General features: G+C 65.9%; 59 protein-coding genes and 1 tRNA gene (2 of these 60 cut by a window edge). 24 read left to right on the forward strand and 36 right to left on the reverse strand.

Annotated features, from left to right (window positions below; translation table 11 throughout):
• The 5 genes from N5I32_RS15200 to N5I32_RS15220 all read right to left on the reverse strand — a co-directional run.
• Positions 1–259, reverse strand: partial view of a DUF3035 domain-containing protein gene (locus N5I32_RS15200; protein WP_261496768.1) — the start only. Its footprint begins 263 nt before the window's first position; 259 of the gene's 522 nt are visible here — the first part of the coding sequence; its start codon is at positions 257–259; its stop codon lies beyond the left edge, outside the window.
• 55 nt (positions 260–314) lie between these two features.
• Positions 315–785 (reverse strand): signal peptidase II, encoded by a 471-nt coding sequence (gene lspA, locus N5I32_RS15205; RefSeq protein WP_261496769.1) that lies wholly within the window; start codon positions 783–785, stop codon positions 315–317.
• A gap of 3 nt (positions 786–788) precedes the next feature.
• The gene (gene purH / locus N5I32_RS15210; RefSeq protein ID WP_261496770.1) at positions 789–2387 is read right to left on the reverse strand and encodes a bifunctional phosphoribosylaminoimidazolecarboxamide formyltransferase/IMP cyclohydrolase; all 1599 of its coding nucleotides are present in this window, start codon (positions 2385–2387) and stop codon (positions 789–791) included.
• A gap of 11 nt (positions 2388–2398) precedes the next feature.
• A complete protein-coding gene (locus N5I32_RS15215) occupies positions 2399–4150 on the reverse strand; it encodes a heparinase II/III family protein (RefSeq protein WP_261496771.1) in 1752 nt (583 codons plus the stop codon).
• An 87-nt stretch (positions 4151–4237) separates the two neighbouring features.
• Positions 4238–5515: an RsmB/NOP family class I SAM-dependent RNA methyltransferase gene (locus N5I32_RS15220; protein ID WP_261496772.1), complete on the reverse strand. Its 1278-nt coding sequence runs from the start codon at positions 5513–5515 to the stop codon at positions 4238–4240.
• Between the two features lie 86 nt (positions 5516–5601).
• Between N5I32_RS15220 and N5I32_RS15225 the strand changes: the two genes are divergently transcribed.
• Positions 5602–5781, forward strand: a complete 180-nt coding sequence (locus tag N5I32_RS15225; RefSeq protein ID WP_261496773.1) for a DUF1674 domain-containing protein — start codon at positions 5602–5604, stop codon at positions 5779–5781.
• A 41-nt stretch (positions 5782–5822) separates the two neighbouring features.
• Here the strand turns inward: N5I32_RS15225 and dapB are convergent, their stop codons facing one another.
• The gene (gene dapB, locus N5I32_RS15230; RefSeq protein ID WP_261496774.1) at positions 5823–6641 is read right to left on the reverse strand and encodes a 4-hydroxy-tetrahydrodipicolinate reductase; all 819 of its coding nucleotides are present in this window, start codon (positions 6639–6641) and stop codon (positions 5823–5825) included.
• 99 nt (positions 6642–6740) lie between these two features.
• On the opposite strand from dapB, the gene rbfA reads away from it, so the two are divergent.
• Genes rbfA through truB form a run of 3 tightly spaced genes read left to right on the forward strand, consistent with a single transcriptional unit; the run spans position 6741 to position 8872 of the window.
• Complete coding sequence (gene rbfA / locus N5I32_RS15235; RefSeq protein WP_261496775.1) at positions 6741–7178, forward strand: 30S ribosome-binding factor RbfA; 438 nt, start codon at positions 6741–6743, stop codon at positions 7176–7178.
• Entirely contained in the window at positions 7162–7917 is a 756-nt protein-coding gene (locus N5I32_RS15240) for a phosphodiester glycosidase family protein (RefSeq protein ID WP_439648207.1), read from the forward strand. Before rbfA ends, N5I32_RS15240 begins: the two co-directional genes overlap by 17 nt.
• A 52-nt stretch (positions 7918–7969) precedes the next feature.
• Positions 7970–8872, forward strand: a complete 903-nt coding sequence (truB, locus tag N5I32_RS15245) for a tRNA pseudouridine(55) synthase TruB (protein ID WP_261496776.1) — start codon at positions 7970–7972, stop codon at positions 8870–8872.
• Between the two features lie 54 nt (positions 8873–8926).
• Here truB and N5I32_RS15250 read toward each other — a convergent pair whose 3' ends face one another.
• From N5I32_RS15250 to N5I32_RS15260, 3 genes are all read right to left on the reverse strand, one after another.
• Entirely contained in the window at positions 8927–10903 is a 1977-nt protein-coding gene (locus tag N5I32_RS15250; protein ID WP_261496777.1) for an oxidoreductase, read from the reverse strand.
• A 105-nt stretch (positions 10904–11008) separates the two neighbouring features.
• Positions 11009–12556: a trimethylamine methyltransferase family protein gene (locus N5I32_RS15255; RefSeq protein ID WP_261496778.1), complete on the reverse strand. Its 1548-nt coding sequence runs from the start codon at positions 12554–12556 to the stop codon at positions 11009–11011.
• Positions 12557–12726: 170 nt separating this feature from the next.
• On the reverse strand, positions 12727–14178 hold the full coding sequence (locus tag N5I32_RS15260) for an aldehyde dehydrogenase family protein (protein ID WP_261496779.1): 1452 nt from the start codon (positions 14176–14178) through the stop codon (positions 12727–12729).
• A 171-nt stretch (positions 14179–14349) separates the two neighbouring features.
• On the opposite strand from N5I32_RS15260, the gene N5I32_RS15265 reads away from it, so the two are divergent.
• Positions 14350–15003: a peroxiredoxin gene (locus tag N5I32_RS15265; RefSeq protein WP_261496780.1), complete on the forward strand. Its 654-nt coding sequence runs from the start codon at positions 14350–14352 to the stop codon at positions 15001–15003.
• A 72-nt stretch (positions 15004–15075) separates the two neighbouring features.
• Here N5I32_RS15265 and glnT read toward each other — a convergent pair whose 3' ends face one another.
• The 4 genes from glnT to N5I32_RS15285 form a co-directional block, all read right to left on the reverse strand.
• Entirely contained in the window at positions 15076–16383 is a 1308-nt protein-coding gene (glnT, locus tag N5I32_RS15270; RefSeq protein WP_261496781.1) for a type III glutamate--ammonia ligase, read from the reverse strand.
• 69 nt (positions 16384–16452) lie between these two features.
• Complete coding sequence (locus N5I32_RS15275) at positions 16453–17778, reverse strand: FMN-binding glutamate synthase family protein (RefSeq protein WP_261496782.1); 1326 nt, start codon at positions 17776–17778, stop codon at positions 16453–16455.
• Between the two features lie 9 nt (positions 17779–17787).
• Positions 17788–18477: a GltB/FmdC/FwdC-like GXGXG domain-containing protein gene (locus N5I32_RS15280; protein ID WP_261496783.1), complete on the reverse strand. Its 690-nt coding sequence runs from the start codon at positions 18475–18477 to the stop codon at positions 17788–17790.
• Between the two features lie 2 nt (positions 18478–18479).
• Positions 18480–19376, reverse strand: coding sequence for a class II glutamine amidotransferase (locus N5I32_RS15285; protein WP_261496784.1), 897 nt, complete (start codon positions 19374–19376; stop codon positions 18480–18482).
• Between the two features lie 315 nt (positions 19377–19691).
• Here N5I32_RS15285 and N5I32_RS15290 point away from each other — a divergent pair, with 315 nt between their 5' ends.
• The 6 genes from N5I32_RS15290 (at position 19692) to N5I32_RS15315 (ending at position 23030) form a co-directional block, all read left to right on the forward strand.
• The gene (locus N5I32_RS15290) at positions 19692–19970 is read left to right on the forward strand and encodes a hypothetical protein (protein WP_261496785.1); all 279 of its coding nucleotides are present in this window, start codon (positions 19692–19694) and stop codon (positions 19968–19970) included.
• 3 nt (positions 19971–19973) lie between these two features.
• Positions 19974–20354, forward strand: coding sequence for a hypothetical protein (locus N5I32_RS15295; protein ID WP_261496786.1), 381 nt, complete (start codon positions 19974–19976; stop codon positions 20352–20354).
• Positions 20355–20362: 8 nt separating this feature from the next.
• Positions 20363–20530, forward strand: a complete 168-nt coding sequence (locus N5I32_RS15300) for a hypothetical protein (RefSeq protein ID WP_261496787.1) — start codon at positions 20363–20365, stop codon at positions 20528–20530.
• An 11-nt stretch (positions 20531–20541) separates the two neighbouring features.
• Positions 20542–21978, forward strand: coding sequence for an APC family permease (locus tag N5I32_RS15305; RefSeq protein WP_261496788.1), 1437 nt, complete (start codon positions 20542–20544; stop codon positions 21976–21978).
• A 63-nt stretch (positions 21979–22041) separates the two neighbouring features.
• The gene (locus tag N5I32_RS15310; protein WP_261496789.1) at positions 22042–22740 is read left to right on the forward strand and encodes a hypothetical protein; all 699 of its coding nucleotides are present in this window, start codon (positions 22042–22044) and stop codon (positions 22738–22740) included.
• The gene (locus N5I32_RS15315; protein ID WP_261496790.1) at positions 22737–23030 is read left to right on the forward strand and encodes a hypothetical protein; all 294 of its coding nucleotides are present in this window, start codon (positions 22737–22739) and stop codon (positions 23028–23030) included. The genes N5I32_RS15310 and N5I32_RS15315 overlap by 4 nt, the downstream gene beginning before the upstream one ends.
• On the opposite strand, the gene N5I32_RS15320 is transcribed toward N5I32_RS15315, so the two are convergent.
• Positions 23021–23701, reverse strand: a complete 681-nt coding sequence (locus tag N5I32_RS15320) for a helix-turn-helix domain-containing protein (RefSeq protein WP_439648208.1) — start codon at positions 23699–23701, stop codon at positions 23021–23023. The genes N5I32_RS15315 and N5I32_RS15320 overlap by 10 nt on opposite strands.
• 74 nt (positions 23702–23775) lie before the next feature.
• Between N5I32_RS15320 and N5I32_RS15325 the strand changes: the two genes are divergently transcribed.
• Positions 23776–24807 carry a GlxA family transcriptional regulator gene (locus N5I32_RS15325; protein WP_261496791.1) on the forward strand — a complete coding sequence of 344 codons (1032 nt, stop codon included), beginning with the start codon at positions 23776–23778 and terminating at the stop codon, positions 24805–24807.
• 3 nt (positions 24808–24810) lie between these two features.
• Here N5I32_RS15325 and N5I32_RS15330 read toward each other — a convergent pair whose 3' ends face one another.
• The 7 genes from N5I32_RS15330 to N5I32_RS15360 all read right to left on the reverse strand — a co-directional run bounded on the left by N5I32_RS15330 (position 24811) and on the right by N5I32_RS15360 (position 32297).
• On the reverse strand, positions 24811–25377 hold the full coding sequence (locus tag N5I32_RS15330; protein ID WP_261496792.1) for a sarcosine oxidase subunit gamma: 567 nt from the start codon (positions 25375–25377) through the stop codon (positions 24811–24813).
• Positions 25370–28282: a sarcosine oxidase subunit alpha family protein gene (locus tag N5I32_RS15335; protein WP_261496793.1), complete on the reverse strand. Its 2913-nt coding sequence runs from the start codon at positions 28280–28282 to the stop codon at positions 25370–25372. Before N5I32_RS15335 ends, N5I32_RS15330 begins: the two co-directional genes overlap by 8 nt.
• On the reverse strand, positions 28279–28566 hold the full coding sequence (locus N5I32_RS15340) for a sarcosine oxidase subunit delta (RefSeq protein ID WP_261496794.1): 288 nt from the start codon (positions 28564–28566) through the stop codon (positions 28279–28281). The genes N5I32_RS15335 and N5I32_RS15340 overlap by 4 nt, the downstream gene beginning before the upstream one ends.
• A gap of 10 nt (positions 28567–28576) precedes the next feature.
• Complete coding sequence (locus N5I32_RS15345; protein ID WP_261496795.1) at positions 28577–29827, reverse strand: sarcosine oxidase subunit beta family protein; 1251 nt, start codon at positions 29825–29827, stop codon at positions 28577–28579.
• A gap of 623 nt (positions 29828–30450) precedes the next feature.
• Positions 30451–30957: a hypothetical protein gene (locus N5I32_RS15350; protein ID WP_261496796.1), complete on the reverse strand. Its 507-nt coding sequence runs from the start codon at positions 30955–30957 to the stop codon at positions 30451–30453.
• 1 nt (position 30958) lies between these two features.
• A complete protein-coding gene (locus tag N5I32_RS15355; protein ID WP_261496797.1) occupies positions 30959–31942 on the reverse strand; it encodes an RHS repeat domain-containing protein in 984 nt (327 codons plus the stop codon).
• Between the two features lie 208 nt (positions 31943–32150).
• A complete protein-coding gene (locus N5I32_RS15360; protein WP_261496798.1) occupies positions 32151–32297 on the reverse strand; it encodes a hypothetical protein in 147 nt (48 codons plus the stop codon).
• 1095 nt (positions 32298–33392) lie between these two features.
• Here N5I32_RS15360 and N5I32_RS15365 point away from each other — a divergent pair.
• The 5 genes from N5I32_RS15365 to N5I32_RS15385 all read left to right on the forward strand — a co-directional run bounded on the left by N5I32_RS15365 (position 33393) and on the right by N5I32_RS15385 (position 35355).
• Positions 33393–33468: transfer RNA gene (locus N5I32_RS15365), tRNA-Arg, on the forward strand.
• Positions 33469–33627: 159 nt separating this feature from the next.
• A complete protein-coding gene (locus tag N5I32_RS15370; protein ID WP_261496799.1) occupies positions 33628–34008 on the forward strand; it encodes a hypothetical protein in 381 nt (126 codons plus the stop codon).
• A gap of 57 nt (positions 34009–34065) precedes the next feature.
• Positions 34066–34386 carry a hypothetical protein gene (locus N5I32_RS15375; RefSeq protein ID WP_261496800.1) on the forward strand — a complete coding sequence of 107 codons (321 nt, stop codon included), beginning with the start codon at positions 34066–34068 and terminating at the stop codon, positions 34384–34386.
• A 185-nt stretch (positions 34387–34571) separates the two neighbouring features.
• The gene (locus N5I32_RS15380; protein ID WP_261496801.1) at positions 34572–34859 is read left to right on the forward strand and encodes a hypothetical protein; all 288 of its coding nucleotides are present in this window, start codon (positions 34572–34574) and stop codon (positions 34857–34859) included.
• 43 nt (positions 34860–34902) lie between these two features.
• Positions 34903–35355 carry a hypothetical protein gene (locus N5I32_RS15385; RefSeq protein ID WP_261496802.1) on the forward strand — a complete coding sequence of 151 codons (453 nt, stop codon included), beginning with the start codon at positions 34903–34905 and terminating at the stop codon, positions 35353–35355.
• Here the strand turns inward: N5I32_RS15385 and N5I32_RS15390 are convergent.
• From N5I32_RS15390 to N5I32_RS15450, 13 genes are all read right to left on the reverse strand, one after another.
• Positions 35304–35840 carry a hypothetical protein gene (locus N5I32_RS15390; RefSeq protein ID WP_261496803.1) on the reverse strand — a complete coding sequence of 179 codons (537 nt, stop codon included), beginning with the start codon at positions 35838–35840 and terminating at the stop codon, positions 35304–35306. The genes N5I32_RS15385 and N5I32_RS15390 overlap by 52 nt on opposite strands.
• 550 nt (positions 35841–36390) lie before the next feature.
• Complete coding sequence (locus tag N5I32_RS15395) at positions 36391–38859, reverse strand: hypothetical protein (protein WP_261496804.1); 2469 nt, start codon at positions 38857–38859, stop codon at positions 36391–36393.
• A complete protein-coding gene (locus tag N5I32_RS15400; RefSeq protein ID WP_261496805.1) occupies positions 38856–39125 on the reverse strand; it encodes a hypothetical protein in 270 nt (89 codons plus the stop codon). The genes N5I32_RS15395 and N5I32_RS15400 overlap by 4 nt, the downstream gene beginning before the upstream one ends.
• A gap of 147 nt (positions 39126–39272) precedes the next feature.
• Positions 39273–39713, reverse strand: coding sequence for a GntR family transcriptional regulator (locus tag N5I32_RS15405; RefSeq protein WP_261496806.1), 441 nt, complete (start codon positions 39711–39713; stop codon positions 39273–39275).
• Between the two features lie 85 nt (positions 39714–39798).
• Complete coding sequence (locus N5I32_RS15410) at positions 39799–40098, reverse strand: hypothetical protein (RefSeq protein WP_261496807.1); 300 nt, start codon at positions 40096–40098, stop codon at positions 39799–39801.
• Positions 40095–40376 carry a winged helix domain-containing protein gene (locus N5I32_RS15415; protein WP_261496808.1) on the reverse strand — a complete coding sequence of 94 codons (282 nt, stop codon included), beginning with the start codon at positions 40374–40376 and terminating at the stop codon, positions 40095–40097. The genes N5I32_RS15410 and N5I32_RS15415 overlap by 4 nt, the downstream gene beginning before the upstream one ends.
• 93 nt (positions 40377–40469) lie before the next feature.
• A complete protein-coding gene (locus N5I32_RS15420; RefSeq protein WP_261496809.1) occupies positions 40470–40667 on the reverse strand; it encodes a helix-turn-helix transcriptional regulator in 198 nt (65 codons plus the stop codon).
• 157 nt (positions 40668–40824) lie between these two features.
• The gene (locus N5I32_RS15425) at positions 40825–42111 is read right to left on the reverse strand and encodes a tyrosine-type recombinase/integrase (RefSeq protein WP_261496810.1); all 1287 of its coding nucleotides are present in this window, start codon (positions 42109–42111) and stop codon (positions 40825–40827) included.
• 210 nt (positions 42112–42321) lie between these two features.
• Positions 42322–43437, reverse strand: a complete 1116-nt coding sequence (locus N5I32_RS15430) for an HPP family protein (protein ID WP_261496811.1) — start codon at positions 43435–43437, stop codon at positions 42322–42324.
• A 265-nt stretch (positions 43438–43702) separates the two neighbouring features.
• Positions 43703–44944 (reverse strand): saccharopine dehydrogenase family protein, encoded by a 1242-nt coding sequence (locus N5I32_RS15435; protein ID WP_261496812.1) that lies wholly within the window; start codon positions 44942–44944, stop codon positions 43703–43705.
• A 52-nt stretch (positions 44945–44996) separates the two neighbouring features.
• Entirely contained in the window at positions 44997–46091 is a 1095-nt protein-coding gene (gene nspC / locus N5I32_RS15440; protein WP_261496813.1) for a carboxynorspermidine decarboxylase, read from the reverse strand.
• A gap of 67 nt (positions 46092–46158) precedes the next feature.
• Complete coding sequence (locus tag N5I32_RS15445) at positions 46159–46863, reverse strand: winged helix-turn-helix domain-containing protein (RefSeq protein WP_261496814.1); 705 nt, start codon at positions 46861–46863, stop codon at positions 46159–46161.
• A gap of 23 nt (positions 46864–46886) precedes the next feature.
• On the reverse strand, positions 46887–47126 hold the full coding sequence (locus N5I32_RS15450) for a hypothetical protein (RefSeq protein ID WP_261496815.1): 240 nt from the start codon (positions 47124–47126) through the stop codon (positions 46887–46889).
• Between the two features lie 190 nt (positions 47127–47316).
• On the opposite strand from N5I32_RS15450, the gene N5I32_RS15455 reads away from it, so the two are divergent.
• The 4 genes from N5I32_RS15455 (at position 47317) to N5I32_RS15470 (ending at position 50981) form a co-directional block, all read left to right on the forward strand.
• Positions 47317–47784 (forward strand): hypothetical protein, encoded by a 468-nt coding sequence (locus N5I32_RS15455; protein ID WP_261496816.1) that lies wholly within the window; start codon positions 47317–47319, stop codon positions 47782–47784.
• Positions 47785–47909: 125 nt separating this feature from the next.
• Positions 47910–48545, forward strand: a complete 636-nt coding sequence (rnhB, locus tag N5I32_RS15460; RefSeq protein WP_261496817.1) for a ribonuclease HII — start codon at positions 47910–47912, stop codon at positions 48543–48545.
• A 111-nt stretch (positions 48546–48656) separates the two neighbouring features.
• The gene (locus N5I32_RS15465; RefSeq protein ID WP_261496818.1) at positions 48657–49772 is read left to right on the forward strand and encodes a site-specific DNA-methyltransferase; all 1116 of its coding nucleotides are present in this window, start codon (positions 48657–48659) and stop codon (positions 49770–49772) included.
• A gap of 135 nt (positions 49773–49907) precedes the next feature.
• Complete coding sequence (locus N5I32_RS15470; RefSeq protein ID WP_261496819.1) at positions 49908–50981, forward strand: class I SAM-dependent methyltransferase; 1074 nt, start codon at positions 49908–49910, stop codon at positions 50979–50981.
• A gap of 10 nt (positions 50982–50991) precedes the next feature.
• Here the strand turns inward: N5I32_RS15470 and N5I32_RS15475 are convergent, their stop codons facing one another.
• Both N5I32_RS15475 and mutY read right to left on the reverse strand, forming a co-directional pair.
• Positions 50992–52116: an alkane 1-monooxygenase gene (locus N5I32_RS15475; protein WP_261496820.1), complete on the reverse strand. Its 1125-nt coding sequence runs from the start codon at positions 52114–52116 to the stop codon at positions 50992–50994.
• A gap of 28 nt (positions 52117–52144) precedes the next feature.
• Complete coding sequence (gene mutY, locus N5I32_RS15480) at positions 52145–53281, reverse strand: A/G-specific adenine glycosylase (protein WP_261496821.1); 1137 nt, start codon at positions 53279–53281, stop codon at positions 52145–52147.
• Between the two features lie 26 nt (positions 53282–53307).
• Here mutY and N5I32_RS15485 point away from each other — a divergent pair, with 26 nt between their 5' ends.
• The 3 genes in view from N5I32_RS15485 to N5I32_RS15495 are tightly spaced (at most 4 nt apart) and all read left to right on the forward strand, a layout consistent with a single transcriptional unit that may run on beyond the window.
• The gene (locus N5I32_RS15485) at positions 53308–53835 is read left to right on the forward strand and encodes a DUF721 domain-containing protein (protein ID WP_261496822.1); all 528 of its coding nucleotides are present in this window, start codon (positions 53308–53310) and stop codon (positions 53833–53835) included.
• A gap of 4 nt (positions 53836–53839) precedes the next feature.
• Positions 53840–54511, forward strand: a complete 672-nt coding sequence (locus N5I32_RS15490; RefSeq protein WP_261496823.1) for a DsbA family protein — start codon at positions 53840–53842, stop codon at positions 54509–54511.
• A gap of 2 nt (positions 54512–54513) precedes the next feature.
• Positions 54514–54560, forward strand: the beginning of a protein-coding gene (locus N5I32_RS15495) for a CaiB/BaiF CoA transferase family protein (RefSeq protein ID WP_261496824.1). 1087 nt of this gene lie beyond the right edge of the window; the window shows 47 of its 1134 coding nt (coding positions 1–47); the start codon lies at positions 54514–54516; the stop codon falls past the right edge of the window.

Raw genomic sequence — 54560 nt, forward strand, 5'->3', positions numbered from 1 at the left:
GATCGGGCCGGCCGCCCAGCGCCACCACCGCGTCGGCCTCGGGCGTCGGATCAGTCAGGTTGGTGCCTCCCGGCGTCGGTTCGGGCAGCGCCGCGATGTCTTCGGGCAGTTGCAGCGGCTTGACCGGCAGCACGGAAAATTCGTCGGGCGCCCGGCTTTGCGAGCGGATGTGGAGCAGCTTGGGGTCCTTGTCGCCGCAGGCCGCAAGCAACAGAATCGCGCCGATTGCGATCACCTTGATGCCCTTCGCTACCTGCATGAAGCCTTTCCTTCGCCTGCCTTGCCCCGTGTCTTAGCGCAACTGTCGCCCGGCGTCACGGGGTCTTGTCCTGCCCGGTGAAGAAGACAAGCCCCAGCGCCCCGGCGAAGATACTGATGTCGGCCACGTTGAAGGAATAGGGATTCTCGATGCCGGGCACGGACATGTTCAGGAAATCCGCAACCGCGCCATAGCGCAGCCGGTCGATCACATTGCCGACCGCGCCGCCGATCAGCAGGCCCGCGCACACGCGCGCGCCCGCACCGTGCCCGGGCTTGCGCACCCAGGTCCAGACCCAGGCGGAAATCGCGGCGGCCAGCGCGATCAGGAACCAGCGCGTCAGATCGCTTCCGCTGGCCAGGAGGCCGAAGTTGATCCCCTCGTTCCAGGCCATGCGGAAGGTCAGGAACGGCGGCAGGACGTCGATGCGGCCCAGAGTCCGCAGATCCATGGTTTCGACCACAAGCCATTTGCTGGCCTGGTCGGCCAGTAGGATCGCGGCGGCGGTGACGATGACGGGGCGCATGGGTCAGTGCCGGAAATGGCGCTGGCCGGTGAAGACCATGGCAAGCCCGGCCGCGTCCGCGGCAGCGATCACCTCGTCGTCCCGCATCGACCCGCCCGGCTGGATCACCGCCGTCGCCCCGGCCTCGGCCGCGGTCAGAAGCCCGTCAGGGAAGGGGAAGAAGGCGTCGGAGGCGACGACCGATCCTCTGACGGTGGGCTCGGCCAGGCCCAGCGCATCCGCCATGTCGGCGGACTTGCGCGCGGCGATGCGCGTGCTGTCGACCCGGCTCATCTGACCGGCGCCGACGCCCACCGTGGCGCCGCCCTTCACGTAGACGATCGCATTCGATTTCACATGCTTGGCGACCTTCCAGGCGAAGAGCAGGTCGGCCAGTTCCGCCTCGGTCGGCGCGCGCCTTGTCACGACCGTCAGGTCGGCGGCGGTGACCAAGCCGTTGTCGCGGTCCTGCACCAGGAATCCGCCCGCCACCTGGCGGAAGGCCAGGCCCGGCGCCTTCGGGTCGGGCAGCGCACCGGTGGTCAGCAGGCGCAGGTTCTTCTTCGCGGCAAAGACCGCCTTCGCCGCCTCGTCCGCATCGGGCGCGATGACGACTTCGGTGAAGATCTGGCAAATCTCCTCGGCCGTCGCCGCGTCGAGCGTGCGGTTCAGCGCGACGATTCCCCCGAAGGCCGATGTGCGGTCGCAGTCGTAGGCGCGCCGGTAGGCATCGAGCAGCGTGGCGCCGCGGGCCACGCCGCAGGGGTTGGCGTGCTTGATGATCGCGCAGGCGGGCGCCTCGGCCGGATCGAACTCCGCCACAAGCTCGAAGGCGGCGTCGGTGTCGTTGATGTTGTTGTAGGACAGCTCCTTGCCCTGCCACTGCTTCGCCGTGGCGACGCCGGGACGGTCCGAACCATCCGTGTAGAAGGCCGCCCGCTGGTGCGGATTCTCGCCATAGCGCAGGGTCTGGGCCAGCGTTCCGGCAAAGGCGCGCCGGCGCGGCGCGGGGTCGCCGATCGCCCCCGCCATCCACGAGGAAACGGCGGCATCATAGGCGGCGGTGCGGGCAAAGGCGCGCTGGGCCAGCTTGCGGCGGAACTTCGGGCAGGTCTTGCCGCCATGCTGGTCAAGATCGCCCAGAACCTTCGCATAATCCTCCGGATCGACCACCACGGCGACATGAGCGTGGTTCTTCGCTGCCGCGCGGATCATCGCCGGACCGCCGATGTCGATGTTCTCGATGCAGGTGTCGTAGTCCGCGCCCTTCGCCACCGTCGCCTCGAACGGGTAGAGGTTGACGACCAGCAGGTCGATCGGCGCGATCCCGTGCGCCTGCATCGCCGCCAGATGCTCTGCATTGTCGCGCAGCGCCAGAAGCCCGCCATGAACCTTCGGATGCAGCGTCTTGACCCGCCCATCCATCATCTCCGGAAAGCCGGTCACCTCGGAAACGTCGGTCACGCTTAGCCCCGCCTCGCGCAGAAGCGACGCGGTGCCGCCGGTCGACAGGAGGTCCACCCCGCGTTCGGACAGGCCCCGGGCAAAGTCGATCACGCCGGTCTTGTCGGAGACGGACAGAAGCGCGCGGCGAACGGGGGAAAGTGCGGCTGGGTCGGACAAGGTGCGGCTCCTCAACTGGGTTTGGGACCATCGTCATCGCGAAGGGTGTCGCGGATGGCCGCGGGCGTATCCTGAGCCTTGGCCAAGGTCCAGCCCAACTGGCACGCCTGATCGAGAACCGTGGCCGATAGGACGATCTGCCGCGCCGGCCGCGGCTTCAGCCTGCCCTGTTCGAGGTAGACCGAGGGTTCGAGCGACAGATCGCCGACACCGTCATGGCGGAAGATCCAGATCTCCCCCGACTTGAGCGCCATGGAGACCGCGGTGCCGCCGAGGTCGAGCGCAGCGTCGACATCGGGGTGAAGGTGAAACCGGACCTCGAACCGGATGCCCTCGTCCCCCAGCCGCGCGATCACCTGGTCGTAGCGCTTGCGATCGGGCCCGGTCATCGCGCCCAGCGTATCCTCCCCCTTCAGGTGACGCCCGTCGAGAGACAGGTGCAGTTCGCGCACATGGGTCATGCCGTGGGATGGGGCAAAACCGTTGTGGCCGGCCAGAAGCCGCACCCCGTCCAGATCGCTGTCGACCTGCGCCCAGACCTGTGTGGGCACCTCGGCCAGAAGACCGCGCCCCGCCCCCGACTGTCCGGTCTCGGCATCGAGGCGGGATGAGGAATGGCCGTGGATGCACAGCGTCGAATGCAGCGGCGTGGCCCGCCCTGCCCGGCGCCAGTCCGGCCCGAACGAGGCGCCGGAGCCGCAGTTGACGACAAGCGGGCGGCGCGCCGAAGTCACTTCCATGGCCAGCGTCGAGGCATGGGCATTGGCCGACGCCGCGCCCACTGGCGGGGCCGAAGCATCGACGATGACGCTGGTCCGCCCCGCCGCCAGCCGTGCATAGCCCATCGCCAGCCCGTGCACCGTGATCGCGGGGCCACCGGCCGCCGCCAGTGCCTGATCGAGCCGCCCCTCGGCCCCGCGTCCGCCACCGTGAAACCGCGCAAGCCCGCCGTCGGCATGGCGCAGTGCGCGCAGGGTCGGGGCGATTCTCTCGATCGCCTTGCTGATTGCGGGGGAAACGACGCGGCCCGATGCCGTGACCGCAGCGGCAGCCCAGGTCAGCAGCGTCAGCACCTCCATCAGGTCCTGCGGATTGCGCGTCGCGATCACGCCGTCCGAATCGATCTGGCGGTCGCACTCCCGCGCAAGCGCGACCGAGGCGCGCGACATGTAGCCTTGCGCCCCCGACAGCGCGTGACTCGCATGGATCAGGCCGGTCAGCACCTCGATGCGGGGGAGCCCTTCTGCCGCGGCACGCCAGCGGCGCGACAGGAACACGGTCTGCCGCCCCAGGCAGCGAAAGAATCCGGCCGCCTGCGCCGCGTCCCGACCGGCAACCAGCAGGGGGCCGTGGTTGACCAGGCGGATCAGGCGCCGGGCCGTCAGGTTCGGCGTCCAGCCCGGCCCCTTGCCCGCGCCGAATCGTGCAATCCAGTCGAAGACCCAGGCTTGGGCACGTTCCCGCGCAGGGCCGTCCCCGACCGCCGCGAGATCGTCGAGCCAGGTGAACCCGTGCAGGTCCGCCTCGAAACGCTCGTCCGGCGGCTCGATGTCCCAAAGCGGCCGGTCGAGGTCCTCGACCAGGAACCCGGCAAGCTGGAAGGTGCCCGCGACAAGCTGCCGGCCGCGGGCGAAACTGCCGATCGTCCGCGGCTCGGGGCGCCCGCTGAACCCCCTGACCGGACGCGAGAGCCCGGCCAGCCGTGCGTGCAGCCGGTCGGCCCAGCCGGTGCGCGCCACCTGCCCGATTTCGCCCTGCCTCACGACGGTTGTCTCCGTTCTTGCCTGTCGGCCGTGTCCCGGCTGACCTTACCGGCGCACGCGCCCGCCTGTCACGGGGGAAAGGCCGGATCAGGCGGGAAGGCGCACGCGGGCGAGGTAGAAGCCATCCATCCCGCCAAGGTCCGGCCAGTAGTCCGGGCGAAGCCTCAGCCCGCCCTCGCGGCTGGACCAGCCCGGGTCGGTGCCTGTGATCATGGGCGTCTCGATCTCGAGGCCGGGGTGGCGGGCAAGCGCGGCCGTCACCTGCCCCTCGCCCTCGTCCGGCAGGAGCGAGCAGGTGGAAAAGACCAGCCGCCCGCCTGGCCTGAGAAATCCAATCGCGCGGTCGATCAGGGCGGCCTGCAAGGCAAAAAGCGCCTTCAGGCCGTCGGAACTGCGGACGAAGGGCAGGTCGGGGTGGCGGCGGATGGTGCCCGTCGCCGAGCAGGGCGCGTCCAGCAGCACCGCGTCGAACGGCGCGGGCGCCGACCAATCCAGCGCATCGGCGACGACGGTTTGCGCCGAAAGGCCGCAGCGGGCCAGGTTCTGGCGCACCCTCTCCATCCGCGGCGCGGACAGGTCGAGCGCGGTCACATCGGCGCCGGCCGCCGCCAGTTGCAGCGTCTTGCCGCCCGGCGCGGCACAGAGGTCAAGCACCCGCTCCCCAGGCCGCACCTCAAGCGCGCGCGCCGGCAGCGCGGCCGCCGCGTCCTGCACCCACCAGTCGCCGGCGGCATAGCCGGGAAGGTCGCTGACCTGGGCACGGGCGGTCAGCCGGACCGAGCCGGTGGGCAACGCGAGGCCCCCCAGACGGGCGGCGAGCGCGCCGGCGTCGCCATCGCGCGGGGTCAGGTCAAGTGACGCGCCAGCGGCATGCGCGACCTCCATCGCCCGCGTCGCGGCCTTGCCCCAGGCCGACATCAGCCGGCCGCGCAGCCAGCCCGGAAGCTCCTGCGGCGGCAGCGCGGCGAAGTCGTCCACCGGGTAGTCCGCCACGCGGCGCAGGACGGCATTCGCAAGACCGGCATACCCCTCCAGCGCGCGCCCGCCCTTCCGGATCGCGTCCACCGCAGAGCTGACGACACCATGCGCCTGCGCGCCCTCGCCCAGGATCTCGGCCGTTGCCACGCGCAGAACGGCATGGACCATGGGCGGCGGCGCCTTGCGCAGAAGTGGCTTGAGCACGCGGTCCACCGGACCCAGCCGCCGAAGGGTCACAAGCGCGAGACGCTGGGCGCGCGCACGCTCCCCCGCCGGAAGCGGGTCGAGCGCGCCGCGGGCGATCTGGTCGGCCAGAGTGCAGCGGTCATTCAGAACCCCGGCCACCAGCCCCGCTGCAACCGTCCGTGCCGTCATGCCGTGCTGCATCGATATGCCCCCCGGGCCTTGCCCCGTCCGGGTCAGGGCGTATAACAGGCGCAGGCACCAGACAAGGAACGAGAAGGGAAGGTCATATGTCCGCGCCCGAAAAGCCCGCGCTTCCACCTGCCGCCATCCGCGCGCTGACCGAGGCAGAGCAAAGGCGCAAGGCCGCTGCCGGGCTTGACCTTCCGTCGGAACTGGGCGGGCGCGACGGCCCGGAACCGGTGCGCTACGGTGACTGGGAGAAGAAGGGAATCGCCATCGATTTCTGAGCCCCGCTCGGCGCCGGACGGGGCGCCCGAGGGGTCAGGTGTCAAAGCCCCAGCACGTCGATCATGTCGTATTCGCCCGGCTTCCTGTCCTGACCCCACAAAGCGGCCCGCAAGGCTCCGCGCGCAAAGATCGCCCGGTCGGTCGCCAGATGGCGCAGGACGATACGCTCACCATCGGCGGCGAAGATGACGTCGTGTTCGCCGACCACATCGCCGCCGCGCACCACCGCAAAACCGATGTCGCCACGGCGGCGCGGGCCGGTGACCCCCTCGCGGCCACGCGCGCGATGCGCCTCAAGCTCGACGCCGCGCCCCGCGGCCGCAGCCGTTCCCAGCATCAGGGCCGTGCCGGACGGGGCGTCCACCTTCATCCGGTGATGCGCCTCGACGATCTCGATGTCCCAGTCGTCGTCCAATGCGGCGGCGACCTTCCGCGCAAGCTGCGCCAGAAGGTTCACGCCAAGGCTCATGTTGCCGGCGCGGACGATGACGGCATGGCGCGCTGCGGCCCGGATCCGTTCCAGATCCACAGGCGCGAACCCGGTGGTGCCGATGACGTGCACCGCACGCGCCTGCGCGGCGAGCGCGGCAAACTCCACGCTGGCGGCGGGAGAGGTGAAGTCGATCACCGCCTGCGCCTTCGCAAAGGCTTCGAGCGGGTCATCGGTGACGGCGATGCCCAGGGCTGCGCCGCCGGTGACGGTTCCGGCATCCTGTCCGATCCAGGGATGGCCCTCGCGGACCAGCGCGCCGACCAGGCGCGCCTTGGGGGATGCGGCGACGTGTTTCACCAGCATCTGGCCCATCCGGCCGGATGCGCCGGTGATGACGATGCCGGGAATGGGGGCGCCTTCGCTCATGGGGGGACCTTTCGCCTGTCGCGGGCCAGCTTTAGCCGGTGGAACGCCGGTTGGCAAAGGGCCGTTGCACCCCCGGGGCCATTGGACTAAATCACGCGCATGGCGCAGAACCGCTTCCCCCCCACGTCCGGCCCGTCGCAGCGGCAGTTGCGCGTTGGCGAGTTGATCCGCCGGACCCTGGCCGATGTACTGGCGCGCGGGGATGTCCACGACCCGGAACTCACCCGCTTTTCCATCACCGTGGGGGAGGTGCGCTGTTCGCCGGACCTGAAGGTGGCGATGGTCTACGTCCTGCCGCTGGGCGGCCGCGACGCCGATGCGGCCCTTGTGGCCCTTCAGCGCAACAAGAGTGAACTGCGCCGCCTTACCGCAAAGGCGATGACGCTGAAGTTCGCCCCCGAACTTCGCTTCATGCTGGACGAAACCTTCGACAAGCTCGACGATACGCGGCGCATGTTCTCGGAAGAACGTGTCCGGCGCGATGTCGAAAAACGCGCGGAAGACCCGCGCGAAGCGGACGATGACGCGGACGGCTGAATTCGCGCTGGCCGCGGCCCTGACGCTCCTGTCCATGCCGGCGCTGGCGGCGGAGTGTCAAAGCCTGACCGCCGAGGGGAACGGCTATGCGGTGTGCGAGGCGCATCGGGGCGATGACCTGCGGCTTTTCCTGGACAATGCCGAGGGGCAGCGCCTTGGCACCTTCGACCGGGTCGAGGAGAAGGTCGCCGCCGAGGGCAAGACGCTGGCCTTCGCCATGAACGCCGGCATGTATCACCCCGACCGCTCGCCCGTGGGTTACTACGTCGAGGACGCAGAGGAGAAGTCGCGCCTTGTCCGGTCCGCGGGGCCGGGAAATTTCGGCCTGCTGCCGAACGGGATCTTCTGCATCCTCGACGACGGCTTCTCGGTCCAGGAAACGCTCGCCTTCGACGCCGCGCGGCCTGCGTGCCGGTTTGCGACGCAGTCCGGGCCGATGCTGGTGATCTCTGGCGCTCTGCATCCGCGGTTCCTGACGGAAAGCGATTCCCGCTTCATCCGGAACGGCGTCGGCGTCTCGGCGGACGGCCAGACGGCCTATTTCCTGATGTCGGACGGGCCGGTGACGTTTCACGAATTCGCAAGCGTGTTCCGGGATGTCCTGAACGTGCCCGACGCGCTCTACTTCGATGGCAACATCTCGCGCCTCTATGCCCCGAGCCTGAGGCGGGACGATTTCGGCTTTCCCATGGGGCCAATCGTGGGACTCGTCGTGCCTGCGGACTCCGGCGGCAATTGACGCCGGTCCAATCCTTCGATACGGGGCGGGCCTCACCAAAGGCGGACGGACCATGGCACGCAAGTCGGGGCGCGACATTTCGGGGTGGCTGGTGGTCGACAAGCCTGCAGGCATGACCTCGACCGCAGTCGTCAACAAGGTGCGCTGGGCCCTGAACGCGAAGAAGGCAGGCCACGCGGGCACGCTTGACCCTGCGGCGACCGGGGTGCTGGCGGTGGCGCTGGGCGAGGCGACGAAGACGGTGCCCTACATCACCGACGCGCTGAAATGCTATCGCTTCGCGATCCGGCTGGGCGCGGCCACGAATACCGACGACGCCGAGGGCGAGGTCATCGCCACCGCGTCACTGCGCCCGTCGGATGCCGAGATCGAGGCGGCCCTTGCCGCCTTCCGGGGCGAGATCATGCAGGTTCCGCCGCAGTTCTCGGCGGTGAAGGTCGACGGCGAACGCGCCTATGCGCTGGCCCGCGCGGGTGAGGACATGGACCTTGCGGCGCGACCGCTCTGGGTCGAGTCGCTCGTGCTCAAGGCCCGGCCCGACGCCGACACGGCCGAACTCGAGATGGTGTGCGGCAAGGGCGGCTACGTCCGCTCGATCGCGCGCGACCTCGGGCAGGCGTTGGGGTGCCTTGGCCATGTGCTCTGGCTCAGGCGGGAATGGTCGGGGCCGTTCGAGGCCAGCGACGGCGTCGGCATCGAGACGATCGAGCGCGAGGCCCGGACCGACGCCCTCGAGGCGCGGCTCCTGCCACTCGAGGTCGGGCTGGCGGACCTGCCGGAACTGAGGGCGACGCCCGAGGGGGCCGCGCGGCTGCGGAACGGCAATCCGGGGATGGTCTTCGCCTCCGACGTCGAGTGGGGCGAGGAGGCCTGGGCCAGCCATCAGGGTCGGGCGGTCGCCGTCGGCGTCTACAAGTCCGGAGAGCTGCACCCGAGCCGGGTGTTCAACCTGTGACCGCGCCGGGGGCGCTGCCCCCGGACCCCCGGGATACTTGGGAAAAGAAGAAGATCAGAGCGCGAGGCCGGTCTTGCGTCCCTCGTGGAAGGCGTAGGGTGCGTGGCGGGGTGCGGCCGCGTCGCCGATCAGGTGGGTTTCGACATCGGCGAGGTCCGCCGACAGCGGATCGAAGGCGCGGTTGGTCGTCGACAGCACAAGCGCGCTGGCCGCGAGACGCGTTTCTTCGCCGGTCAGCAGGTTGCGCACCGTCGCTGCGTCGCCGTGCCATTCGGCAACGAGGTGTTCGGTCAGGAAAGTGACTCCCAGCCGTGCAAGCCGCGGGCGCAGGCCGATATCGGCGGAGGTCCGGGCCAGTTCCTTGCCGATGAACGGTTCGGGCGTGACGATGGTCACCCGGTGGCCGCGCTCGGCCATGGCCCAGGCGGTGCCGAGGCCGCGCCAGCTGCCGCCCTCGTCATAGAGAAGGACCGTTTCACCCAGCTTCGCCTCACGCCCCATCACGTCCTCGGGCGCCCAGACATTACCAAGATCGATGCCGGGAAGCCGGTCGGCGCCGGGCATCCAGCGCTGGAAGCCGTCGGGATCGGGCAGCGATCCAGTGGCCAACACCACGGCGTCGGGCGACAGCGCGCGGATGTCGCCGGGTTCGGCGTAGGTATTCAGGTGCAGCCGGACCTGGAGCTTTTCGAACTGGCGTTCATACCAGTCGAGCAGGTCGAGGATCTGGCCGCGGCGGGGCTGTTCGCCGGCAAGCCGGAACTGGCCACCGACCCTTGGCTGCGCCTCGAAAAGATCGACGCGGTGGCCGCGTTCGGCAGCGACCCGCGCGGCTTCGAGCCCGGCGGGACCCGCCCCGACGACGACGATGCGGCGCGGTCTGGCGGCTGGCGTGAAGCGGTCCCCGCCCCATTCGAACTCTCGCCCCGCCGAGGGGTTGATGAGGCAGGAAATCCAGTAGTCGCGGGAGCGCCGGCCCCAGCACATCTGGTTGCAGGAAATGCAGCCGCGGACGTCTTCCGCCCGGCCCTCGGCGGTCTTGCGTGCCAGATGCGGGTCGGCGATCTGGCCGCGGACGATCGAGACCATGTCGGCCTGCCCGCTGGCGATGATGGCTTCGGCGTTCTCGGGCGTCCTGACATGGGCCTCGGAGGTGACCTTGGCGTGGCGGACGATCTTCCGCAGTTCCTCGGTGAAGGGGGCGGTCAGCTTTTCACCATAAAGGAAGGTCGGCATCAGCCGCTCGAAGTCGAGATAGCCGCCATGGCCGCAGGTCACATAGTCGATGTGGCCGGTGGCGTCGTGCATCGCCACGATCTCTGCCAGCGATTCGCCCTGAAGCAGGACATCGTGCGAATCCGAGGTCGAGATGGCGAGGCCGATGATGAAGTCCTCGCCGCAGGCGCGGCGGATGCCCTCGATGATCGTGCGCGACAGGCGGGTGCGGTTTTCCAGGCTTCCTCCCCACCTGTCGTCGCGCCGGTTGGACCAAGGTGTCCAGAACTGGTCCAGCAGAGAGTGGTAGGCGGCCCAGACCTCGACCCCCTGGAAACCGGCCTTATGGCAGCGGACTGCGGCGGCGACATGCGCGTCGATCAGTTCCTCGATCTCCGCCTCGGTCATGGCGTGGGAGCCGTCGCTGTCGTGGTAGGATGGCCCCCCTGACGGGCCCCAGTGCGGCGCGAAGCTGAGGTCGGAATCGCCATGCGCGCCGATGTGGTAAAGCTGCTGCAGGATGACGGCCCCGGCCTCCTTCACCGGCTCGGTCACCTTGCGGAAATGGGGGATGACCTCGTCGGTCCCGTGCAGGAAGTTGCCGCGGGTCAGGACGCCGGTCCGGTGCACCGGCATGGGTTCGGCCACGATCATTCCCGCCCCGCCCAGCGCGCGTTCCAGGAGGTAGGCCGCGAAACGCGGGCCGGGCAGACCCATGTCGGACATGTTCGCGGTATGGGCGCCGAAGACGATGCGGTTGCGCAGCGTGTGGCCGCGCAGCCGGATCGGGGACAGGAGGTGGCGGTGCCCGGTCATGTCGCTTCCCTCGGGGTGATCGCGCGGGCTCTCTGCTGTCGCCTTTCCTCCCCCGGCGTGGGGAGGCGATGGGGGCGGGGGACGGCCTGCCCCGCGGTCTCTCCCTCAGTACCAGGCATCGGCCATCTCCGACTTCCGGCGCGCGACGAAGTCCTTCAGCGCCTCATCGAGGCCCTCGTCCATCGCCGGCGCCTCATACTCGCGAAGCCGCTGCTTCCAGAGCCGGTTCGCGCGGGTCGCGGCATCGTCGCTGCCCGCAAGCTCCCACTGCTCGAAGGGGGAATTGTCGGCCGTCTCGCTGTCCCAGTAGGCGGTTTCGTAGTTGGCCAGTGTGTGCGCGGAGCCGAAGAAGTGGTTGCCCGGCCCGACCTCGGCAAAGGCGCCCTCAGCCAGCTGGTTGTCGTCGACCGTGACCCCGTCGAGATAGGTGTGCAGCGCCCCGCAAAGGTCGGCGTCGAGCATGAACTTCTCGTAGGACATGCTGAGCAGCCCGTCGAGGAAGCCCGCGGCGTGGAGGATGAAGTTCGCGCCGCAGTGGACGGCCGCCAGCATCGACATGGTGCCCTCGGTCATCGCCTGGGCATCGGGCAGCTTCGAGGTGGTGAAGTTGCCCGAACAGCGCAAGGGCAGGTCCAGGCGGCGGCAAAGCTGGCCCACGACCATCGAGCCGATCGCAGGTTCGGGCGTGCCGAAGGTGGGCGAGCCGGTCCTGAGCTGGGTCGAGGACAGGAAGTTGCCGAAGATCACCGGCGCGCCCTTGCGTTCCAGCTGCGTCAGCGCACAGCCGGCCATGGTTTCGGCAAGGCTCTGGGCAATGGCGCCGGCGTTCGTGACGGGCCCCATCGCGCCGCCCAGGATGAAGGGCACGATGACCGCGGCCTGGTTGGCGCGTGCATAGGCCCTGAGCGACTTCGTCATCGTCCCGTCCCAGACCAGGGGCGAGTTCACGTTGACGTTGCCGAGGATGACGCAGTTTTCCTCCACGAAGTCGCGGCCGAAGGCGATGCGCGCCATCTCGATCGAATCCTCGCTGCGCTCCTCGGCGGTGACCGAGCCCATGAAGCAGCGGTCGGAATAACGCAGGTGCGCATAGACCATGTCGAGGTGGCGCTTGTTCACCGGAACGTCGGTCGGTTCGCAGATCGTCCCGCCGGAATGGTGGAACCACGGCGAGGATTGCGCCAGCTTGATGAAATTCTGGAAGTCCTGAAGCGTGCCGAAGCGGCGCCCGCGATCAAGGTCCATGACGAAGGGCGACCCGTAGGCGGGCGCGAAGACAACGCTGTTTCCGCCGATGCGGATGGAGTTCGCCGGGTTGCGGGCGTGCTGGATGAACTCCGCCGGGGCGAAGCGCAGGATCTCGCGCAGCATGCCGGGCTCGAATGTCACGCGCAGGCCGTCGATGCGCGCGCCCGCCCGGCGCCAGTGGTCCAGCGCCTCGGGGTCGTCGCGGAACTCTATCCCCGTCTCGGCCAGGATGCGGTCGGCCGCCGCCTCGATCTTCAGCAGGTTCTCTTCCGACAGGATATCGTAGGTGGGGATGTTCCGGCTGATGTAGGGCCGCCCCGGTCCCGCCGACTTCTGCGCCCGTTCGCGCCGCCGCGCCTCGCGGCCGCCGTGGCGTGACCTTTGAACCGTCTCCTCAAGTGCCATGGGCCGTCCCCCCTCCGGAAGCGCGTTACCCTCGATCTTAGGGCGCGCGCCGCGCGATGGGGAAGTAGTTCGCACGACATTCCGAAGGGGCGAGATGTCGTTTTGCGTGGGTCATCGGTCGTTCGGCGCCGGCGCGGCGGGGGGCTGCCCCCCGCGCGCACCCGGCCCGGTCACTCGGCCGCGAGATCCGCGGTCCAGCCGGAAATTGCCTTGACCTCAAGGAACTCCTCGATCCCCCAGATGCCGCCCTCGCGCGCGCGGCCGGAGGCCTTGACGCCCCCGAAGGGCGCCCCGGCCCCGCGCGGCTTGCCGTTCATCTCGACCATGCCCGACTTCAGCGCCAGCGCCAGGCGGTTCGCCCGCGCGCCATCCTGGGTCTGGACGTAGTTCGTCAGGCCATAGGGTGTGTCGTTGGCGATCCTCACCGCCTCTGCCTCGTCCTCGAACGGAATGATCGAAAGGACCGGGCCGAAGATTTCTTCCCGCTCGATGGTCATGCCGGGCCGCACGTCGGCAAAGACCGTCGGGCGCACGTAATAGCCCTTGTTCATCCCCTCTGGCAGCCCGAGGCCGCCGGCGACCAGCCGCGCGCCTTCGTCGATGCCCTTCTGGATGAGGCCCTGGATCTGATCCCACTGGCGTTTGTTGACGACAGGGCCGATGTGGCGCCCGTGTTCGGAGGCGGGGCCGACCTTGACCGCCTTCGCCACCTCTGCCGCCTCCTCAACCACGCGGTCATAGATCGACCGCTCCACCAGCATCCGCGACGGCGCGTTGCAGCTTTGGCCGGTGTTGTTCATCATGTGCAGGACACCGCGCTTCACCGCCTTTTCATCGGCGTCGGCGAAGATCAGGTTCGCGCCCTTGCCGCCAAGCTCCAGCGCCACGCGCTTGAGCGTGTCGGACGCCGCCCTGGAAATCGCCCGGCCCGCGCGCGTCGACCCTGTGAAGGAGATCATCTCCACGTCGGGGTGGACCGAGAGTTGGGAGCCGACCCCGGCGCCATCGCCGTTGACGAGGTTGAAGACGCCGGCCGGCACACCCGCGTCATGGCAGAATTCCGCGAACAGCATCGCGTTCAGGGGGCTTTCCTCGGACGGCTTCAGCACGCAGGTGCAGCCCGCCAGCATCGCCGGAATGACCTTCAGCGCGATCTGGTTCACCGGCCAGTTCCACGGCGTGATCAGGCCGACGACGCCGATCGGTTCCAGCGCGATCATGGTGCCGGGGGCGTGGGCGCCAAGCGGCCGGACCCATTCGATCTCGTCGAAGGCGCGCAGGAAGTTGTTGGCATGCCACGGCAGGCAGGGCGCCTGCTGTTCCAGCGCGAAGTCGATCGGTGCACCCATCTCCATCGCGATGGCGCGGGCGAATTCCTCCTTCCGGGCCTCGTACTGATCGAGGATGCGAACGACGACCGCGCGGCGTTCCGCGGGCGATGTCGCGGCCCAGGCGGGGAAGGCGGCCCTGGCTGCGGCAACCGCCGCGTCGGTGTCGGCCTGATCGCCAAGCGAGATCACCGCGCAGGGCTCCTCCGTCGAGGGGTCGATCACCGCGCAGTCGCGGGGCCGCGCCGGTGATACCCATCTGCCGTTGATGTAGAATTCGCGCCTGTCGATCATGCTGCACCTCGCTTTCGGGCGCGGACAGTGCCAGCCGCCCCGTTCCCGCGCAAGGCGTGAAACCAAATTTGATCATATTTTTCCGCTTGACGGCTGATCAACAGACTCGCGTTATCCGCATTGGCCGCACGCCCTGACCGAGTGGCGGATAACGGCAGGAAAGGAAACTCCATGGGTCTCAGAATCAACGACACCGTTCCCGATTTCACCGCCGAAACGGATCAGGGAACCATTCGCTTCCATGACTGGATCGGCGACGGTTGGGCGATTCTCTTCTCTCATCCGAAGGACTTCACGCCCGTCTGCACGACCGAGTTCGGCGCCGTGGCGCGGCTGAAGGACGAATGGGCGCGCCGCGGCACGAAGGTCATCGGAATCTCCGTCGACGGCGTTGACGAGCACCGGCGCTGGAAAGGCGATATCGAGAAGGCGGGCGGTGCCGCACCCGAATTCCCGATCATCGCGGACAGGGGACTCGAGGTCTCCAAGGCCTTCGACATGCTCCCGGCCGAAGCCCATCTGCCCGACAACCCGACGCCGGCCGACAGCCAGACGGTGCGGGCCGTCTTCATCATCGGGCCCGACAAGAAGCTCAAGCTGTCGATGACCTATCCGATGACGGTCGGGCGCAACTTCGGGGAGGTCGTCCGCGCGCTCGACGCGCTTCAGACGTCCACCGGCAAGGGGGTCGCCACACCGGCGAACTGGGAAGTGGGTCAGGACGTGATCATCCCCGTCGCTGTGAACGACGAAGCCGCGAAGGAGAAATTCGGCACGTTCGAGAAGGTGCTGCCCTATCTCCGCTACACCAAACTGCCGCGCTGACGCGGACCTGGCCACGGAAGCAACGGAATGCGCCGCGATGCGGCGCATCCCAATGTCTGCGGGCGTCGCCGTTCAGACGTCCAGGGTGTTCTCATGCTCCCAGCGCGAGAAGTGCGACACGAAACTGTCCCATTCCCGATGCTTCAGCTTGATGTAGGCGTTGGAGAATTCATCGCCCATCATCGATTTCAGCGTCTTGTCCCGGTCGTATTCGCGCAGCGCATCGAGAAGGTTCAGCGGCAGTTTCGGCGCGCCTTTCACCTTGTGCCCGTCCTGGTACATGTCGATGTCGTAGCGCTTGCCGGGATCGGCCTTCGAGCGGACGCCGTCGAGACCGGCGGCGATGATCACCGCCTGCAGCAGGTAGGGGTTCGCGGCACCGTCGGGCAGGCGCAGTTCGAACCGGCCGGGGCCGGGCACGCGCACCATGTGGGTGCGGTTGTTGCCGGTCCATGTCACCGTGTTCGGCGCCCAGGTCGCGCCTGAAGACGTGCGCGGCGCGTTGATGCGCTTGTAGCTGTTGACCGTCGGATTGGTGATCGCGGCCAGCGCCGAGGCGTGCTTCATGATCCCGCCGAGGAAGTGGCGGCCGCGCTCCGAAAGGCCAAGTTCCGCGTTCTTGTCCGCGAAGGCGTTCTTCTTGCCGTCGAGGTCCCAGACCGAGATGTGGGCGTGGCAGCCCGACCCGGTCAGCCCCTTGAAAGGCTTCGGCATGAAGGTCGCGCGCAGGCCGTGCTTTTCGGCCACCGACCGGACCATGAACTTGAAGAACGAATGCTTGTCGGCGGTGGCCAGCACATCGTCGTATTCCCAGTTCATCTCGAACTGGCCGTTCGCGTCCTCGTGGTCGTTCTGGTAGGGTTTCCAGCCGAGTGCCAGCATGTGATCGCAGATTTCCGCGATCACATCGTAGCGGCGCATGATCGCCTGCTGATCGTAGCAGGGCTTTTCCGCGGTGTCGTATTCGTCCGAAATCCTGGCTCCGTCGGCGGAGAGCAGGAAGAACTCCGGCTCCACGCCGGTCTTGACCCGCAGTCCGTCCTTCGCCGCCTCGTCAATCAGCGCCTTGAGCACGTTGCGCGGTGCCTGCCTTACAAGCTCGCCCTCCATCGTCGCGGTCGCGGCGACCCAGGCCACCTCGGGCTTCCACGGCAGCTGGATGACGCTGTCAGTGTCGGGCACGGCTATCAGGTCGGGATGCGCGGGCGTCAGGTCGAGCCAGGTGGCGAAGCCCGCAAATCCGGCGCCGTCCTCCGTCATGTCCGCAATGGCCTGCGCCGGAACGAGCTTGGCCCGCTGCCCGCCGAACAGGTCGGTATAAGAAATCATGAAATACTTGACGCCATTGTCCTTTGCGAACTTGGCCAGGTCCTTCGGCATTTCCAGTTCTCCCGGTTGGATTGAGAAGGGCGCGGTCGTTGGCCGCCGCGCCCCTGGTTCGTGTTCGGATCAGTAGCCGCCCCGGCCGGGTATCCAGCTGGTTCCCGCCAGCGGCACGCCCGCCATGGCCGCCGCCTCGATCGTCAGGGCGCAAAGGTCTTCGGGCTCGAGGTTGTGCAGGTGGTTCTTGCCGCAGGCCCTGGCCAGCGTCTGCGCCTCAAGCGTCATGACCTTCAGGTAGTTCGCCAGCCGGCGACCGCCTAGAACGGGATCGAAGCGGCTGAAAAGCTCCGGATCCTGCGTGGTGATGCCTGCCGGGTCCTTGCCTTCGTGCCAGTCGTCATAGGCGCCGGCGGTGGTGCCGAGCTTGCGGTACTCCTCCTCGAGCTTCGGATCGTTATCGCCCAACGCAACCAGCGCGGCGGTGCCGATCGACACGGCGTCGGCGCCAAGCGCCAGGGCCTTGGCGACATCGGCGCCGGTGCGGATGCCGCCCGACACGATCAGTTGCACCTTGCGGTGCATGCCAAGGTCCTGCAGCGCCTTCACCGCCTGCGGAATGCAGGCGAGCGTCGGCTGGCCGACATGTTCGATGAACACATCCTGCGTGGCGGCGGTCCCGCCCTGCATGCCGTCCAGCACCACGACATCGGCCCCAGCCTTCACCGACAAGGCGGTGTCGTAGTAGGGCCGCGCACCGCCGACTTTCACATAGATCGGCTTTTCCCAGTCGGTGATCTCGCGCAGTTCGAGGATCTTGATCTCCATGTCGTCCGGGCCGGTCCAGTCCGGATGCCGGCAGGCGGACCGCTGGTCAATGCCCTTGGGCAGAGTGCGCATCTCGGCCACGCGGTCAGAGATCTTCTGGCCCAGAAGCATGCCGCCGCCGCCGGGCTTCGCGCCCTGCCCGACCACAAGCTCGATCGCGTCCGCGCGGCGCAGGTCGTCGGGATTCATCCCGTAGCGCGACGGCAGGTACTGGTATACGAGCGTCTTCGAATGGCCGCGCTCCTCCTCGGTCATGCCGCCGTCGCCGGTGGTGGTCGAGGTTCCGGCCAGCGTGGCGCCACGCCCCAGCGCCTCTTTCGCGGGACCGGAGAGCGAGCCGAAGCTCATCCCCGCGATGGTCACGGGAATGTCGAGGTGGATGGGCTTTTTCGCATGCCGCGTGCCCAGCCAGACGTCGGTTGCGCATTTCTCCCGGTAGCCTTCCAGCGGATAGCGGCTGATCGAGGCGCCGAGGAACAGCAGGTCGTCGAAATGCGGCAGGCGGCGCTTCGAACCGCCGCCTCGAATGTCATAGATGCCGGAGGCGGCGGCACGGCGGATCTCGGCGTTGGTGTCGTTGGAGAAGGTCCAGGACATGCGCGGCGGCGTGTGGGGAAAATCACTCATCTTCGGACCTCAGTAAGCCGACGCATTGTCGATGTTGAAATTGTAGAGCTTGCGGGCCGAGCCATAGCGCCGGAACTCCTCTGGCCGGGCCTTCGCATCGGCCTCGCCACGCTGCAGCAGGGTTTCCAGAAGCTCGAGGTGTTCGGGGCGCATCTCCTTCTCGATGCAGTCCGCGCCAAGGCTTTTCACCTTGCCACGCACGAAAAGCCGCGCCTCGTACAGGCTGTCGCCCAGTGCGTCGCCCGCGTCACCGAGGACGACCATGTTGCCCGACTGCGCCATGAAGGCCGACATGTGACCGATGGAGCCATGCACGACGATGTCGATGCCCTTCATCGAGATGCCGCAGCGCGACGAGGCGTTGCCCTTGATGACCAGAAGGCCGCCCCGCCCGGTCGCGCCGGCATACTGGCTGGCGTCCCCATCCACGATCACGGTGCCCGACATCATGTTCTCGGCGACACCCGGCCCGGCCGATCCCTTCACCCGGATCGTCGCCTGCTTGTTCATCCCGGCGCAGTAGTATCCGGTTGAGCCGTGGACAGTGATGTCCACAGCCGCGTCGACGCCCGCCGCGATGGCGTGGCTGCCCCTGGGATTGACGATATCCCACTGGGTCTCGTTGGTCTGGCCCTTCAGGGCGTGCAGTGTGGAGTTGAGCGCACGAAGCCCGTGCGCCCCAAGATCGAAACTCGGCATACTCAACGTTCCCAGAAATAGACGGTGGCGGGTTCAGGTTCCCAGACGCGGGCGTTCTCGATGCCCGGCAGGTCGACAAGCGCGCGATATTCCGACCCGAAGGCGACGTACTGGTCGGTCTCGGCCATGACGGCGGGCTTGCAGGCGATCGGGTCGCGGACCACGCCGAAACCGTTCCGGGTGCCCACGACGAAGGTGAAGAACCCGTCGAGGTCGGTCAGCGTGGCCTCCATCGCCTCGCCAAGCCCCGCGCCCTCGTCCATCTTGTGGCTGAGGAAGGCTGCGGCCACCTCGGTGTCGTTCTCGGTCTCGAAGGCCATACCCGCGCGGATCAGGTCACGGCGCACCGAGTTGTGGTTCGAAAGCGACCCGTTGTGCACCAGACACTGGTCCGAGCCGGTCGAGAACGGATGCGCCCCCATCGTCGTCACCGCCGATTCGGTCGCCATGCGGGTGTGTCCGATGCCATGGCTACCCTTCATCTGCGCCACGGCGAACCGGGCGGCGACATCCTTGGGCAGGCCCACTTCCTTGAAGATCTCAATGCTGTCGCCGACGCTCATGATCTTCACGCCCGGGCGCAGGTGCGCCAGCGCGGAGCGCGCCGCCTCGATCTGGCCGATCGGCACCTCGAGCACGGCATGCGTGCTTTTCCTGAGAAGGAGAACAGGCTGTCCGATGGCGTTCCGCAGATCCTCGTCGAGGTTGCGGAAGTCGGCCTCCGGCTGAGCGGACTGAACGGTGATCTTGCCGATGCCGTCACGCGCGCCGGAATAGATCGCGATGCCGGCGCTGTCGGGGCCGCGATCCGTCATCGTGACCAGCATGTCAGCCAGCATGGCGCCAAGTTTTGGTTCAAGTGATGGGTCCTTGAGAAAGAGACCGACGATGCCGCACATGATGCGCTCCCAGGTGATTGCACGCTGACGCTAGCACCACTCAAATCCCGGTTCAACTACCAAGAAACTTTTTTAACCTGTGGGGGTGGCGCCCTGCCGGGACTGCGGATGAACCGTTCTCTGATGGCAGTTGCTGCTCCTCCGAGAGGGTGCCGGGTCGACGTCGCGCAAGGGCCCTGCCTGACAGAAAGCTTGACAGAGTGTCGCAGGCGTTATTCCTTATAGCAAAAAAAGTTCACGAGGAGAGAAATGCCCGGCGCCTTTGACCGAGCGTGCCCGGGAACTAACCAACTAGGGAGGAATACAGTGTCAGACATGTCTGGACGCATCGATGCGATGCACCGGCGCGACGTGCTGGTCGCCTGGGCTTTCGTGATCGGGCTTTGGTTCGCAATCATCTTCGTGGCCCTGGCCACCTGGTCGCTCGCACCATCCGGTGCGGCCCGAACGATCCTCCTGATCGGGGGGGCAATCGTTCTGGTGTTCAACACCGCCGCGATCATGGCCATGCTGCGCCACTATCGCGAGGATCGCGACTTCATGTACGGGCTCGACATCAAGTTTCTTGATGAAGCTCGCAAGGCCAGGGGGTGAGCCATGGCCCGCTACAAAGCCCCCGTCCAGAGCAAGGCGAGCCAGATCTTCGACGTGATCTTCCTTGTCGTGCTGACACTCGGCGCGCTGTTCGTCCCCTTGAAGATGGGCCTTTCCGGTGCCGCCAAGACTGTCGCGGAACCGGTTGCGAACCCGACCTGGGAATCGCTTGGCCAGACCCCGGCACAGGCCGCACAGTACGAGGCGCTGGGCTACGACCCGGCCTCGGCGCATGACCTGATCCTGGCGCGGTTCGACTATTCCTTCACCGCCGGCGCGCTCATCGCGATGATCGTCGTGATCGTCGCCTACTACGTGCTGATGCTGAAGTTCTCCGAAACCGAATACCGCGAAGTGATCGCGGAAAAGTTCGACGGAAAGTGAGGGGCAACATGGAACTCTGGCAACTGCTGGAATACGCGGCCTGGGGCATCTCCGCGCTCCTTGGCCTTTACATGGTCGCCGACTGGCTCAAGACCGACACGACCTATTCGGAGGAAGTCCTCACCTCGTCCCGCGAGGGCGAGCTTGAGGCCCTGACCGAAGAGCACAGGACCTGAGGGGCGCAATCATGGCTAACACCGATATCACATCGAAAACCATGGACGGCATGGGCCCGCACGGAACCGTCGTGGGCTTGCTCCGCGTGCTGGGCCCGGCGCATGTCTGGGCCCTGGGCGTCGGCATCGTTCTGGTCGGCGAATACATGGGCTGGAACTTCGCGGTCGGCAAGGGCGGCGCCTATGCGGCGCTGATCGCCTGCTGGTTCGCGGGCATCCTCTACACCTGCGTCGCAATGATCGACTCCGAGGTGACCTCGACCGTCGCGGCGGCCGGCGGCCAGTACACGCAGGCCAAGCACATCGTCGGGCCGCTGATGGCCTTCAACGTCGGGCTGTACCTGACCTTCGCCTACACGATGCTGGAGGCGGCGAACGCGATCACCGCGGGCTACCTGATCTACGTCGTCTCGACGATGACGGGCTACGCGGGCGAACTGGACCAGCGGCCGTTCATCATCCTCGTGATCATGTTCCTCGCCTGGCTCAACTATCGCGGGGTTCTGGCAACGCTGACCTTCAACCTCGTCATCACCGCGATCGCCTTCGTGGCGATCCTTGTCCTGTTCCTGTCGACCTCGGGCATCCTCGGCGGCGGGATCATGCAGCACGCGGCGTTGATGGAGGGCCACGAACTGCCCTACGGCTGGATCGGGGTTCTGGCGGCGATGCACTTCGGCCTGTGGTACTACCTCGGGATCGAGGGGACGACACAGGCCGCCGAAGAGGTCCGCTCGCCCGCGCGTGCGCTGCCCTTCGGTACGCTGGCCGGGATCATGACGCTGCTGATCGCGGCGACGCTGACCTGGTACGTCTGCTCCGGCGTTCTGCCTTGGGAGTTCCTCGGCGACGGCGTGAACGGGTCGGTGGCGCCGCTCTTCGACACGGCGCGACTGTCGGGATCGAACGCGCTGGTCTGGCTGCTGGGCATCGGCACGCTCTTTGCCACGCTCGCCTCGGCCAACGGCTGCATCAACGACGCCAGCCGCGCCTGGTTCGCGATGGGCCGCGACAAGTACCTGCCGGGCTGGTTCGGCGCCGTGCATCCGAAGTTCCGCACGCCCTACCGGTCGATCATCTTCCTGGTGCCGATCGCCCTGATCTTCGCGCTGGGCGCGCCACTTGACCAGGTGATCACCTTCTCGATCCTCTCGGGCCTGCTGGAATACACGTTCATGCCCCTGAACGTGATCCTGTTCCGCAAGAAGTGGCCGCTGAACACGATCAAGCGGGGATACGAACATCCGTTCCACCCGCTGCCGGCGCTCGTCCTGCTGTGCCTGTGCGGGATCACCTTCTTCGCGGTGTTCCTGGGCTACGGCACGCAGCTGATCGCGATGATCGGCTTCTACATCGTGGTCTCGCTCTGGTTCCACTTCTGGCGCTACCGCTTCGTCAACCGCGGCACGCAGTTCACGATGCCCTGGCCGAAGCCGCAAGGCTACTGAGCCGGTTGAACCCGGCGATGGCCCGCCCCTGCGGCGGGCCATTTCCTTGACACAGGGTATGCGATGGACCGTCTGTTCCTTCTGCTTCTCGCTGCCGGCTTCGGGCTGGCCTTCGCCATGCTCCTGTCCCGCATGGTTCGGGCGGATCGCAACCGCCGCGAAGCCCGCGCCCGCTACCTCGACGCCTGCAAGTCGCTTCTGACCGAGCGCCGCACCGGCGAGGGCACGGCCGGCTTTCCGCGCCTGTCCGGGCGCTACAGAGGCCGTCTGGTCGATCTCCAGGTCATGCCCGACACGCTGACCTTCCGAAAGCTGCCCGCGCTTTGGGTCATGGCGACCCTGCCCGAGCCACTGCCGCTGCACGCGACGCTCGACATGATGATGCGGCCGACGGGACTGGAGCCGTTTTCGAACTTCAACACCCTTCCCGAACAGATCGCCCTTCCGCCCGGCTATCCCGAGGCGGCGACGATCCGCAGCGATGCCGCCGCGGCGCTTCCGCCCGAGTCTCTCCTGCGTCCGCACCTGGGCCTGTTCGACGATCCGCGGATGAAGGAACTGATCCTGTCGCCCAAGGGGCTGCGCGCCGTCTTTCTGGCCGAGGAGGCGGACCGGACCCGCTATCTGATCTTCCGCGACGCCGAGATGGGGGCCGAACAGCTTGACCCTGCCAGGCTGGAACCCGTGCTTGATGCGCTGATCGCGCTGCGCGAGGATATCGTCACGAACCGATCGCCCCAAAGCGAAAGCCGCACCGCATGACAGCGCCGACCAAAGCCCCCGCCAATCCCTATCTGGTCCTTCTGGCCGCGATCATCCTGCCCGGCACCGGGCATGTCCTGAACCGGCAGCCCTACCGCGGCCTGATCTTCCTGTTCTTCATGCTGCTTCTGGGCGGCTTCACGCTGAAGACGGCCGCGCCCGACGTCTCTGTCGTGGGCAAGTTCGCGGGCGGGCTTTTTGTCTATGCGCTGTCGATCCTCGATGCCTACAAGACCGCGCGGGTGCGCGCCGAGGTCTGGCGCCACCGTCAGGGCCAGGCTCAGGCCTGAGGGTACGAAATGACCGAAAGATACCGTGCCGGCAGTTTCACCAGCACCTCCGGGCCGTGCGGCGCGTCGGCATCGAAGAACAGGCTGTCGCCGGGCTCAAGGTAGAAAAGCTGGTCGCCGTGGCGATACTTCACCTCTCCCTCCAGCATGTAGAGCAGTTCGATCCCGTCGTGCTGAAAGGCTGGAAAGATGTCCGACTGCTCCGTCAGGGTGATCAGGTAAGGCTCCACCACCACGCCCGAGGAGTTCGACCCGATGTGCCCCAGAAGGTTGTACTGATGCCCTGCCCGTGTTCCGCGCCGCTCGATTTCCAGATGGTCGCCGGCCTTGACATGCTGGACCTCGCGCCGCTCCTCGTAGCCGCGGAAGAACGAGGTGATGGGCGTCGAGAACGCGTGGCTGAGGATCTGCAGCGTCGTGAGCGACGGAGAGGTCATCCCGTTCTCGATCTTCGACAGCATCCCGATCGACAGCCCCGTCACCTGCGCAAGCTGGGCCACCGTCATCCCTTGCTGGTGACGGAAGGCGCGCACCTCGCGTCCGATCGCGTTTTCAAGATTGCGTTCGGTCAGTTCCCGCACGCGATGCGGATCCTGGTCGAAGGCAGGCTTCGCCGGGCTGATTGCCGGTGCGGTCGGTGCGGGTGCGGGTGCTGGTCGATTCGAAGGCATGCGCGTACTATGGCTGAAACAAGCGATCCTTTTCACTACCGTGAAAGGGCTAGACGCTCAAGAGGGGGGCGCGGATGATCTCCAATTCTGCGGGGCAGACAACGGAAACTCTGGGTTTTCTTCTTTTTCCCGGCTTCCCGATGGCCTGCCTGACCTCGGCGATCGAACCCTTGCGGGCGGCGAACGAAATCACTGGACGGAAAGAATTTGCCTGGAAACTGATCGGCGAAAGCGCCGGTCCCGTCCGTTCCAGCGCCGAGGTCCGTTTCGATCCGGACATGGTGCTTGAGGAAGCACGGGGGCTGGATTACCTGTTCTTCCTCTCCGGCCCCTCCGCCAACTTCGAGGATCCGCGCCGGTCGCAGGCGCAGGTGCGCTGGCTGGACCGTTCGGGTGTCACCATCGGTGCCTTTTCGGGGGGGATCTTCCCGCTTGCCCGCACCGGCCTGATGGAGGGGCGGCGTTGTTCGGTCCACTGGTGCTACGAGGCCGCCTTTGCCGCCGAGTTTCCGCGGATCGAGGCGACGCAGGCCGCGATCCTGCGCGACCGGCGCCGGATCACCGTATCTGGGTCGGGCGCGGTCTTCGACCTGATGCTGCGCCTGATCGAGGAACGGCTGGGCCGGCCGGTGATGACCGAGGTCGCCTGCTGGTTCCAGCACCCCTTCGTGCGCGACGAAAACGCCGTCCAGACCATGCCGGTCGCAGGCGCAGGCGGGACCGAAACGCTGCTGCCCGCTCCGGTCCGGGCGGCGATCGCGCTTTTCGCCGATCATATCGAGGATCCGATCCAGATTGCCGATGTGGCGGGTGCCGTCGCGCTGTCCGAACGCCAGCTTGAGCGCGTCTTCAAGGCCGCGACCGGCCAGACGCCGCTGCGCTACTACCGGCTGATGCGCCTGCGCCGCGCACGGCAGAGGGTCATATTCTCGAACGCCTCCCTGACCGAGATCGCGCAGTCGGTAGGCTATTCCAGTTCGACCGAACTTGCGCGCTATTACGCGGCGGCCTTCGGCATCGGCCCGCGCGAGGAACGGCGAAGCCTGGCCGGACAGCGTGGCCTGTCGGGGGCGATGCCGCCCCTGTCCGAGCCGCGCCGGGCCTGAACCTCAGAACGCGCTTTTCGCCGCTGCGACCAGCGCGTGATGCATCGACCCGGCCGACGAACGCGCGGCCAGAACGTCGATCTCCGCGGCGGAGCGGACCAGCAGGAACGCCCCCAGATGCTCGATCGTCGTGCGGATCGCATGGCCCGCCTCGGCCCTTGCCAGATCGGCATTGCAGAGCCGCTCGAACAGCCGGGGCAGGTCGGCGCCCGTTACCCGCAACCGCGCCCAGGCGTCCGTCTGCTCGGTCAGCGAGGCCGCATCGCCGAACGCGGGCTTCAGTGCGGCCACGACGTCCTCGTGCGTGGAAAAGGGTGCCTCCACCATCCACATCTCTGGCCCCATCCAGAAGGCCGAACAGGGCGTGCCCGCGGCGTGGCGGCCGGGCGGGGGCAGGTCCAGCCCGATCCGTTTCGCGGCCGCGGCGACATCGGCCGCCCGACCCTGGCGCGCGGCCACAGAGGCGAGCGCGACGTCGGTCACCTCGGCAATCGTGATCGGCCCGAAGGTTTCGGCATGGGGTGCGGCGTGACCTAGCGGGGTCACGGCTTTAAGGCTGTGTTCAGGCACGAAGACGCTCCCCTTCCGGATCGAAGAAATGCGGGCTGACGATCTCCACCTCGACCTCGGTCTTCTTCAGCAGGTTGACCGCCCGCAAACGCTCGCCCAGGCGCGCGGTGCCGTTCCTGAGGTAGCCGAGCGCGATGGAATGGCCCAGATGCGGCGAATGGACAACCGAGGTCAGCCAGCCGTCGTCATGGGCGGCGGTTGCGGGCTTACCAGCGGCGATGAAGTGGCTTCCGGCGGTCAGGGGCTGCGACGGATCGACCGGCTTCACGCCCACCAGCCGCAACCCGCCCTCGGCCACCATCCCCTCGCGCTGCGCCAGAACCATGCCGATGGCGTCCTTCTTCCGCGACACCATCTTGCCCAGCCCCATGTTCAGCGCGGTGGACTGGCCGTTCAGTTCGTTGCCCGCGACATGGCCCTTTTCGACGCGCATCACGCCCAGCGCCTCGGTTCCGTAGGCGACCGCCCCGAACTCCTCCCCCGCCGCCATCAGAGCGCGGATCATCGCATCGCCGTAGCGGGTGGGCACCGCGATCTCGTAGGCCAGTTCGCCCGAGAACGAGATGCGGAAAAGCCGCGCGCGCAGACCGCCGCAGACGGTGATGTTCGCGCAGGCCATGTAGGGGAAGGCGGCGTCGGAGATGTCCTGGTCCACGACCTTTTCCAGAAGCCGCCGCGCATTCGGGCCGGCGACGGAATACTGCGCCCAGGCTTCGGTTGTGGAGATCAGTTGCACGTCGAGGTCGGGCCACAGGCACTGGCGGCAAAATTCGAGATGCCGGAAGACCGGGACGGCGTTGGCCGTGGTCGTCGTCATCACCCATTCATCTTCGGCCAGCCGCGCGGTGGTGCCGTCATCCATGACGATCCCGTCCTCGCGCAGCATCAGGCCGTAGCGCACCTTGCCGACCGGAAGGGAGGAGAAGGTGTTGGCATAGACGCGGTCGAGGAAGGCGCCCGCATCCCGGCCCTGGATGTCGATCTTGCCGAGCGTGGTCACGTCGCAGATGCCCACCGATGCGCGGGTGGCCAGAACCTCCCGGTCGACGGACTGGCGCCAGTGGGTTTCACCCGGCTTCGGGAACCACTGCGCGCGCAGCCACATCCCGACCTCGACAAAGACGGCGCCCTGTTCGGCCGCCCACTTGTGTGAAGGTGTCAGCCGTGTCGGCTTGAACTCCTTTTCCCGCGACCGGCCGGCCAGCGCACCCATCGCGACAGGCGTGTAGGGCGGGCGGTAGATCGTCGTGCCGGTCTCGGGGATCGACCTTCCCGTCATCTCGGCCATGACCGCCAGGCCAAGGACGTTGCCCGACTTGCCCTGATCGGTCGCCATGCCAAGCGTCGTGTAGCGCTTCAGATGTTCGACCGAACGGAAGCCTTCCTGATGGGCGAGCTTCACGTCCTTGACGGTCACGTCGTTCTGCGGATCGACCCAGGCGCGGCCCTTGCCGGGCACATGCCATTTCGGCGTGACCCTCACCGGCGCGTCTTCCGCCTCGGGCAGGTCGAAGGCGGCGGGCCTGTGACCCAGGTCCGCCAGCGCGGCGGCCGCCGCCTCTGCCCCCGTCCTGAGCGCGCCGTGGGTTGTCAGGTGCCCGGCCGCCGCCCCTACGGGCAACAGGCCGGCGGGCCCGCCCGGCCCCGGGACGAAGGCGGCAATGGCCTCATCCCAAACGGGTTTGCCGCGATGGTGGGAGGTCAGGTGAAGGTTCGGGTTCCAGCCGCCCGAAACCCCCAGCGCGTCGCATTCGACAGTGCGCGTTCGGCCAGAGCCATCGCGCACCGTGACCGCGCGCAGCCCCAGTCGGCCCGCGCTTCCCGTCACCTCCTCGCCCTTGCGGCTGTCGATGACCGCAGCGATCTCCAGCCCCTTGGCGCGCAGGTCCGCCGCGGTGCGCAGCCCTTCGTCATTGTTGGTGAAGACCGCGACGCGGCGCCCCGCGGCGGCACCCCAGCGGTTGGCATAGGCGCGCATGGCGCCGGCCAGCATGATGCCGGGCCGGTCGTTGTTCTCGAACGCGATCATGCGTTCGGTCGCGCCGGCGGCCAGGATCGTGCGCCGTGCGTAGATGCGCCAGAGGATCTGCCGCGGCTTGCCTTCCGCGGGCACGGGCACATGGTCGCTCACGCGTTCGACCGCGCCGTATATCCCGTGGTCGAAGGCGCCAAGCACCGTGGTCCGCGCCATGACGCGCACGTTCGCAAGGCCTGCAAGCTCCGCCACCGCCTGCGCGGCCCAGTCTGCGCCAGCCATCCCGCCGACGCCGTGCGTTTCGGCGTTCAGCCGCCCGCCGATGCGGAAATCCTCATCGGCAAGGATCACCCGCGCGCCGGACCGCCCCGCACTCAGCGCGGCGGCCAGGCCCGACGGGCCAGCACCGATCACCAGGATGTCGCAGTGCAAAAAGCCCTTGTCGTAGACATCCGGGTCCGGCAGGCGCGACAGGCTGCCAAGCCCGGCGGCGCGGCGGATCATGGGCTCGTAGAGCTTTTCCCAGAACGCCGCCGGCCACATGAAGGTCTTGTAGTAGAAGCCCGCGGCGAAGAATGGCGACAGCCGGTCGTTGATCGCCAGCGCGTCGAAGGCGAGCGAGGGCCAGCGGTTCTGGCTTTGCGCCGAAAGCCCGTCGAAAAGCTCCACCACGGTGGCGCGGGTGTTGGGTTCCTGCCGCGCGCCGGTTCGCAACTCAACCAGCGCGTTCGGCTCGTCCGACCCCGCAGAGATCGGCCCGCGCGGGCGATGATACTTGAAGCTGCGCCCCATCAGGCGCACGCCGTTGGCCAGAAGCGCAGAGGCCAGCGTATCACCTGCATGGCCTTGATATGGCTTGCCGTCGAAGGTGAAGGAAAGGGTCCGTGCGCGGTCGATCAGGCCACCTGAAACGCGGTTCGGCTGGGTCATCTTGAACGTCCTTTCGCCCGCGCGACGTCCCGGGCCAGTTCGACCCCGGTAATTTCGTGCGTGACCGTGTTGCGGGTGACGACCAGCCAGGACCGGTCGCCCTGTTCGTGATACCAAAGCTCCCGATGCTCCCCCGCCGGGTTGTCGCGCAGGTAGACGTGATCGTGGAACGCCTGAGGCGCGCCTTCGGCCATGCCGTCGGGGCGCTCGATCAGGCGGGCATCGCCCAGATAGACGAACTCCTGGGCGTCACGGGGGCCAAGAAGAGGGTGATTGATGATCATCTTTGAAACCTCAGTGCAGGTTCGGCGTCGGGCCCTGGCCCTTTTCGTCGATGGCCAGGCCCTTCATGAACCTGTCGAAGCGGTAGGCGGTGGCGGTCTCGTGCGGGCGGTCGGTCGCCAGCAGATGCGCGAAGCACCAGCCCGAGGCGGGCGTCGCCTTGAACCCGCCATAGCACCAGCCGCCGTTGAAATAGAGCCCCTCGACCGGGGTGCGGTCGATGATGGGCGAGCCATCCATCGACATATCCATGATCCCGCCCCAGGTGCGCAGCAGCCGCGCCCGGCCGATCATCGGCATCAGCGCCATGCCGCCCTCGGCCACGTCCTCGATCACCGGCAGGTTGCCGCGCTGCGCATAGCTGTTGTAGCCGTCGATGTCGCCGCCAAAGACAAGGCCGCCCTTGTCGGACTGGCTGACGTAGAAGTGCCCCGCGCCAAAGGTCATCACCCCGTCGATCAGGGGCTTCAGCCCTTCAGAGACGAAGGCCTGCAAGACGTGGCTTTCGATAGGCAGGCGCATCCCGGCATGGGCCATGACCTTCGAGGACGACCCGGCCACCGCGACCCCGACCTTCTTCGCCCCGACGAAGCCGCGCGTCGTCTCCACCCCCAGGATGCGGCCGTTCTCGATCCGCATCCCGGTCACTTCGCAGTTCTGGATCAGGTCCACGCCGCGCAGGTCGGCCCCGCGGGCATAGCCCCAGGCGACCGCATCGTGACGCGCCGTCCCGCCGCGCCGCTGCATCAGGGCGCCCTTGATCGGGAAACGGGCGTTGTCGAAGTTCAGGAACGGATACATCGCCCGCACCTGTTCGCGGTCGAGGATCTCGGCATCCGCGCCGTGCAGGATCATCGCGTTGCCGCGCCGTGTCGCCGCATCGCGGGCCGCGTCGGTGTGGAAGAGGTTGATGATCCCGCGCTGGCTGACCATCGCGTTGTAGTTGAAGTCCTGCTCCATCCCCTCCCACAGCTTCATGGAGAACTCGTAGAAGGGTTCGTTGCCGTCCAGCAGGTAGTTCGACCGGATGATCGTGGTGTTGCGCCCGACGTTGCCCCCGCCCAGATAGCCCTTTTCCAGGACCGCGATCCGCGCCTGCCGGAATTCCTTGGCGAGGTAATAGGCGGTGGCAAGTCCATGGCCGCCGCCGCCGACGATCACATAGTCGTAGCTGGCTTGCGGGGCGGGGTCGCGCCAGACCGGCGTCCAGCCGCGGTGGCCGGTCAGCGCCTCCCTGATGACGCGAAGGCCGGAGTATCGCATGCGCGTGTTCCCTTCGGGCAAAGGCTCGTTCGCCGCGACTATGCCGGGTGGCCGCGCCGCGACCCCGGGCAAAACCGACACGAAGCCTTGGATTTCAGCCATGGCGAACCGGAGGGCCCCGGAGAGGGCGGCCATCTCCTTGGCCCATAGGGGCGGAAGGCGGTACGCTCGCGGACAAGGCCCGCCTCGTCCGTGACGGCGCGGACGGAGCCGAGACCGTCGAGGTGAAGCGTGCCCACCTTCCTGTTGACGGTGCCGGTGGCGTCCTAGGTGCGCGTCACGCGGATGTTCGGCAGGGGATACCAGAGAAACTCCTCGGCCCCCGGCCCGATCCGCGCGGATCGTGCGTTCGGCGCTGGCGATCTTCCACCGGAAGATCGCCCGGGCGCGCCTCACCCCTGGCCCCGCTGGCGGATATCAAGGGGTCCGGCGTAAAGCGTCACCGCATCACGCGCCGGTGACCGGGTCGGTCTCGATCTTCTTCAGCCGCGCGCCGTCGGCGGTTCGTCCTCTCCAAGAATTGCACGGAAAGAAGGTTAAGTGGACACATGACGAACTTGTCCCATAAGGCATCCTTCCATTCCAAAGAAAGAATCGCACCATCAAACCGCAGGATCAAACACCTAACCTTCTGACCGTGTAGCCCCAACACATTGTTTCTTTGTTGCATAAAAGCTGGAAAACGTTCTGCGCCATTCTGGGCCAACAGCGCTAGATAAGTAGTCCCGCACCCGGGAAGCCGTGCTTTCATCCGAATAGGCAAAATGCGTGCCTTCAGAGCCTTTTCCTACAATCTCTCCCGAACGCAACAGCACAAATTGAGCGCCGCGAACGTCAATAGTCGCTGCAATTAAGCTGGTGCCCTCGTCCGCTGCGACGATGCACTTTTCAAAGTCCCAGAATCCTGCCGGCAAGTCTGCAATTCGAGCCTTTCCCCTCCACAAAGAACGGCGTCCGCTCGAAAAGTCGCCCGCCCCGGGGAAAGCTGTTAATCCGAACTCATCCCGTGACAGGTCAGTGATTTCTTCCAATACTGGCCAGTGTTCGTCAACGCGTTCAGAAACACACCCGAGGGTTGCCAAAAAAAACAGGCATTTGGTGTATTTATGCGCAACTGGGAATCTCACCATGTTATTCGCACTCCTCGATACCACAATATGTCAGTCTTACAGGCAATCCAACTTCAATTCGACATGGATTCTCCACAGAGTTTACGTTGTTCATTTTTCCGGATCCATCGTCCTTTATGCCTAACACCGCGTGCCCCATTTCATGTACCAATATGGCATCTGTAGGCACAGTTGCTGTGCCAAGCGGCGTCGATGTCACGTATGTCTTTGCGGCATCGTAGTCTAAATATATTTCCCCTGTTTTAGCACACCCTATATTGAAACCAAAAACGTTATGCCTGATGTCCAAGACAAGATCGGTAGCCAATTGGCGCTCTAGCATCTTAGCTCCTATTTTCGTGGCGTAAATGCGTGTTAGGTCGGCCGAAGTGATACCTCTCCACGCCTTTTGGGACCAATGTATGCGAACAACAAGGCTTCCCGATAGGACGTATTTCGTTAGATTTCTGTTAGCGATTCTGTCTAGGAATCTAAGAGCTGCCTCGTCTATTGACCTTGGCCCTTCATAGCCAGACCCAACCGCTTTGACCGCTTTGTTGAACTCGACCCAGTCGGATGGCATCATGCCGGAGCCGCCACAGCCACACGTAATTTCCTTGTAGCCGGGCTCTCCCGGGTTCACTTGGCCCTTATATTTTCCATCTTTGTAAATCGCCGCATGCCCGGTGGGGTCCCGTCCATTCACGGGATCCCCAAAGCTGTAGCTGTACCAGTTGGTCCCCACCCCTTCCTTTGTGACCTCCCACCAGTCGGGCTGGATGAAGAGGCCAAGCTTGGGGTCGTAGTAGCGGGCGTTGAGGTACTGGAGGCCCGAGGCGTCGTCGTAGCGTTCGCCGATGTAGCCCTTGGTTTCCGGCAGCGTGAGCGGGGTCAGCGCTGCCATCTCCTCGCCATAGGGGCGGTAGGCGGTGCGCTCGCGCTCAAGGCCGGTCTCGTCCGTGACGGCGCGGACGGAGCCGAGACCGTCGAGGTGAAGCGTGCCCACCTTCCTGATGACGGTGCCGGTGGCGTCCTAGGTGCGCGTCACGCGGATGTTCGGCAGGGGATACCAGAGAAACTCCTCGGCCCCCGGCCCGATCCGCGCGGATCGTGCGTTCGGCGCTGGCGATCTTCCACCGGAAGATCGCCCGGGCGCGCCTCACCCCTGGCCCCGCTGGCGGATATCAAGGGGTCCGGCGTAAAGCGTCACCGCATCACGCGCCGGTGACCGGGTCGGTCTCGATCTTCTTCAGCCGCGCGCCGTCGGCGCCGTATTCGTAGGCCGTGTTCCTGCCCGCGTAGGCTTTACTTTCTTGCGGGGGAAGAGACGGCGGCGCGGACGCCGCGGTCGGCAATGGCATCGTCCCACTTGCGGGAGTCGGTCTGTTCATGCGTCGTGGCTTCCACACCGGATTCACAACTTGAATCTAAACGGGTTTGTGCGACAGACCTCGCCAGACGCGAAGAGCACTTTTTCAACGCACCTCGCCAGACACAATTAAATAGTTTGGCAATTTTGGGGTGGCTCAAATATCTCCTTCACTTCACGTGCCCCTTTTGTCACTAGCAGGTAGAATCCGCCATCAAATCCATCCGGTTCCGTCGTCGGGGAAGAGAAATAGACCCAAGTGCCCTCGTCGCAATTCCAGAACGAGACTTCCCTTTTTTCGGAAAGCCTATTGAACGCGGAACCCCGCCCATGTTTCACATAGTAATCATCAATTGCTTCAATTGCTGACGCCATTTCGCTTTTCACATTCACACCAACCTTAACTCCATCAGCGCCGGGAACGCAGGCTGCGCAAAGAGCCAGAGACAAGCACGTCGGCCACATACTCAAACTGAGAGATTTCGCTATCATTAGCACTTACCTCCGTAACCAGAGTCATAGTATCCACATATAGTGCCTTTGCTCGACACACTGATACCGGGAAGTCCAAGTTTGTTTGCCAGTTGTATGTCTTCGTCACTTGGATTTGCAGCTCCTACTCCGTAGCCGGTAAGATTTTCGGGGTTTGCACTCGGCACCAGCAATCCATCGATTGGGTGAGTATGCATCGTCGCCATCTCCTCGCCATAGGGGCGGTGGGCAGTGCGTTCGCGCGCCAGCCCCGTCTCGTCGCTCACCGCGCGGACGGGACCCCACCGGAACATCCCCAGTGCCCCCCTCAGCCAGAACCTGCACCACGTTCGGGGGTAGCATCTGGAATCGAACCAGTGACACGCGGAAATTCAGTCGGCGGCGATCTCCACCTGCTTCAGCAGCTTGGCAGATGGGGCGTCCTGAACACAAAGGTCGAGCCGCAGCCCGCCTCAGGAAAGCGGCCAATCTCGAACGTCAGGCCGTCGCTGCTCTTGCATTCGCCCCACCCAGCCCCTATCCAAGGCTGGGCGGAATGGACCAAGCGGCGCGGAAGCTAGTGACTGAAAAGTGACTGGAGCCGCCAAGCCATTGAGGCCCCGTAGCTCAGGGGATAGAGCGACCGCCTCCTAAGCGGTAGGTCACAGGTTCGAATCCTGTCGGGGCCGCCATTTACTTTCTACAAGATACTGAAAGTAAACGGAAAACTCACTCGACGACAAAACACGTCCCACATTTTAGCCAACATCAGGCGCAGAGTACCCTCGTATTCCCGGTACGCACGAGCGCACCGGCCATCGCGCCTCCGGGCGCATCGAAAGGGTAGAGAAATGACGAAAGACCTCAGCACCAACCGCCGCCAGATGCTCGTGGCAGCCCCACTGCCGGGCGTTGCCGCGTTGTCGGGCATGACGCCGGCCTTGGGGTCAGAGGCCGCCCAGGTGACGGCGATCGAAGCGCTGTTCACCGAATGGAAGGCGCTGCGGGCAACACCCCTGCCGGAAAGCTGCCCCGACGCCCTGCTCGATGAGCGCTGCGCTGCACTGGACGCGATCCAGCGGCGGACCTTCGGCATGCCGCCCGCATCCGTGCGCGACCTCTACATCAAGGTCCACATGGCAGATTTGGGCGGCGCTTTCGATGGATGGGATGCCGACCTGCTGGCGACAGAGGCTAGGCAAGCCCTCGGCGCCGATGCCGTCACCGTCTAAGCGACACGGGCCGGGCCACAGCGCCCGGCCGTTCTCCATCCACCGAAAGGAAAGACGATGAAACGAATGGCAGCACTCTGCCTCCTGCTTGCCGGCTGCGCGGCCGGCGACAATGGGGCAGCACTGGCAACCTGGCATGGCGCCACGCTTGAGGACGCAATCGCCCAATGGGGCTACCCCGACGCTGAGCGATCAGTCGCAGGGGCGAAGCAATACGATTGGGTGAAGTCCTACCAGACTGTCGGCACCTACGGCGACAGCGGACAGCACACGTTCATCTGCACCCGCACCCTCACACTCAGCCTGGGCCGGGTGGTCGATGCCAAGGCAACCGGCAACGCCTGCCCGTTCGATCTGTCGAAGTTCGCCCGGCGCTGAACCGCGGCAAGGTCAAGTCCTGCGAGGCGCCCCCTTCGCGATGATGGGGGCGTCTTTCTGTACCGGGGGGTGCCTTCGGCAGGGGGGTGGGGGGAAATTCGCGCGCGCCGATATCTCTACTCGACCCCCACGCGCGCGGGTTTCAGAATTTTTTTGAGATTCGATCCAAGAGGGAGATTTTGGGAATGACCGACCTCTACACAAAAGGTGTTCTGACCGTGATTGCCGCTGGCGTCGTTGTGATTGCCGTTCAGGGCGCGCGCGCTCCTGCGATGCCTTACATCGAAAGCCCATGCGGCAAGTACGCGGCCGATCCGTGCTATGTGTCTCCCGCTGACGAGGACGGCTTGGCCATTCGCCCCTCCGACAGAGAAGGCTTGAGGGTGCGCGCTTTCGCGGATGATTTTGGCGTCACGGTCGAGGAGTGGAATGAGCTTTCGGATATCGATGTGCAGGTGACGAACTGGCCGTAGATGGTGCATCGGCGCGGCCTCTCTGGCCTGCCATGTTCGGCGCATGTCGAACCTCGCTGCCATCGCGCCCCGCCCTATCCGCATCTCGCCCCGTGTCCGCGCCGCGGTGGGCTTCAGAGTGCGTGAGAACCTGTCGATCGCCAACGCGGCCGAGAAGGCCGGACTGAGCCGAAACGGCTTCGCCAAGGCGCTCAAGCGAGCCGTGGTGCAGGATCTGATCCGAGAGGAACAGGAGCGCATGGCGCGCGACGTTGACCATCTGCGCGCCGTGGTTCGGCTCCGTGCGATGGAAGTGGCGCGCGACATTCTTGAGACGGGGAGCGAGAACGCCAAGCTGCGGGTGATCGACCTTCTCCTGCGCGAAGGCAAGGCCGCGACCGAGGTCAACGTCTCCGTGGACGCCAGGCAGACGGATCGCGGCGGGTATGAGTATGTCAGGCCCGGTCAGCGGCTGGTCGAGGTCTTGGAGCCCGAGTCCGCTTCAGGGGCCGCATGACGCCGCTGCCTGAGCAGGTGACCCCAGAAGGACCGATACGACGCGGCTTCAAGTTCGGACACCTGAACAAGGTCGCTCTTGAACAAGCCCTCAAGGTCCGCTCGCGCCTTGATCAGTGACGGCCGTTCGTCGGCGGGAATACGAGCATCAGCCAGCCGGATATCGAGGCGCCGCAGGGCGGACACTCGATCGAACAGCCGCTCGGACAGGCGCGGCGCATACCCCAGATCGCGGGGTTTTGGGGCCTTCGGCTTCGCTTCCTCGCCGCCGCGTGGCTTAGGGTCTTCTTGGGCCCGCTGCCAGTCCTCACGCCACCGCTGCCGTTCGGTCTGTCTGTCTCCCCATCCCGTTACGAGCAGCAGCACGCCGAGAAACAGGACCACGCCAGGCGACACCGCTTCGTAACCATCCGGAGAGAACGTCAGGTCGCCCCCGCCGATTGCGATAGCGGCGGTTCCGAAAATCAGCTTCGCTTGCCACTCCATCCCGCGAGCCCCCCAAAGACCTTCAAGGGCAGCCTGCCACGCCACGCCGCTGCCAGCCAGCACCATCCGTCCAGAGGCAGCGCCACAGGCGCTGAGAGGCGGGCTGTAGGGGCATCAGGCGCTTCCGTGCGGCATACACAGCCCGCACCGTGAGGCGGCTCTATCCGCCCCCCTCAGAGCCGTGAAGCCGTATTACACCGCCCCCGGACTGTAATACATCTCTCCCAGACGCCCCGAAGGGGGCCGGGGGGGTGCAGGTATATACCCGAGGGCCGTTCGATATATACCCAAGCCTTACACAAGGGGTGATTTCACCCGCGTGAGTTGGTCAGCCCGAAACCGACAGCAGGATCAGCCACAAGCCGCGAAAGCCCAACGCAGCAAGAAAATTGCGCGGAGAGGGGAAAGCGAGAAGGCGGGAAGGGGTGGATGTTCACACGGGCGGCAGCCTCTCGATCGCCGGCCCGACGCCCGCAAAGCGATGTTGGATTGGCTCAATCCGGTATGTGTTTGAGCCAATCGCATACCGGATTGGATGGGCAGATCCGGCTCAGCCTCCTACGGCCTTGGAGAAGTCGGGAAGGCGCGACGGGGTAATCTCGCCCGGCAGCCAGAAGTCGCGCGCCTTCCTCCTCGATGCCCGCTCCACAGCGTCCGCGGCGTCGGGGTCCAGCAGGATCAGCAACTGGTCCGAGAACATGCGGTCGAGCGCCGCGCCCAACACTGGCAGATCGAAGCCGGGTGCGTACCGATCGAGCGCGCGGACGCCATCGCGGGCGAAGTGCGTTTCCTTGCCCGTGGCCAGGTTCAGGGCGTTGCCGAAGATGAGCCCCCAGGCGTCCTGACCGGCGGAGAGGACCGGCCCCGCCGCGTATGCCGGCAGCCCGCCGAAGGGACGCTCCGCAGATCCCGCCACGTCGCCCAGAAGACCAAGCGCACCACCCTTGAGCGCGGCGGTGGCCCAGAATTCGGGCGTGGTCATGTCGCTCGGGTCACGGCCGCTCACAAGGTCGGTGATCTGCAACGCGATGGCGCCCATCACGGTGGCACCCGCAGCCATGTTGGCGGCGTAGCTGGCCCGGCTCGGCCAGGTCGGCAACGCGAGCATGCGGCGGATCTGGTTCGTCGTGAAGGTCAGTGTGAAGCTCTTGAACATCAGGCCGGACTTGGCGAGTTCAAAGCCGATCGAGCCGGGGGGCATTCCACCCTCGACAAAGGCGCGCGCCCAGGTCGAATTGGTCGGCACGGCAAACTCGGTCTGCTCCTCGACAATGGCCTGAAGCCGCAGGAACAAGTCGTCGGCCTCGGCGCGGGGCATGTCCGTGGCCTGCCGCCAATAGATCGGGCTGGCAAAGGTTGCGCCGTTACCCGCGCTAAAGAGCGTGGCGGGATCGGTGAAGGCTGCCCATTCACTTTGTGCAATGCCCTTGTCCCGCAGAAGCCCGCGCAGGGGCTCGTCCACGTCCGCAAGCTTCCGGCCTGCCTGCGAGGCGAAATGACCGGCCATTTCCATCTGGAAGGCGATGCGGGCGGTATCGGTCCAGTGGTTGAGCCCCTGGATGCGCAGTACGCCGGATGAGAGCCGTTCAGCCAGTTCGGCTGGGGGAACCTCGCTCTGGAACCTCGCGAGCGCCAGTCCGGGGTCTGCGAGCGTGTCAGCGATCCAACCGGCCCGAAGCGCCTCATCCCGAGACAGTCCGCTCTTGAGAAGGTCGACATGCCGCTTGATCAGGTTGCCGGGGTTCATGCCCATCGAGGTCGCCGCCAGCCGCATGGAGTTGGTATCGCTGATTGCTGAAATGACGGCGCGATCGAGAAAGGCCGCAGTGAGGACATGCCGCGTGGTCGACATGAACAAAGCCGCCGCCTCCTGGAACGGCCCTGCCGGGACCAGCGAGCCGTTCAAGATGGTCATCATTCGCTTGGCGTGCGCCGCGTTGCCCTCGATCTTTCGGGCAAGGTTCACGTCACCCATCTCGCGCGCACGGCTCACGGCAAGCTGCGCGCGGAAGTCCATGCCCAGCGCCGGGTTCGGGCCGAATTCTCGGATCATCGCAATGTCCCGCGCCATCCTGTGAACATGGCCGATGATGGTGGAAAACGGATCGCCCGACCCGAAGCGCCGGTTGTACTCGATCCAGTCATCAGCCGACCGGAAGGGCAGGGTCCGTTCATGGCTGCGGCGCAGGGCGAGGCTTTCGCCATCACTTCGCCCGTAGACCGCCGTGCCTCTCTCCCGCCCGAAAACGATGTTGTCGAACGTCTCGCGCAGAATGGCGTCCTGCACCTCGATCGGGGGCATTGCTCCGGGCTCGGCCACTGGCCGGCCGGTCAAGCGGTCTGGCATCTTGTCCCAGGCGATGCGGCCCCGTGCCTCGGCGGCCCAGGCGTCAAACCCGGCCCGGCGGATGGCGCGCTGATTGTGGCTGTGCGGCAGCCCCCAGTTCTCCAATTTGCCGATCAGCCCGCCCGCCTCGTTGAACATGAGGCGCAGATCCTCGAACGCCGTCCGAACCGAGTCCGCAATCGCGATGGCAGGCAGATCACCTGTGCTCTCTCCGTGGAGCTCCCGCACCACGCTGCGAAGCTGCGCCTTGTTCCGGGTCCGGCCCAAGAGGTCGCGGTGGTGGTCTTTCAGGAGCGATGCGATCCGGTGATGGAAGCCCCGCACAAGCGCGCGCTGCTGCCCGATGACCGATGCCCGGCGATTGGGCGAATTGGCCGCATGTTCGAGCGCGTCGGTCAATAGCGAGCCGAGCCGATCCGACGCGCCGACAATGGCCTCAGCACGGCGCCGCGCCGCCAAGGTCGCGGTGTAGAGGTGCCGCTTGTCCCCGGCCTGCTTCTTGAAGGCGGCTTTCACGTCCTCCGCGGCAAGCCCTTCCGCCACATGGCGTGGATGCCCTTGACGCTCGTACCGGTCGGAGAGGTCGCGCCAGAGCCGCTGCGCCCGCTCGCCGCGCTCACGGTCGGCGCTGCCCTCGTTCATGGCGGCTTGAACACAGTCGGCGAAACTCATTGGCCAGTCCTCTCAGCAATCTTCTGGCTCATCATGTCACAGATCGCATCGGCTTCGCGCTGCACGTCGTCCAGAAGAGCGAGAACTTCCGACGCCATCATGTCCGGTACGCCGTCGCCAAGCGTCCAGCCTGGCAGCGGGAAATCTCCATCGCGTGCGATCTGGGCCCGCAGTTCGGTCGCGCGTTCGTCGTTCAGCGCGCGCCGTTCAGGCGATCCGAACTCAGCTCCGTGGAGGGCATCGGGTTCATTGTCAGAAAGCGACATGTTGTGTCCTCGTGAGTTGATCCGACGACGAGCAGCGGAGGAGGGTGCAAACCCCGCACCCCATGGTAGGTAAGGATGTCATCGTTTTGGTGACGTCGAAGAACTCATAAGCGCTCCGTTCGTCATCGTTTTGGTGACGCCCTGTCCTCATTTTGATGACGTCCCGCGCGCGCTCGTCATCATTTTGACGACGTTGCTGTCCTCATTTTGATGACAGGGTTTTGTTTTTCGGTTCGCCCCGCAGGGATTGTTGGCCATCACCTTGTGCGCCGGAAAATCATGCCCTGGTTTCCACTCCTTGTAGAGCCGCCGTCCGAGCCGCTGTTCGGAGTGTGGCATCGTGATTTCGGTAAGTTCAAACTCGCTACAGCGCGCAAGGCCGCCAACGCCCAAGCGCGCCGCTTTTGTCAGGAACAGGAATCCTTTGGCTTGCAGTTCCTGAAACGCCCGGGCGGCAGTGTTGCGGCTCACTCCCAAGCGCTCAGCCGCCTGTCGCACACTCAGAGCGATTGACCCATTGTTGTTGGCCTGCGGCCCCCGCCATTCCAAGCGCAGCCACACGTAGAGCATTTGCGCCGTCGTGGTCATTGCTCGAAATGCTGGCTCCTCAAGAAACGACCGGACCAGGAAAGTGCCGTGTTCCTGTCGATCGTCGCGGCCAGTCTTGTTCACCCTACGCCGAGCCATTGTAACCCCCTTTCGCAAACCGCTCGGGCAGCAACGCCTCGACAAGCGCCCCGTCTTGGCCCGTGAACTGGTGCCAGAGCCGCACGAGGGCATCGCGGGTCCGGCAGAAGTGCTTGCCTTCCCATCGGGCTGTATCCGGGCCTCCACAGCGGGCTTGGTACTGGAGGACCCACTGAATCCCGCAGGAGCCTTCGATGATCCGCCAGCGGCCGGATCGGATGATTTCGGCGCAGTAGGTGTCGCTACTCTCGCGGTGATCGAGTCTGATCGGGACGGAGGCGTTCATTCCTCGCCCCCCTCGATCGGCTTGACCTCCGCGGCAAGGCGGTATCGCGCGTGGTTGCCGGGAAACCTGCCTTCGTGCCGCTCGTACCGGGTTTCAACCGGAACGCCGGCTTGGCGGATGCGGTGAACAAACCCTGCGACACGCAGCCCCGGCGCGAAATCGGCTGCGGTCAATCCGGTCTGTCCTGCCTCGATGAGGCGGGCAAGCAGCCAGCCAGGGCGGCCGGCGAGCGTGAAGGTCTTGGGCCCGTCCGGGCCGTGAAGTGTAAAGCGTGCCATCGCGTGGCCTCCTTGATCGAGAAGGCCGGCTCGGGTAACTATGGCGTTGCAAGCACCGTACCCGCCCCGGCCCGTGAGGGTCGGGGTGAATTATTAGGCGGCGTCCACTTCGGGGCGTGTCTCGATCCAATGCAGAACATCGGCTTCCCGCCAGGCAACTGCCTGAGCGCCGATACGCACGGGGCGAGGGAAAAGACCAAGGGTCATGCTGGCGTAAAGCGTCGACCGGCTCATACCGGTCAACGAAAGCACTTCGGGGCGCCGAAGCAGGCGAGCGGTATTGCTGGGCATGCGAGAACTCCTGTTTAGGTTCGATGCCCAACTGTTCTGCGCCGCGCTAGAATCCCAAATGCACGCACTAGTTCGGAAGCTACAGGAACTGGAATCTCTCAACAAAATATGGGTGCCACAACCAAGCGCCGTGAAAATCCCACATTTCTTGCCGGGATCAGCGAGCGCGACGAATGCGCACGACGCGATCGGCTATCTGTGCTGCAGTGAGAAAGTTCGCCCACTCAGCGAGCATCGCCCGCCGCCGTTCGAGCATGTCAGTCCGCCGATAGGCGCGTTCGGTCACCTCCCCAACGTCATGCGCCAGAGCGATTTCTGCCAAGTCACGTTCAAAGCCATGTTCGGCCGCCCAGTCTCGCGCCGTCGATCTCAAACCGTGCGGCACCGCAGGCCGGCCGGATCGCGGGTCAAAGTAGCCGCCCAGATCGTTCTCAACACTGAACTCGTGCATCCTCCGCATGCATGCAGACAACGACATGTCGCTGAGCAAGCCACCCCTCGGCGCTGGAAAGACCAACGGCGAGTCTCCTTCCCGCGGGACCTTCTTTAGAAGATCGACTGCCTGAGAAGGCAAAGGAACTCTATGTTCGCGTCCCATCTTCATCTTTCGCGCCGGCACGACCCACATTGCTTTGTCCAGATCAACCTCATCCCACTCCATCGCGCGGACTTCTCCAGAGCGAGCCCAGGTAAGAGCGAGGAAGGAAAGGGCCAGAGCGGCCATGCCTTCGCGGCGAGTAAGCTGTCGCCACCAGCGCTGCGCATCACTCAGCTTCAGGGCCGGGTGATGGATCGTCTCTGATATCTTGCTTGGCGCCGGCAGCATGTGGTCGAGGTTGCCCTTCCACCGCGCCGGGTTATCACCGCTTCGATGACCTGCGACGGTCGCCCAAGAGAGCACGGCTTCAATTCGGCGCCGAAGCCTAGTTGCCGTTTCGGTTCGGGCTTGCCAGAGAGATCCACCCTCGCCATCAACCTCCTGGCTCAAGACACGCAAAATATCGGATGGCTCAATGTCTGAGAGCTTCATCCGCCCAATGATCGGCAAGGCATAGGTTTCAAGCGTGCTCCGCCATTGCAGGCGATGCTTGGCATTCGAAAATTCGGCCTCCTTGCGCGCCAGAACCTTCTCCATCGCCTCTGTGAAGGAAGGCGCCACTGCGACCTTTTCCGGTCGAGGGTCACCGCCCGAGCGCGCGACACGGCGGTTATCGAGTGCCTTCGCGCGCGCATCAGCGAGGGAAACGAGCGACACGGGGCCCAGCCCCATGTCGACCCTGGCGCCGCTCACCATCAAACGCTGAACCCATCGCTTGGCGCCCGACTTGTCGACCTTCAGCATCAATCCGTTGCCGTCGATGTAGGTGCCAGGCTCCGTCACACTCCGCACGAAAGCGGCTGAAAGCTGCTTGTCCTTGTGAGCGCCCTTGGACTTTCCGGCCATATCCAACCTCCAACAATCCGTCCCACATTAATTTTCGGAACGGGCTAGACTAGTTTGGAACGATGTGGCTACAATGTCCAGTGAATACAAGGGAAACATGGAAATGTTGGGAATGTCTCGGAACTGAGTATGGCTGCTGTCGGGGCCGCCATCCATCGCCCCCGCCGCGACCGGACGCCCGCCTGTCCGGCATCTCCCGGACGCCCCCGATCAGCTCGCGCCGCTACGGACCGCGCCCTTCAGCAGCAGCGCCAGGATGTCGGAGCGGGTGATGATCCCCGCAAGCTGCCCGTCGCGCAGCACGGGCACCACCTCGACCCCTTGCCGTGCCAGGCGGTTGAGAAGGACGCCGACCGGAAGATCGTGCGCGACCGCCGCGCCGGCCGCCCGCATGATGTCCCGCGCCCGTGGTTCCTTGCGGCGGACGGGAAGCGGCAGGGACGCACGACCGGACACCAGGGCGGCGATCAGGTCGGCCTGAAGGATCAGGCCAATCAGTTTGCCGTCCTTCCCGACGACCGGCAGGCTCTTGATCGCGTGGGCGCGGAACAGCCGGACGGCCTCGGAAAGCGGCGTGTCGGGGTCCGCCGTGATCAGGTCGCGCGTCATCACGTCGCCGCAGGTCACGGCATCAAACCGGTGATGGGCCGCCTCTGCCTCGGCGGCGGCCAGAAGGCGCGAAAGGTCGGCGACGCCGATGTTCGGTGTCTGGTTGAACCGGCGCAGAAGTTCACCCAGTTCGACCTCGCTGAGGCCAAGGCGCAGGTCCGAGGGCGGCGCGGGCAGATCCTCGACAAGGCGAAAGGGATAGACCCGGCCGCTGACGCGGTGGAAGGCAATCCCGGCCAACACCATCGCCGCAGTCAACAGCCCGACGGGGGCAAGCGCGAACATGAGGCCCGCGCCTTCGGTGCCCGAAGGGTCGAGTGCCGCGAGAAGCGCCACCGCCCCGCCCGGCGGATGCAGCGCCCGGAGCAGGAGCATGGCAAGGATCGCGGCCGCGACGGCCAGAACCGGCGCCAGCGAAGCGGGCGACACGAACACGACGACAACCGCGACCGCCGCGGAAACCACGTTGCCGGCCACCGCGGACCAGGGTTGCGCGAGGGGGCTGTTGGGCACGGCAAAGACCAGAACCGCCGTCGCGCCCAGAGGTGCGATCAGATGGAGCGGCAGACCCGCGCCATCCTGCAACAGGGCAACAAGCCCGGCGCAGACAAGGATCCCCGCCGCAGCGCCCAGGGGCGCGCGCGCGAGTTCCCGCGCCGCGGCGGCGGGCAGCGCGGGGGCCAGGTGGTGCAGGATCGCACTCAGACGGGATGTCACGTCAGCCTCTTGCGATTCGGTCGGCGGGTGCTGACAGGTCGGTTCGCTGGCTGCAAGCCCTGCGCGCGCGCGTGCAGGGGCAAGCCGGCGCCACCCGCAAAACCCCTGTCCGCCGCCAAGCCTGCGGGGAAGGATACCGCGCGCGCCACCCCCGCCGGACCGGTAACGGGCAAAGGCCAAGGCTGCCGATACCCGGAACGGCATCCTTTTTTGCGCCGTTGCGGCACCGGCGCGGCACGGGAACGCCCGCGCCAGCGCACTCAGGTCAACCGAAGTCGACGGGCCGGTCGCCCGTGACATCCTTGACGCGAGTCGGCAGGCCCATGCGGTTCAGGAGATTGATGAACGGCCTGGGGTCGAGATCCTCCACGTTCGCCATGCGCCCGACGTCCCAGGTACCGTTCGCGATCAGGATGGCAGCCGCGACGGGCGGCACGCCCGCGGTATAGGAAATGCCCTGGCTGCCAACCTCCTCATAGGCTTCCTTGTGGTCGGCGACGTTGTAGATGAAGACCTCGGCGGGCTTGCCGTCCCGGACGCCCTTCACGACGTCGCCGATGCAGGTCTTGCCGGTGTAGTCCGGCGCAAGGCTTGCCGGGTCGGGGAGGACAGCCTTGACGACCTTGAGCGGGATGACCTCCTGCCCTTCGGCGGTCTTCACCGGCTGCTCCGACAGCAGGCCAAGGTTCTTCAGGACGGTGAAGACATTGATGTAGTGATCGCCAAAACCCATCCAGAACCGCACGTCCGCCTGCGGATAGCGGGCGGAAAGCGAATGCACCTCGTCATGGCCGGTCAAATAGGCCTTCTGCCGGCCAACGACGGGCAGTTCCCACTGGCGCCCGACTTCGAACATTCTGTTTTCCTGCCACTTGCCGCCCTGCCACGAATAGACGGTACCGGTGAATTCGCGGAAGTTGATCTCCGGGTCGAAGTTCGTGGCGAACCAACGCCCGTGGGAACCCGCATTGATGTCGACGATGTCGATGCTCTCGATCGTGTCGAGATAGTCCTCTTCGGCCAGCCGCGCATAGGCGTTCACCACGCCGGGGTCAAAGCCAACGCCGAGAATCGCGGTGACGCCGGCCTTCTCGCAGGCCTCTCGCCGCTTCCACTCGTAGTTGCCATACCACGGCGGGGTCTCGCAGATCTTGCCCGGGTCTTCGTGGATCGCCGTATCCATGTAGGCCACGCCGGTCGCGATGCAGGCGTCGAGAACATACATGTTCACGAAGGCCGATCCGACGTTGATGACGATCTGGGCGCCCGTCGTCCGGATCAGGTCGGCGACGGCGGACGTATCCATCGCATTGACGGCATGGGCCTCGAACCTGCCTGGCACCTTCATCGCGCCCTTCTCGTGCACACTGGCGATGATCGCATCGCACTTGGCCCGCGTGCGGCTCGCGATATGCAGGTCGCCCAGCACGTCGTTGGCTTGCGCGCATTTGTGCGCCACGACCTGCGCGACGCCGCCCGCCCCGATGATGAGCACGTTCTTTTTCACTTCGGCTGTCTCCTTGTCCCAGAGGCCAGTGGAAGGGGAGCGTGTAACACGCTCACGACAGGCTGGAGGCGTAATCCTCGTAGCCAAATTCACGGACCAGGCGGATCTGCCCGTCCAGTTCCCGGATGGCGATGGACGGCATGTTCACGCCGTTGAACCAGTTCTTCTTCACCATCGTGTAGCCGGCCGCGTCCGCGACCGAAATGCGGTCGCCGACCGACAGCGGGCGTTCGAACCGCGCATCCCCGAAGATGTCGCCGGCCAGGCAGGACTTGCCGCAGATCTGGTATTCGTGCGCGCCCTGCTGCGGCAGCTTCGCCTTTTCGCGGTAGATCAGCAGGTCGAGCATGTGCGCCTCGATCGAGCTGTCGACGATGGCCAGGTCCTTGCCGTTGTTCAGGAGGTCGAGGACGGTCACTTCCAGCGAAGTGGAATTGGTGATCGCGGCCTCGCCCGGCTCCAGATAGACCTGTACGCCGAACCTGTCGGAAAACGCCTTCAGCCGCGCGGCGAGGTCGTCGACCGGATAGCCCTCGCCGGTGAAGTGGATGCCGCCGCCAAGGCTGACCCATTTCACCCGCTCAAGCAGGCGCCCGAATTCCTTCTCGATCCTGCCCAGCTGCTCGTCAAAAAGCGCGAAATCGCGGTTCTCGCAGTTGTAGTGGATCATGAAGCCGGAAATCCGGTCGATCACCTGCGCGATGCGGTTCGCATCCCACTCGCCCAGTCGCGAGAACGGCCGCGCCGGGTCGGCAAGGTCGAAGCCGGAGGTCGAGAAGCGCGGGTTGAGGCGCAGTCCCCGCTGGATGCCCGCCGAATGGTTGTCGAAGCGTTCCAGCTGGCCGATGGAGTTGAAGATGATCTTGTCGGCGTAGCCCACCGCCTCGGCGATCTCGTGATCCGCCCAGGCCACCGAATAGGCATGCGTTTCCTTGCCGAACTTTTCCTTGCCCAGCCGCAACTCGAAGAGAGAGGAGGAGGTGGTGCCGTCCATATGCTCGCGCATCAGGTCGAAGGCCGACCAGGTCGCAAAGCACTTGAGCGCCAGAAGCGCCTTGGCCCCGGACCCCGCGCGCAGGCGGTCGATGATCTCCATGTTGCGAAGAAGCTTCGCCTTGTCGATCAGATAGAAGGGTGTCTGAAGCACGGGCAGCCCCCCAACCGGCAAACGAGGCGTTCGTATAGGACCCCCCGCCCCCCGGCGCAAGGGCGATTCAGATCATGCGGATCGCGTCCTTGTTGACGGCCAGCATGTAGCCGCGCCGGGCGATGTTCTTCACCAGAAGTTCCGACACGATCTGGTTGCCGAGCGCATCGCGCAGTCGCTTGATGCGGACCGCACCCGCCGCCTCGTCGCAGTCGGCGGCCTTGCGTCCGGTGATCACCGCCTCGATCTCGGCGCCCGACAGGACGTCGTCGTCCATCCGCGCCTCGGCCAGGACGGCCAGCGTCTCGATCGCCGCATCCGTCAGCTTGAACTCGAGGTCGTTCAGCACCACCGCCTTCTCGTTCCGGCTGATGAGGAGCGAGGAGACCTGGATCCCCTGCCGCTGGATCTCCACCATCCGACGGTTGAGCGCGACGATCATGACAAGGAAGACCAGCGCCGCGATCAGCAGCGCGGCCGCGAAGATCATCAGGATGAAGATGACGACCCGGTAGCTGGTCAGGACCTGGGCAAAGGCGGTCCCGGACTGCGCGAGGATCTCGAGCAGCTTGATCTGCTCGCTGGTGGTGAGCGCGTCGTTCTCGATGAAGATACGCTCGACCCGGGCGTTGAAGACGTTGGCGTCGGGGAGCGAGAAGAACAGGAAACCCGCCGCAAGGACCAGGGTCGCAATGATGCCTGCGATACCCCAGATCACCACGCGGTTTCCGGCCTTGATCGCCACCTGGGCGGTGTTGGGATAGTCGGACACGGCAGATTCCCGGCTAGGACGAACTAGCCAAGGATGGCGACAATCGCCAGAAGCGTCCAGCCCTCGCGGGCCAGCATCGGCGCCAGGGCGGCGGCGGCGGCATCCTTCGACCCGCAGGCGCTGTCGGGCAGCGTCGCCTCGCCCGCCCTGAGTTGGAGAGGGTTGTCCTGCTTGGCCTTGTACTTGACCGTGCAATCCGCCAGTGCAGGCGAAGCGAAGGTCAGTGCGGCAAGCGCCGCAAGGGCGGAAAGGGTTCGTTTCATCGGTTTCAGGCCCGTGGTTCGGGGAAGTTGCGATCAACCTGCGCTCGCAGGCGCGGTTAATCAATATCAAAGCCGGGTGCCCGCCCTGTTATCGAATATCGGGGCTGCGTAATTGCCTGTCCCCCCGGACTGCCCGCATCTGGTTTCCATGAGCCGCGGCCCCAGCGCCGCCTGAGCCCGGAGAACCAGGATGAAAAATCGCATCACCGCTGCCATCGTAGCAGCCGCCATCGCCATCACAACGGCCGCTCCGGCCCGTGCCGACAACAACGACCTGCTGAAAATGACCATCGGCGCAATCGGTGTCGGCCTTCTTGTCCACGAACTTGACAAGAAGAACCGGGAAGAGATCCGCAACGCCTCCGACAACGAATGGTCGGACGATCGCTGGTCAAACGAGCGCCGTCCCTATGACGGATACGGCAGCGCCTATCGCCACAAGGGCAAGATCATTCCTGCGCAGTGCGTCTTCGACGGCAAGGTCCGCGGGCGCTGGCGCGAGGTCGTCTCCTCGCGCTGCATGAGCGAATTCGGCGCCGCGCGCCGGCTTCCCGGCGAATGCCGGGTCGAGGTGAAGGCACGCGGAGACCGGCGTCACGCCTACGGACTCCATTGCCTGCAGGACAGGGGGTATCGCGTCGCCTGGTCCCGCCGGTAACGCGACACAAGACCAATCGAGCAGACGGCGTGCCTTCCCCTTTGAGCATGTCGTGACTGGGGTGGATGTTTCGGCATCCGCCCCTTTTTGCTTGCGGGCCCGCACGCATTCGCCAAAGTCGCCGCATGAAGACCAGACCCGACTTTTCGTTCGAGAGTGCCGCGCTCATGCGCGGGGTCACCCGTATCGCGGGCGTGGACGAAGCCGGTCGCGGCCCGCTGTGCGGCCCGGTCGTCGCGGCCGCGGTGCGGCTTGAACCCGGCTGCATTCCCGACGGGCTGAACGATTCCAAGGCGCTCAGCCCGGCACGCCGCGAGACGCTCTTTGACGCGATCAACGAGGTCGCGGAGGTCGCCTGGGCCGAGGCGAGCGTGGCCGAGATCGACGCGCTCAACATCCTGCGGGCCAGTCACCTGGCGATGGTGCGTGCACTGGATGCCCTGCCCGGCGGCGCCGACCTGGCCCTGATCGACGGCAACCTGGCCCCTCGCGACCTCGCGATCCCTGCCGAAACCATCGTGAAGGGCGATGCACGGTCGCTGTCGATCGCCGCCGCTTCGATCGTCGCCAAGGTGGTGCGCGATCGCATCATGGTGGATTTGGCGCAACAGCATCCCGGCTACGGCTGGGAGCGGAACGCCGGCTATCCGACGAAGGACCATCTTGAAGCCCTCCGAAATCTTGGGCCAACCCCACACCATAGGCGTTCGTTCCGGCCGGTGCACAACATCTTGTATCAAGAGCAAACTATAACCCCTTGATTCAAAAAAGAATTTGACGGCGAATCGGTCCTGAATCATCTTCGGTAGCAACAAGTCCGGCCCCCAAGACGCCGGGATACCGAACGGCGAAACGCCGAAGACGAGGCAGAGATGACGACGACCAAGGCCATGGGCGCGCAGGCGGCGCTGCCCCTCAACCAGATCCTTGCGGGCGACTGCATCGAGGTGATGCTCTCTCTCCCCGAGGGAAGCGTGGATCTCATCTTTGCCGATCCGCCCTACAATCTTCAGTTGCGCGGCGACCTGCACCGCCCAGACAACAGCCGCGTCGATGCGGTCGACGACCACTGGGACCAGTTTTCGAGCTTCGAGGCCTACGACCGCTTTACCCGCGACTGGCTGGCAGCGGCGCGGCGGCTGCTGAAGCCCAACGGCGCGATCTGGGTCATCGGCTCCTATCACAACGTCTTCCGGATGGGCGCGGAGTTGCAGAACCAGGGTTTCTGGATCCTGAACGACGTTGTCTGGCGCAAGTCGAACCCGATGCCCAACTTCCGCGGCAAGCGCCTGACCAACGCGCACGAGACGCTGATCTGGGCCTCGAAGTCAGAGGGCGGCAAATACACCTTCAACTACGAGGCGCTGAAGGCGCTGAACGAAGGCGTGCAGATGCGGTCGGACTGGGTCATTCCGCTGTGCACCGGGCATGAACGACTGAAGGACGCAGCCGGAGACAAGGCCCATCCGACGCAGAAGCCGGAGGCTCTCCTGCATCGCGTCATCGTCGGCACGACCAACCCCGGCGACGTGATCCTGGACCCCTTCTTCGGCACCGGCACGACAGGTGCGGTCGCGAAGATGCTGGGGCGGGATTTCATCGGGATCGAGCGCGAGGCGGCCTATCGCGCCGCAGCGGAAAAGCGCATCGCGAAGATCCGCAAGTTCGACCGCGAGGCGCTGGAAACCTCCGTGTCAAGGCGCGCGGAGCCGCGCGTGCCCTTCGGGCAGGTGGTCGAACGCGGCATGCTGAGGCCGGGTGAGCTTCTGACATCGCCGCGCGGAGCGACCGCGAAGGTGCGCGCCGATGGCACGCTTGTCGGCAGCGACGTCAAGGGCTCCATCCATCAGGTCGGCGCGCATCTGGAAGGGGCCCCGTCCTGCAACGGCTGGACCTACTGGCATTTCCGGCGCGAGGGCAAACTTGTTCCCATCGACATCCTGCGCCAGCAGATCCGCGCCGAGATGGGCGACGCGCAGTCCCACTGAATCCGCACGGTTACCGCCGGTGCCTGTGGCCTGACCCACGGCACGACACTTCCCCGCCGGGCGACCGGCGGGGCTTTTTTTGTGCACCACCTTCGTCCACTCTGCGCAGGCGGCACCGAAGCGGAAGAATCAGGGATGAAATCGCTGCGCGACGTCGAACGGCCCCTCGACGCGATCGAGGCCGAGGCGCATCTTCAGGCTGACCGGGCCGTCGCCAAGCTTGCGCGCGGCGCGGTGGGGCGGCCTACCCTTGCGCCGGAAATCGCTGCGCTGACGCGGTTGCTCGAACTCGCGCGGTTGGCCGCGGCGAAGGGGCGCCGGTCGATCGGACCGGGGCAGCCTGCGCGCGGCGCGGAAACGCTGGAAATGGCGCGGCGGCTCAAGGCGCTGCGCGGCCGCTTCAGGGCGTGGAGCCGGGTGCTGGAAGCGCTACACCAGATCGAGCGGCGCAGGGCCTTTCCGCTCTTGGATCGCGGCGGTCATCTGCTGGACATTTCGACGACCCAACGCGCGATTTCGGACCGGTCGTTCACGCAGGTCCACCGCGCTGTCAATCCGCAGGTGCAGGCAGCCTCTGCCGGTGAGCTCGGTTGCTTTCCCGACATCGCGCTCAGCGTCTCCCTGTTCACGGAGATCGCCCATCTCGCCTATCGGATCCTGCTGGCCCGGAAGACGGGCAGGCCGGCAAGGTTTCTGGATGTGGGCTGCGGCGGCGGCCTGAAGGTCGTGATCGCGGCGCAGTTTTTCGATCGCGCGGATGGGATCGAATTCGATCCCGGCTACGCCGAGACGGCGCGGCGCACCTTCGCGGCCGTGGACGCGCGGCGCTGCTCGGTCATCGAGGGCGACGCCCTGAGTTTCGAGGGATACGGCGATTACGACGTGATTTACCTTTACCGGCCGATGCGGAACGACGCCCTGCAGGCGGCGCTCGAGGCGCGTATCGTCGCGATGGCCCGGCCGGGAACCGTGATCCTGGCCCCGTTCGGCACGATGGATCTGCAAGTGGAAGGCTGTCGCGCGATCCAGTCGGCGGTCTTCGTGGCCGGGATCAGCGCCGCCGAAGCCGAGGGCCTGAGACGGGAGACCTTGCGCATGGGCCCGCATGTCGCCTCTCCCGACCGGCCATTGCCGCGTGATCTGGCCTGGCTGTCCCCGCTTTGGCTCGCGTGCGAGGCGAACGGGTTCTGTCCGGCCAACTGGCCCTGACCGGCCAAACCTAGCTGGCCCCCTTCGGCATCGGCAGGCGCCCGCGGTTGTAGTCCTGCCAGTCGGCGATGCCGGGATAGAACGCCTTGCGCCAGGCCCGCACGCGCGGGTTCATCCGCCGCCGCCACAGGGGCGGAACCATCGCAAGCGCCGTCATCGCGGGATAGCCGAGCGGCAGTTGCGGGGCGTCCGCGGCCCCGTAGGTCTGCAACAGGGGAAAGCGCCGGTCGGGCCGGATGTGGTGGTCGGAATGGCGCTGCAGGTTGATCAGCATCCAGTTCGAGGCGGTGTGATCGGCGTTCCAGGAATGATGCGGGCGCACCGGTTCATACCGCCCGTCGCCCAGATGCTCGCGGGTCAGCCCGTAGTGCTCGACGTAGTTCACCAGTTCAAGCTGCCAGACGGCGACCAGGGCCTGCCAGAGGAACAGGCCCAGACCCGCCCAGCCGCCGACGAGATACGCGGCCAGGATCGCCAGCGCCTGCAGCGCGCCGTAGCGCCAGAACGGGTTCGACCGGTGCCACATGGTCCGGTTCGCCCGCGCCAGCAACTGACGCTCCGCCCGCCAGGCGGAAGCCGGCCCTTCGCACAGGACGCGGGGGAAAAAGCGGTGGAACCCCTCATTGTAGCGCGCGGTCACCGCATCGCGGGGCGTCCCGACATAGCGGTGGTGCACCAAGAGATGCTCGGTGCGGAAATGGCTGTAGAGAACGGTCGCCAGAAGCAGGTCGCCAAGCCACCGTTCCAGCCGGTTGCCCTGATGCATCAACTCATGCGCGTAGGTGATCCCGATCGAGCCGGAGATCACGCCAAGCCCGAAGCCCAGCGCGATGCGTTCCCAGGCGGCCAGCGTATCGGTCTGCGTCACCCACCAGATCGTGCCGTAGACCGCGGTGACCTGGATCGGAAACCACAGAAGCGTGATCAGCCGATACCAGAAAAGGTCCCTCTCCGGCGTCGAAGGGTCGGGGTTCTCCGTGTTCCGGCCGAAGACGGCGTCAAGCAGCGTGACCCCGCACCAGCCGTAAAGCGGCAGCAGGAACACCGTCCATCCGCCGAAGTGGGCGCCGATGGCCGCCAGCGGTAAGAGGGCAAGCGAAATCCAGAATGGCAGGGCGGAAGACAGGCGTGACATGGATCCGGTCCTTGGCAATGGTCGCAGCCTAGTGATCCCGCCCCGGCGCCTCAACTGCGGCGAAAGCGCCCGACGCTACGTCAAGCGCCTTGCGCATCAGCGTCGGCAGGTCGGTGGGGCGAAAGTCATCCCGTGACACGAACGTGCCCGTCAGCGCGGCGGAACCAGGGGCCAGCCGCGCCGCGCGCACATCAAGCACAAGGTGAAAATGGGTGAAGGTGTGCCGCGCCGTGCCCGCAGGTTGCCAGTTTCCCTCTGCCGGGGGGGCGGGTTCGGCAGGTGCCTCGGACCAGTCGCTTCCGGGCCAGCCGAGCATGCCGCCCAGCAATCCGCGCTCAGGCCGCCGTTCCAGCAGCACCGCGCCATCGCTGCGGATGCCGACGAAAACGATGCCATGTCGCGTGGGTTTCGCCGGCTTCGCCGCCTTCGCGGGCAGCGCGGTTTCAAGACCCGACTGGCGCGCCAGACAGGCCGCCGCAAGCGGGCAAAGCGTGCAGGCGGGCTTGCGCGGGGTGCAGATCGTAGCTCCCAGGTCCATCATCGCCTGCGCATGATCGCCCGGCCGGTCGGCCGGTGTCAGCCGTGCGGCAAGCTCTGTCAGCCGCGGCTTGGCTGCGGGAAGGGGCGTGCGGACGGCGAACAGCCGCGCCACCACACGCTCCACATTGCCATCGACCACGGTCGCGGGTTCATCATGCGCTATCGCGGCGATGGCTGCGGCGGTGTAGGGGCCGATGCCGGGAAGCGCGCGCAACTCCGCGGCGGTCGAGGGAAAGCGCCCGCCATGATCGGCGGCAACCGTGCGCGCGCATCTGAGCAGGTTGCGGGCGCGCGCGTAGTAGCCAAGTCCCGCCCATTCGGCCATGACCCGGCCGTCCTCCGCGGCGGCCAGGTCGGCCACCGTCGGCCAGAGCAGGGTGAAGCGGCGGAAGTAGTCGCGCACGGCGGCAACCGTGGTCTGCTGGAGCATGACTTCGGACAGCCAGACGCGATAGGGATCGGGCCGGACGCCCTGCCGCCGTTCCTCGGGCCCGACACGCCAGGGCATCACGCGTGCCTGGCGGTCGTACCAGGCCAGCAATGCGCGGCCGATCTCCTCTTCACGCAACTTTTCGCTCTCCGGCAGGGCGAGTTTCTGGGCAACGCCCGCTTTTCCGCCTAACATAGCCCAGAACTTCCGGAAGGACAGGGATGACGGACGCAGATTCTCGGCCAGAGCGGCGGCGGCGCGGCTTCGAGACCGCCGCAACCCTGTTGTCCGGACGGATCCGGAAACTGGGTGAGGGGCGCGGCTTTGCGGTCTCGCGGCTCCTGACGCACTGGGCCGAAGTGGTGGGCGAGGATATCGCGGGCGTGGCCATGCCGGTCAAGGTCAGCTATCCGCGCGACGGGTTCGGGGCGACGCTCACCATCCTCACCACAGGCGCCTCGGCGCCCCTGGTCCAGATGCAGGTTCCGACGATCCGCGATCGGGTCAACGCCTGCTACGGCTACAACGCGATATCCCGCATCGCGATAACCCAGACGGCGCCGACCGGCTTTTCCGACGGCCAGGCCGCATTCGAGCCTGCGCCGGCGATCCGGGAGGCGCCCATCGACCCCGCGAGGGCCGAAGCTGCGCGCAGGCTGGCGCGGGGCGTCGGCGACGAAGGGCTGCGGGCCGCCCTTGAAGCGCTGGGGGAAAAAGTCTTATCTCGCAGCGGGAAACAGAAAGGCTGATCTCATGTCGAAGAAACTGAAGCTGGCCGCACTCGTGGTCGCGGGCGTCGCCGGCGGCGCATGGTGGGCTTCCCAGCCGGAAGCGAACCTGCCACCGTCCCTGTCCACCGCTGCCGAGGCGCAAACAGCGGCAGCGACCTCCGAGGCGGCACTGGTGCCCGACATGGTGCTTGGGCAGGAAGACGCGGCGGTCACGGTCATCGAGTATGCCTCGTTCACCTGCCCGCATTGCCAGAATTTCCACGAAACCGTCTTCGATCAACTCAAGGCGGACTACATCGACACCGGCAAGATCCGCTTCGTCTACCGCGAGGTCTATTTCGACAAGTTCGGGCTCTGGGCCGCGATGGTCGCACGCTGCGGCGGGGCGGAGAAGTACTTCGGCATCTCCGACATGATCTACGACACGCAGAAGGAATGGCTTGCCGCCGAGAACGAGGCGGGCATCGCCGACAAACTGCGCAAGATCGGGCTGAAGGCGGGCATCGCGCCGGACGCGCTCGACGCCTGCCTGAAAGACAACGATATGGCCAAGGCGATGGTCGCCAACTACCAGACCAACGCCACCAACGACGAGATCACGGGAACGCCGAGCTTCATCATCGACGGACAGAAGTATTCGAACATGTCCTACGAGGACTTCGCGAAGATCCTGGACGAAAAGCTCGCGAACTGACCATGACACCACTTGCCGGGCTTAAGGTGGTCGAACTGGCCCGCATCCT

Origin of the sequence: Albidovulum sediminis, assembly GCF_025380365.1 — a bacterium.
Taxonomy (GTDB): domain Bacteria; phylum Pseudomonadota; class Alphaproteobacteria; order Rhodobacterales; family Rhodobacteraceae; genus Albidovulum; species Albidovulum sediminis.

Bases quoted from the DNA above. Each gene is read 5' to 3' on its own strand.
- mutY (WP_261496821.1), bottom strand. From the start codon at position 53,281: ATGTTAGGCGGAAAAGCGGGCGTTGCCCAGAAACTCGCCCTGCCGGAG.
- N5I32_RS15250 (WP_261496777.1), bottom strand. From the start codon at position 10,903: ATGACCGGGCACCGCCACCTCCTGTCCCCGATCCGGCTGCGCGGCCAC.
- N5I32_RS15475 (WP_261496820.1), bottom strand. From the start codon at position 52,116: ATGTCACGCCTGTCTTCCGCCCTGCCATTCTGGATTTCGCTTGCCCTC.
- N5I32_RS15360 (WP_261496798.1), bottom strand. From the start codon at position 32,297: ATGCCATTGCCGACCGCGGCGTCCGCGCCGCCGTCTCTTCCCCCGCAA.
- N5I32_RS15225 (WP_261496773.1), top strand. From the start codon at position 5,602: ATGTCCGCGCCCGAAAAGCCCGCGCTTCCACCTGCCGCCATCCGCGCG.
- N5I32_RS15275 (WP_261496782.1), bottom strand. From the start codon at position 17,778: ATGAGTGATTTTCCCCACACGCCGCCGCGCATGTCCTGGACCTTCTCC.
- N5I32_RS15465 (WP_261496818.1), top strand. From the start codon at position 48,657: ATGACGACGACCAAGGCCATGGGCGCGCAGGCGGCGCTGCCCCTCAAC.
- rnhB (WP_261496817.1), top strand. From the start codon at position 47,910: ATGAAGACCAGACCCGACTTTTCGTTCGAGAGTGCCGCGCTCATGCGC.
- N5I32_RS15255 (WP_261496778.1), bottom strand. From the start codon at position 12,556: ATGGCACTTGAGGAGACGGTTCAAAGGTCACGCCACGGCGGCCGCGAG.
- N5I32_RS15485 (WP_261496822.1), top strand. From the start codon at position 53,308: ATGACGGACGCAGATTCTCGGCCAGAGCGGCGGCGGCGCGGCTTCGAG.
- N5I32_RS15490 (WP_261496823.1), top strand. From the start codon at position 53,840: ATGTCGAAGAAACTGAAGCTGGCCGCACTCGTGGTCGCGGGCGTCGCC.
- N5I32_RS15280 (WP_261496783.1), bottom strand. From the start codon at position 18,477: ATGCCGAGTTTCGATCTTGGGGCGCACGGGCTTCGTGCGCTCAACTCC.
- N5I32_RS15265 (WP_261496780.1), top strand. From the start codon at position 14,350: ATGGGTCTCAGAATCAACGACACCGTTCCCGATTTCACCGCCGAAACG.
- N5I32_RS15415 (WP_261496808.1), bottom strand. From the start codon at position 40,376: ATGGCACGCTTTACACTTCACGGCCCGGACGGGCCCAAGACCTTCACG.
- N5I32_RS15395 (WP_261496804.1), bottom strand. From the start codon at position 38,859: ATGAGTTTCGCCGACTGTGTTCAAGCCGCCATGAACGAGGGCAGCGCC.
- N5I32_RS15375 (WP_261496800.1), top strand. From the start codon at position 34,066: ATGAAACGAATGGCAGCACTCTGCCTCCTGCTTGCCGGCTGCGCGGCC.
- rbfA (WP_261496775.1), top strand. From the start codon at position 6,741: ATGGCGCAGAACCGCTTCCCCCCCACGTCCGGCCCGTCGCAGCGGCAG.
- N5I32_RS15450 (WP_261496815.1), bottom strand. From the start codon at position 47,126: ATGAAACGAACCCTTTCCGCCCTTGCGGCGCTTGCCGCACTGACCTTC.
- N5I32_RS15470 (WP_261496819.1), top strand. From the start codon at position 49,908: ATGAAATCGCTGCGCGACGTCGAACGGCCCCTCGACGCGATCGAGGCC.
- N5I32_RS15295 (WP_261496786.1), top strand. From the start codon at position 19,974: ATGGCCCGCTACAAAGCCCCCGTCCAGAGCAAGGCGAGCCAGATCTTC.
- N5I32_RS15315 (WP_261496790.1), top strand. From the start codon at position 22,737: ATGACAGCGCCGACCAAAGCCCCCGCCAATCCCTATCTGGTCCTTCTG.
- N5I32_RS15380 (WP_261496801.1), top strand. From the start codon at position 34,572: ATGACCGACCTCTACACAAAAGGTGTTCTGACCGTGATTGCCGCTGGC.
- dapB (WP_261496774.1), bottom strand. From the start codon at position 6,641: ATGAGCGAAGGCGCCCCCATTCCCGGCATCGTCATCACCGGCGCATCC.
- N5I32_RS15310 (WP_261496789.1), top strand. From the start codon at position 22,042: ATGGACCGTCTGTTCCTTCTGCTTCTCGCTGCCGGCTTCGGGCTGGCC.
- N5I32_RS15320 (WP_439648208.1), bottom strand. From the start codon at position 23,701: ATGCCTTCGAATCGACCAGCACCCGCACCCGCACCGACCGCACCGGCA.
- N5I32_RS15370 (WP_261496799.1), top strand. From the start codon at position 33,628: ATGACGAAAGACCTCAGCACCAACCGCCGCCAGATGCTCGTGGCAGCC.
- N5I32_RS15410 (WP_261496807.1), bottom strand. From the start codon at position 40,098: ATGAACGCCTCCGTCCCGATCAGACTCGATCACCGCGAGAGTAGCGAC.
- N5I32_RS15385 (WP_261496802.1), top strand. From the start codon at position 34,903: ATGTCGAACCTCGCTGCCATCGCGCCCCGCCCTATCCGCATCTCGCCC.
- truB (WP_261496776.1), top strand. From the start codon at position 7,970: ATGGCACGCAAGTCGGGGCGCGACATTTCGGGGTGGCTGGTGGTCGAC.
- N5I32_RS15285 (WP_261496784.1), bottom strand. From the start codon at position 19,376: ATGTGCGGCATCGTCGGTCTCTTTCTCAAGGACCCATCACTTGAACCA.
- lspA (WP_261496769.1), bottom strand. From the start codon at position 785: ATGCGCCCCGTCATCGTCACCGCCGCCGCGATCCTACTGGCCGACCAG.
- N5I32_RS15340 (WP_261496794.1), bottom strand. From the start codon at position 28,566: ATGATCATCAATCACCCTCTTCTTGGCCCCCGTGACGCCCAGGAGTTC.
- N5I32_RS15400 (WP_261496805.1), bottom strand. From the start codon at position 39,125: ATGTCGCTTTCTGACAATGAACCCGATGCCCTCCACGGAGCTGAGTTC.
- N5I32_RS15335 (WP_261496793.1), bottom strand. From the start codon at position 28,282: ATGACCCAGCCGAACCGCGTTTCAGGTGGCCTGATCGACCGCGCACGG.
- N5I32_RS15260 (WP_261496779.1), bottom strand. From the start codon at position 14,178: ATGATCGACAGGCGCGAATTCTACATCAACGGCAGATGGGTATCACCG.
- N5I32_RS15455 (WP_261496816.1), top strand. From the start codon at position 47,317: ATGAAAAATCGCATCACCGCTGCCATCGTAGCAGCCGCCATCGCCATC.
- N5I32_RS15350 (WP_261496796.1), bottom strand. From the start codon at position 30,957: ATGGTGAGATTCCCAGTTGCGCATAAATACACCAAATGCCTGTTTTTT.
- N5I32_RS15405 (WP_261496806.1), bottom strand. From the start codon at position 39,713: ATGACCACGACGGCGCAAATGCTCTACGTGTGGCTGCGCTTGGAATGG.
- N5I32_RS15425 (WP_261496810.1), bottom strand. From the start codon at position 42,111: ATGGCCGGAAAGTCCAAGGGCGCTCACAAGGACAAGCAGCTTTCAGCC.
- N5I32_RS15240 (WP_439648207.1), top strand. From the start codon at position 7,162: ATGACGCGGACGGCTGAATTCGCGCTGGCCGCGGCCCTGACGCTCCTG.
- N5I32_RS15345 (WP_261496795.1), bottom strand. From the start codon at position 29,827: ATGCGATACTCCGGCCTTCGCGTCATCAGGGAGGCGCTGACCGGCCAC.
- N5I32_RS15390 (WP_261496803.1), bottom strand. From the start codon at position 35,840: ATGGAGTGGCAAGCGAAGCTGATTTTCGGAACCGCCGCTATCGCAATC.
- N5I32_RS15420 (WP_261496809.1), bottom strand. From the start codon at position 40,667: ATGCCCAGCAATACCGCTCGCCTGCTTCGGCGCCCCGAAGTGCTTTCG.
- N5I32_RS15300 (WP_261496787.1), top strand. From the start codon at position 20,363: ATGGAACTCTGGCAACTGCTGGAATACGCGGCCTGGGGCATCTCCGCG.
- N5I32_RS15325 (WP_261496791.1), top strand. From the start codon at position 23,776: ATGATCTCCAATTCTGCGGGGCAGACAACGGAAACTCTGGGTTTTCTT.
- N5I32_RS15290 (WP_261496785.1), top strand. From the start codon at position 19,692: ATGTCTGGACGCATCGATGCGATGCACCGGCGCGACGTGCTGGTCGCC.
- N5I32_RS15220 (WP_261496772.1), bottom strand. From the start codon at position 5,515: ATGCAGCACGGCATGACGGCACGGACGGTTGCAGCGGGGCTGGTGGCC.
- glnT (WP_261496781.1), bottom strand. From the start codon at position 16,383: ATGCCGAAGGACCTGGCCAAGTTCGCAAAGGACAATGGCGTCAAGTAT.
- N5I32_RS15305 (WP_261496788.1), top strand. From the start codon at position 20,542: ATGGCTAACACCGATATCACATCGAAAACCATGGACGGCATGGGCCCG.